The following is a 56,628-nucleotide window of genomic DNA, read 5'->3' as shown; positions in this document are numbered from 1 at the left end:
CAATCCCTTCAATTCGATTTCATCACTGGCGAGGCGATAGCCCGCGTCTTCGATTTGCGCGACGAGCGCCTGGCGCAGTTTAGGCTGATGCAGTTCGGTGACGTTGCCGCATTGCTGACAGACCACCAGAATGCCGTGCTGACATTGCGTCAGGTCGTGGCAGACCGTGAACGCGTTGATCGATTCGATGCGGTGCACGAGCCCGGCCGTGAGCAGAAAGTCGAGCGCCCGGTAAACCGTGGGCGGCGCCGAGCCGGGATGGATCTGGCGCATGTCGTCGAGCAACGAATACGCTTTGGTGGCGCGCCCGGAATTTAGCAGCAATTCGAGCACTTTGCGGCGGATTGGCGTGAGTTTTTCGCCGCGTTCGCGGCAATATTCTTCCGCGAGAGTCAGTGCGGCTTCCTGCGATTCACCGCGCGCACCGTGCATGTGCCCCGGCTCATGGTGATGAGCGGAGGTGGCAGGGGTGGCGTTGTCGGCGGTCGCGGCGGGCTTGGCGGTCTTCATGCGTCGATTATAAAGGCCATCGTGCTTCGCTGTGCCGGTGTCCGATGTCCGGTACGCCTGCCGGTCGACGCTGGGCGCCGCCGCGAAGCATGAGGCCGCCGGACTTAATCGAGGTTCACCGCAAAGCCGCGCTGCACGCCCGGCCGCGCGAACAGCGCCGCGTACCAGCGTTGCACGTTCGGATAGGTGGCGAGATCCACTTTGTGCCGTTCGTGACGCCATGCCCAGCCGAGAATCGCGAAATCCGCTACCGACAATTCCCCCGCCACGAACTCCGTTTGCGCGAGGCGCCGGTCGAGCACGCCGTACAAACGGTGGGTTTCGTCCGAATAGCGTTTGAGGCCGTAGGCGCGGTCGGCGGCCGACTCGAGCGCGGCGAAGTGGTGCACTTGACCCGGTATCGGCCCGAAACCGCCCATTTGCCACATCAGCCACTCGAGCACCGGGACGCGTTCGCGCAGCGTCTTCGGCAGGAATTTGCCGGTCTTTTCGGCAAGATACAGCAGCACCGCACCCGACTCGAACACGCTGATCGGCTGGCCATCCGGCCCGTCCGTATCGACGATCGCAGGAATCTTGTTGTTTGGGCTGATGTGCAGAAAGTCCGGCTGGAATTGCTCCCCACGGCCGATGTTGACCGGTTGCACCGTGTACGGCAGTTCCATTTCTTCGAGCGCGACGCTGACCTTGCGGCCGTTCGGCGTGCCCCATGCGTAGAGCGTGATCGTCATGTCGGATGGTCGCCGGTTGGTCGAGGGTTGGTTTAGGTCAGCGGGAAATCGATGTATTTCTTGAAACCCGCGCGCGTCGCGATCCGGGAATACCAGCGCTCCAGATTCGGCAGTGGCGGACGTTCAACACCTTCCAGCCCGAACCAGCGCTTCGCGTAGGCGCCGATCACGATATCGGCGAGCGTGAACCTCTCGCCTTCGAGGAAGAAGCGGCCTTGCAGATGGTTGTCCAGCAGGCGCCACTGCAACGTGACCGCGCCGAAGTCGGTGGCGAGTTTGGTGGCGTCGCGCTCGGCGGCGGGCGTGCGCACGAGGGCCCAGAACACCGGCTTTTCCGCGGGTTGCAGCGTGGTGAGCGACCAGTCGAGCCAGCGATCGATGCTGGAGCGCAGTTTCGGCTCGGACGGATATAGAAGGCTCGATTCGCCGTATTGCAGCACCAGATAGCGCAGGATCGAGTTCGATTCCCACAGCACGAAGTCGTCGTCGACCAGTGTCGGAATCTTGCCAGTCGGGTTGATCGCGAGATAGTCGGGCTCGTTGTTGCGGCCGAATTGCAGGCCCGCGTCGATGCGTTCGTACGGCAACACCAGCTCGTCGCAGCACCACAAGACTTTCTGTACGTTGACCGAGTTGGTGCGTCCCCAAATCGTAATCATCCGGCAAATCCTTTTTTTACATTTACGGTTGGCAAGCCGCGCGAGGTGCGCGGCGTTCAGCCAGTAACGATACACGATGCGCATGGGTTTGCGCGCCGCCAGCCCGCAATCGGCCGCATGAAGTGTCGTCCAAAGCGTCTTCCTCATCGAGGCTCGAAAGCCGCCCGGCGTGCCATGCCGGCAACACGCGGGCGTTGCGTACAATGGGCGCACCCGAATACGACGAGGCACCGCATGGCCCGCATTGTCCCCGACGACTGGAAGAGCCTCGCCGCCACCGGCGCGGCGGCACGCGAACGCGAAACCCTTGCGTTGCTGGAAGAAGCGCTTCCCGATGGCTACACCGTCTATCACGGCGTGCACTGGACCCGCCTGAACCAGAACTTTTCGGTGTTCGGCGAGGCCGACTTCGTGATCGTCAGCCCGGCCGGGCGTGTGATGATCGTCGAACAGAAAACCGGCTTTCTGCGCGAAACGCCGAAGGGGCTCGTCAAGGTCTATCTTCAGACGGAACGCAATGTGGCGATCGCGCTCGCACACACCGTCGAAACGCTGCACCGGCGCTTCACCGCGGCGTTCGGCGCGGGCACGTATTTCATCGAAGAGCTGTTGTATTGCCCGGACCACATCGTCAAGGACGCGGCGATTGCCGGCGTGAATCCCGCGCGGATCGTCGACGCGACGCGTAAGGACCGGCTTGCCGCGATCATTCGCGAAGCCTTGCCGTCCGACGAACCGCGTCTCGCCTGCGCACCGAAAATCCACCACTTTTTCGCCGACGAACTCGCGCTCACGCCGGACGCCAGCGCGCTGGTCGGTCAGGCCGGCACGCTCGTCACGCGTCTGGCGGGCGGCCTCGCGACGTGGGCGCGGCGGCTCGAGTTTTCACCGTTCCGGCTGCGCGTGATCGGCACGGCCGGTTCCGGCAAAACCCAACTGGCGGTGCAGGTGATGAAAGACGCGGTGGCGCGCGGGCAACGGCCTTTGTACGTGTGTTTCAACCGGCCGCTCGCGGATCACATCGCGCGGGTCGCGCCACCTGAGGCGAAGGTCGCGAACTATCACCAGTTATGCGACTGGATCGCACGCGACGCGGGCCGCGAGCCGGATTTCCAGTCCGGCGACGTGTTCCATCAGATTGAAACGATTTTCGCCGAAACGCCGATCGACGCGCGCTGGCAATTCGACGTGCTGATCGTCGACGAAGGGCAGGATTTCCAGCAGCCGTGGGTGGCCGCCCTCGCGCGCCTGTTGCGGCCGGACGCCGCGTGGTGGTGGCTCGAAGATCCGCTGCAGAATCTGTATATGCGCGAGCCGGTCGAGCTGCCCGGCTGGACCACGCTGAAAGAGACCACCAACTACCGCAGTCCGCGCGACATTCTCGATTACGTGCGCGACGTGGTCGGCGCTTCGGTGCCGGTCGCGGCGGGTCTGGCGTCGGGCAGTCCGTTCGACGGCTCCGATATTTCGCTCTCCGTCTACGACGAAGCGAATGCCGCCGAAGGCAGCATCGAGGCAACGAAGCGGGCGATCACGCAGGCGTTGTCGCTCGGCTTTCGCAAACAGGACATTGCGGTGATCTCGTTTCGCGGCCGCGAAGGTTCGGCGATGACCGCGCAGGATCATCTCGGCCCGCATCGGTTGCGCAGTTTTACGGGTAAGTACGATCTGTTCGGCAACCCGGCGTACCGCGAAGGGGATGTGCTGTTCGAATCGATCTATCGCTTCAAGGGGCAGGCGGCGCCGTGCGTGATTCTCACTGAAGTCGACTTCGAGTCGTTCGATGAACGTATTGCGCGCAAGCTGTTCGTCGGCGCCACGCGTGCGACGATGAAGCTGATCATCGTCGCCTCGCAGCGGGCCGCGCGGCATCTGCATCTGCGCGATGGTAAAGAGCTCAGGGAAACCAAAGAGCTCAGAGAGGCGAGAGAAGCCTAGCAGCCGCTCAGGTTGACGCTTGCGCTACTGGGTCACGCGTTCAGGCTTGACGCACTCAGGCATAACGTCCCAGACGTATGCTGGCCGGCACAAGTCGGCACGCGCTCGCTCAAGTCCACGCCCGCGCACCCACCAGCATCCCGGTTTGTGTGAGTGCGTCCCACCAGATCACGCGCAGCAGCGGCGCCTCTTGCGCGATCAGCAGCGCCTGCACCGGATCGCTCTCGACAAAATGCGTGACGCCGCCGCGCAATGCGGCAGCCGCCTTGTGAGCGGCGGCGCCGGCGGGACTTTCGTCGTGCGTGCCGGGCGTGCGCATCACCAGTTGCATATGACCGAAGCCGTGCCGCGCGAGCCACGCTTCAGTGCGCGCGCGATCCAGTTCCGGCCGGCCGGTGATGATCGTGCGAACGCGTTGCAGATCGATGCCCGGCAGCACCTCGAACGGCAGCAGCGCATCGCGTTCGGCGAGCGCCGCGGCCAGATCCTCGTCGTAGCGCGCGAGCGGCACGTCGGGTAGCAGAATGCCGTCGAGGTCGATGGCGTAGGTGGCGTATTCGTGATCGTCGGCCATCGCGGGCGCGGTGCCCGCTTCAACGCGCTCCCAGTCCTCACGATAACGCTCGGTGTAGGCCTGGCGCTCCCACGGAAACAGCGCGAAGTAGCCGCGGGCATCGATCGCATAGTCGGGTTGCGTGCGGCTCAGGTCGTCGACGGCGGCGGTCAGCGTCCTGACGTCGAGACCCTGCTGCTGAAGGAAGGCGATGCAATCGGTCAGCGTAAAGCCGCGCCCCGCAATGTCCTCGCACAGCAGCACTTTCGAACCCGCGGGCGGGATCGGCAGCGTCGAATCCCAGGCGACCGTGCGCGACTGGCGGTCGTAACGCAGGAAGGCGACCGGCGTGCCGGCCGCATGCGACACCATCAGCGCAAGCGGCGCGCCGCCACGCAGAATGCCGATCGCCATCGTGAAACGCTCCGCCAGCAAGGCGGGCTGCAGCGATTCGATCCAGTGATCGAGTTGTTCGTACGTCAGGGGCAAAACCGGCTTGTTCATGACTCGTAGGGCGTCGCGTTGCGCGTGTAGGGCAGGTGTCCCATAGACGGAGCGTAGCGCGCGGCGCAGCGCAGCGGCGGGTCCCCGTTTTTGAGACAAAGAAATTTGGCGATATTATGCATGCGGTTCAACGATCGCGCGTCGGGGTGACGCGCGTTGCCGGACGGGACGTGTCGCCAAGACCACCGCCGCGGCGGGAAACGGGCGCTGCAGGTTCGCTGGCAGGTTGAGCCGGCGCAGCGTGGAGCCGCCCGTAAAAATAACAAACGACGGGAAAAACCAAACAAATGACCAAGGTGAGCGCAGCGATGGATGGCAGGACGGGTGTGGTCAGGGGCGTATGGTGGGGGCTGGTGCTGCTCCTCGCCCTCGCCGCGTGGAGCATGCAGGCACAGGCGCAGACAGAGTCGCTGCCGTTATCGCTCGACGTGAAGGGCAAAATCAGCAAGACCAACGATGCGGCGCATCAGCTGTATCACTTCACCGAGGCACAACTGCTCGCGCTGCCGGTCCATTCGATTACGACGGCCACCACCTGGACACCGCGCTCCACCTTCACAGGACCGCTGCTCGCGGATATCCTGAAGACAGTCGGCGCATCCGGCAGCGCAATCGAGATCCATACGCTCGACGACTATACCTACACCATTCCGGTGTCGGACTGCGATCGCTACGGCGTGGTCGTTGCCTACAGCATGAACGGCCGGCGCCTGAAGATCAGCGACTTCGGGCCGCTGTTTCTTATCTATCCGCGCGACGCATTCCCCGATGAACTGATGGGCGCGGCGGGCGACTCGAAATTCGTATGGCAGATCAAGGCACTCATCGTCAAATAATGCGCCGCCCCTGGCGTCGTGTCCTCTACGTGCTGATCTGGCTGACCGCGCTCGCGGCGCCGGCCGGCGCAATCGGCTATCTGTTGTACGCGAACCTGCTCAATCCGCGCACCACCGAACAGCTGACCGGCCAGTACGACGGCTTCTACTGGGACGCCGCGCAACTGCAGATTGCCTACGCGCGTTTCGAGAACCAGTTGCTGCTGTATCAATCCGGCGTCGACGACGACTACCCGCGGCTCATGCTGCGCTACCAGTTGCTGCAATCAAAGCTGCATGTGATGGCTGGATCGACGCGCCGGCTGACCACGCAGCTCGCGTTGATGCAACGGCAAATGGACGAGATCCAGTCGATCGATCATGTGCTGGGCGAGATTCAGCCTGAGGTGGATGCCTTGCCGAAGGACCGCAGTCGCGCCAATCAGATCGTCGAGGAGTTGCGCCAGCATTGGAATGAGGTCAACGATCTCGCGTTGAGCCGCCGTTTCGCCGACGTGGCCGACCGTGAGGCGATGAACCGCGATTTCATCGACAAGCGCCGCATGCTGTTCGCGGGCGGCCTGCTGCTGCTGTTATTGTCGGCGGCCGCGACCACGTTGCTGGTGTTCAACGGCCGGCGCCGCACCCGTCTGATGCATCAGCAGCACGCGGCGCTCGAAGCGGAGCACCAGGCGAGCCAGGCGGCGCGCGAGGCGAGTCTCGCGAAGGACGCGTTTCTCGGCATGATCAGCCACGAACTGCGCACGCCCTTGCATGCGATCGTGTCATCAATCGAATTGCTGGGTTTCAACTATCACTCCGAGGCCGATCGCAAGGTCATTCAACGGCTCGAAACCGCAGGCCGCCATCTGGAAGCACAGATGAAAGACCTGACCGACTACGCACGCCTCGGCGCCGGCAAGCTCGAACTGCGTCACGAGCATTTCGAGCCGCGCGAACTGCTGGCGTCGATCGTCGACGAACACGCGATGTCGGCCGCCTCGCGCGGCCTCAAGCTGGAAAGCGAGGCGAGCGGCATGAACGGCCTCGTCGATTCCGATCCACACCGGATTCGCCAGATCGTCAACAACCTGGTCACCAACGCGATCCGTTACACCGAAACCGGCGCGGTGCGCGTGCAACTGAGGCAGCGGCCAGCGGTGCTGATCTTCGTCGTCAGCGATACGGGACCGGGTGTGCCGCACGCGCAGATTCCCCTGATCTTCCAGGAGTTCACGCAACTGGACGCGTCGCGCACGCGCCGCTTCGAGGGGGCGGGGATGGGACTCACGATCGTGCAGGGGCTGGTCAGGCTGTTCGGCGGCACCGTCGAGGTGGCGAGCACGGTGGGCGAGGGCACCACCTTTACCGTGACGATCCCGGTCACGCAGGTCGCGGCAACCGCGCCGTCCGGCGTGGCGGCGCATGCCGAACCTGGCGGCGCGCGTCCGTGCGTGCTGATCGTCGACGACAACCGCCTGATTCGCGAGTCGCTCAGCGAAATGATCGCGCACATGGATTTCGACACGCACGCGGTCTCCAATGCCGACGATGCGCTCGCGTGGCTCGACGCGCGTCGCTGTGACGTGGTGTTGCTCGATCTGCATATGCCGGATCGCGACGGTTATACGTTCCTCGCGGATTTCGCGGCACGGGGGGGGCCGTCGTCGGGTGTCCCGGTGATCGTGGTGAGCGCGTATGCGCCGCAGGCGGATAGTGTGGGCAGTGCGGGAGGGGACGGGGGAGAAGCCGGCTCGGCGCCGTTTTTCGACGCGTTATTAAAGCCAGTACATTACGAGGAACTGCGCAGTGCGTTGCAGCGTGCTTTGGCTTCGCGGCATACGGTGTGACGTGACACCTGAGCAAACGCAGATGGAGGAGGACTCAACCTGAGCACACACCTTCAACTGCTTGCCGGCGCATGCCGGCATCAAGGCCGGTTGAGGCGCTTGGACAGATCGGCGACCAGGATCGCCATACGCGCGGGCTTTTCATAGCACGCGACGTCGTAATTGCGGATGACCTCGCTGATCTCCGATTCGCTGGCCTTGCCGGTGAGCAATTCGCCGGTCAGCACGAAAATCGGCGCGTCCGGATTCTCCGAGGCCCGCACCGCGCGGATCGCCGCCGCCGAGGTCTGCGCGCCGAACAGCCAGTCGATCACGATGCCGTCGAAGATCTGCGTTTGCAGTTGTTCGGCAAACGCCGCGAGGCCGTAGATCGCCACCGCCGTGAAACCGCTGCGCTCGAGATAGTCGCGCAGATTGTCGGCGGAGGCCTGGTCGTCGTCGACCACGGCGATGGTCGGCTTGTCGGTTTCAGCGCGGCGCGGATAGATCTCGATCTTGTGGACTTCGTACGCGCTTTGGTAAAGCGTGCCGTCGTGACGCGCAACGCGCCATTGACCGAGCTTCGAGTACGCGACAAATTCCGGACGGCTGCCTGGTTCGAGCGCGGCGCCGACCCATGCGGTGCAAGCCAGCTCGATCGCGCCAATGCAGAACACCGCCTCCTGGGCGATGGCGCCGACCATGCCCGGATCGAGCGACTGTGCGCCGAATAGCTGAGCGGCAGGTTCGCCGAACACCTCGGCGACCTTCTTGATCTGCGAGAGGGTCCACGGGCTGTTGCCGCGCAGCTTGCGGTGTCCCTGCGAAAAACTCAGATCGAGGATGCGGCACAGCTCAGTGGTTTGCTGGCGTTTGCCGATTCCATGCCGGCTCATCAACTCGCGCACGCGCTCGGCGACGGCGATGGCGTCAGGTGAGTGTGTTTCGTTGGTCATACTGCGTGAAGATCTTCCTTCTTGAAGGGTGGCTGTGGAGCGTACGTTACGGCACGCGCAGCGCGGCCATGCACATTGGATGCGCATCGACGCGGCGACGCAGGGGACAGCAAATGTACAGTACAAAATATCGCGGTCCGTGTTTTTGTATGACCGCGGTTGGGTCCGCCAGTGCGAGGTGCGAACCGACACATTCGATGATCTATTGATGCATTTAGCATTGAATCTATTTTACCGATGAAACCGCGCGCGTCTGTAGAGAAATAGGTTTGGCCGGTAATTTCTTCCCGCGGCGTTATGCCGGCGGCATGGTGTCGAGCTTGGCCGCCGAGCTTTTCAGGCCTTTGAAAATCCGCTCGGCGACCTTGGCGGGAAATCGCTCGGGCAATTCGGCCGAGACCCGCGCGATGACCGCCGGCGTCTGTTCGATCAGCCTCTGGATCAACGGCTCGGCGTTCGCGCCGTGCGAGCACCTCAGCGCCATGGTGTTGAAGTGGCGCCGCTGCACGTCGCGGAAGGCGTCGTGTTTGCTGCGCGACCACATCGCCATGGCGAGCCTGGCCTTGAACCATGACCATTGGTTCGGGCCGTTGCCTTCCACCGGCCAGATCGACATCACGTCGTAAAGCGGCGTCAGGCGGTACTGGCCGCCCGCCAGCAGGCGAATGCTGAAGTTTTTGGCGTGGCCGTCCGGCGCCGCCAGCATCCAGAACAGGATCTGACTGGCCAGCAGCGTCTCGATGTCCTGTTGCGCCGACACCGATTGCTGGAGAATCCGCGCGAGGTCCAGCACGCCCGGGCCGCCTTCGTTTTCATACTTGCGATGCGACGGTACGCCATACACCTGGCAGAAGTCTTCTTGCGGCAGGCGCAGTAGCCATTGCCCGCCTGAATGCAGTTGCCGGTCGAAGCGCTCGACGCTCAGCACCCGCTGCTTGCCGAAGGTCATGATCTCGGCGTTGGCCACCGGCAGGCCATAGGCGCGCAGGATCCGCAGACACAGCCATTCGTTTTCGACCGAGGTGCTGAGGTCGGCAAGCTTGTTGCCGACTAGTCCGAGCGGCAGCTTGAAAATGTGTGTGGTGGGCGTGGCGCCATGCGGGCGTTGCCACTTGCCGTCGTGCCACAGCAGGGCGGTCTTCTCCTGCGCGCCGGCGAGCGAGATGCGGAAATCGTCTGCTTCGCCGGGTGAGCCGGGGGCGGGATTGCTGACGGTGCGCGCCAGCATGGTCTCGATCTCGCTGTCGGAGAGCGGCGTGCCTTCGATGCGTTCGACGCCGGCCGGCGCGTCGTCAACGGCGAGCAACTGGACGGCGCCCACGCAATCGCGGCCGATGGCTTGCAGCAGGTCGAACGCATCGAGCGTGTCGGTCTGGTAGCGCTGGGCGATGCGCTTTCTGATCGCCTCGCTGTCGGGTAGCAGATTGTCGAAGTAGTTGAGCACCCGCGAGCCTTTGTGCGCCTCATTGCTCGGTGTGAACGGCATCGAGAGCGAAAGCGGGCGGCCCGCGGGCGAGGCGACCCACGCGGGATCGTAAGCGAACTCCATGGGGCCGCGGGTGGGAAGGCGCCAGACGCCGATGCGCTCGCCGTTGGCCCACACCGAAAGCGCCCGCGAATGAGTTTGGCGGCCCATGCTTACCACTCGATCAAAGGCGCCGGCTCAGGCACCGGCTGGTTCTTGTCGCGTACCTGCAGTTGCAGGCCGTAGGTGCCGCACAGCGCGAGCAATTGTGCGAGGGTGAGGGCGGTGGCGTCAGTTTCCAGCGCCGAGATGCGGCTCTGGCTGACGCCGATGCGCGCGGCGGCTTCGGCTTGGGTGAGGCCGGCCTGGCGCCGACCGGCGGCAAGCAACTGGCCCATCTGGTCTGGCGTGGCGACGAGGTGGATCATGGCAAATTATCCGTGAGACGAATAAATGCACTTTATGCGTCACACGAATATTTGTCAAATATTCGTGTGACGCATATTTGCAAAATATCTGTCTGGCGAATAAATGCACATTATTTGCATGACGCATAAAGTGCATCTGCCTGCGCCCTGTCTGGATCGCCGTGTAGCATGCTGCAAAAACATCTTCTACCGACTTCGCGCGACTCATGAACCCACCCACGCTACGCCACACCGACGTCCCGTACTACACGCAATGGGGCAGCCCTGCATGGGTGCGCCACATCGTCGAACAGCAGGGTGACCCGTGCGACGACCCGTACTGGCAGCGCAGCGGTTTTGCCGACCCGCAGCGTTACCGGTTCTGGGCCAAACGCCTGTGCGGTCTGACCTGCCTCGAATCCGCGCTCGATTACTGGCACATCGACCATGCGCCGCGCGCCACGCTGCTGGATGACGCGCTGCGGCACGGCGTGTACCGGCTGCGCGATGACGGCGGCGTCGATGGTTTGATCTACCAGCCGTTCGCCGGCTGGGTCGGCGAGGCATTCGGCATTCAGGTCGAGGTGCTGCCGCAGGCGCCGCTCGAAGAGGTCGCCGTGCGCATCGACGGCGACACACTGGCGATCGTCTCCGTGAGCCCCGAGATTCGCCACCCCGAACGGCCGAATCAGCGCCAGGGCGGCCATCTGATCCTGCTGCACGGGCGCGATCGCGATGGCGTATGGTTTCATAATCCGTCGGGCATCGCGCCTCACCAGGCGGATGTGTATCTGCCGTTCGCAACGATGGCGCGTTTCTACGCAGGGCGTGGCATGACGCTCACCCGCATCGCACGCTAGACACGGCAGCAGGCCAGCCGTACGGCAAGCGCACTGATCGGGTTCGTTTTCGGCTGAAGAGCTTCATACCGACCTTTCCAATACTGGAACGAGTCATGAATCGAATCTCTGCCTTGCTCGTCGCCAGCCTTGCCGCGCTCAGCGCCGTCACCGCAGCGAATGCGGCCACCCGGGACGAACAGGCCAAGGCCTGCCGCCGGGACGCGCTGCATTTCTGCATTGTCGACATTCCGAACCGGGAAAAAATCATCGCCTGCATGAGGCGGCATCTCGACGAACTCACTCCGGCGTGCCGCGCGATGTTCGATGGCGGCAAGAAGGGCGACACCAACGACGCCAACGCCAACGCTAACGATGCCAACGCCGCCTCGCAGTGAACGTGGCGGCAGCGCGCCGCTGCTTTTCGGTGGGTCACGCTAACCCCTGCGCTGCAGCCGCGCTCCCGATCCGGCCCCACGGCGCGCCGGGCGTCGTAGAATCGCTTGTTCCCGACTCCCGGAGTAGCCGCGTGTCTGATCAGCCACACCCGCAGCCACGCCCGCCACGCTTTCGCCTGCCGCGCCGTGCCCGCACGCCCTGGCAGGCGCCGCGCCCCCGCACACTCTTCACGCGCCCCGCGGCGTCGCCGCAGCGCGTGCTGCTGCAGCGTTTCTATCTCGTGCTCGGCCTGTGCGTGCTCGCCTTCGCGGTGCTCTATCTAGATCGCGACGGCCTGCAAGACGCCCACCGCAAGGTGCTCGGCATCGTCGATCTGATGTACTTCACGATGGTCACCGTCGCCACCGTCGGTTATGGCGACATCGTGCCGGTCACCGCCCGCGCGCGGCTCATCGACGCGTTCTTCATTGTGCCGATCCGTATCGTCATCTGGTTCGTGTTTCTGGGCACCGCTTATCAGTTCGTCATTCAACGCGTCATCGAGGAATTCCGCATGAAACGCCTGCAAAAACAACTGCGCGATCACGTCGTGGTGTGCGGCTATGGCTTGAGCGGTTCGGTCGCGGTGCGCGAGCTGCTGGAAAGCGGCTTCGCCGCGGAATCGATCGTCGTCATCGATTCGCAACAGGAGGTGCTCGAAGCGGCCACGGCGTTGGGTGTGGCGGGCCTGCTCGGCGATCCGTCGCGTGAGGACCTGTTGCAGCAGGCGCAGGTCCGCATCGCCAAAGCGGTGATCATCGCCGTCAACGACGACGCCATCGCGATCCTGCTGACGTTGACCGTGCGCAGTGTCGCGCCGGATACGAAGATCGTCGTGCGGATTCAGGAGCAAACCTATCAGCGCCAGTTGCGCCAGGCCGGCGCGGACGTGATCGTTTCGTCGACCAAGATCGGCGGGCTGCTGCTCGCCGACGCGGTGGGCAGCAACTACATCGTGCCGTTCGTCAACGATCTGCTGTCGTCGCGCGGCCGTGTCAATCTGGTGGAACGTCCGGCGACGGCACTCGAAGTCGGCCGCTGGAGCAATGCGCTGCCGGGCGCGGTGGTGGTCGGGCTGATACGCGCGGGGCGTATGCTGTCGTTCTATGAAGACGAGCCGTGTCCGATCGAAGCGGGTGACCTGCTGATGGTGATCCAGTCGTCGCGCCATGCGGGCGAAATGTGAACGACCCATCCGGCGCTTAGTGCACACGGCCAGGTCCGCACCGGGTCCGCTCGCCGGCGTTTTCCACTTTTCACACGCAGGAAGATTGCACGCATGAAACTGAACCGCATGATCAGCACGGTCGAAGTACATACCGCCGGCGAACCGTTTCGTATCGTCACGAGCGGCTTACCGAAGTTTCCCGGCAAGACCATCATCGAGCGGCGCACGTGGCTCAAGGAACATGCCGATCACTTGCGCCGTGCGCTGATGTTCGAGCCGCGCGGCCACGCCGATATGTACGGCGGTTATCTGACGGAGCCGGTGAGCGAAGGCGCGGACTTCGGCGTGATCTTCGTGCACAACGAGGGTTATAGCGACCATTGCGGCCACGGCGTGATCGCTCTCGCGACCGCCGCTGTCGCGCTCGGCTGGGTCGAGCGCAGCGAACCGGAAACGCGTGTCGGCATCGACGCGCCCTGTGGTTTCATCGAAGCGTTCGTGCAATGGGACGGTGAGCAGGCTGGGCACGTGCGCTTCGTCAATGTGCCGTCGTTCATCTGGCAGCGCGACGTGACGGTGCACACGCCGGGTTTCGGCGAAGTGCGTGGCGATATCGCGTTCGGCGGCGCGTTCTATTTCTACACGTCGGGCAAGCCTTTCGATCTGAACGTGCGTGAGGCCGAGATCGACCGGCTGATCCAGTTCGGCGACGAAGTCAAACGCGCGGCGAACGCGGCCTTCAAAGTCGAGCATCCGCTGATTCCGGAAATCAACCACATCTACGGCACGATTATCGACAACGCGCCGCGTCACGCCGGCTCGACTCAGGCCAATTGCTGTGTGTTCGCCGACCGGGAGGTCGATCGCTCGCCGACTGGGTCCGGCACCGCGGGCCGTGTTGCGCAACTTTATCTGCGCGGCGAGTTGGGCCGCGACGAGACGCTGGTCAACGAATCGGTGATCGGCACGATTTTTCGCGGCCGCGTGTTGTCGGAGACGAAGCTCGACCGCTTCGACGCGGTGATCCCGGAGATCGAAGGCGACGCGCATGTAGTTGGTTTTGCAAACTGGATCGTCGACGAACGCGATCCGTTGACTTACGGTTTTCTGGTGCGCTGAATCGAACGCATCAACTCGCCTGGAGAGGAAAAGCCCGCTTATGACCCGCCTGACCACGCAGATTTTCGACGCCGCCGCCACCGCGCGGCTGATCCCGTACACGACGCTCGTCGACGCATTGAAGCGCGCGAGCATCGACTACGCGCAGCAACGTATCGTGAGTCCTGAACGCCTCGTGGTGCCGCTCAACGAGGGCGGCATCATGCTGTCGATGCCGGCCACCGCGCCCGATCTCGCGATCCACAAGCTGGTCAACGTGTGTGCGAGCAATGGACCGCGCGGCATCCCGACGATCCACGGCCAGGTGATGGCCTTCGACGCCGATACCGGCGAGACGCTCTTCATCCTCGACGGGCCGACGGTGACCGGGCGTCGCACGGCAGCGATGTCGATGCTCGGCGTACACACTTTCGCGCCGGCCAGTCCGCGCGAATTCCTGCTGATCGGTACCGGCACGCAGGCAGTGAACCATCTGGAGGCGATCGGCGAACTGTTCCCCGAGGCGCGCGTGTGGGTGAAGGGCAGTGCGCCCGCGCGGGCCGAAGCGTTTTGCGCCGCCCATGGCGGCAAGGCGCGTGTGCTGCAACCGCTGGCCGACCCTGACGCCGCCATTCCCGATTCAATCGGCGTGGTGATCGCGCTGACCACCAGCAAAAGGGCCGTCTACGACGAAGCGGCGCGTACGGACCGGCTCGTCATCGGCGTCGGCGCGTTCACGCCGGCGATGGTCGAGATCGGCGCGCGCACGATCGAAGGTAGCGCGTTGTTCGTCGACGACGAAGCCGGCGCAAGGCATGAAGCCGGTGATTTCATCCAGGCCGGCGTCGATTGGGCGCAGGTCGGCGGAATTGCCGCTGTGGTGGAAAATGCCGTTGTGCTGCCGCCGGGAAAACCGGTTGTTTTTAAAAGCGTCGGTTGCGCGGCGTGGGATCTGGCGGCCTGCCGTGTGGCGCGCGAAGCCTTGTCAGGCGGTTGATCGCGGACTGTTCGCGGACCGTTCGCAGCGCCCGGCGGCGTGCGGTTTGCAGGTCCCGGTTGGCATCTTGCGCCAACCTGCGGCACATGTTGCCGTGCAAACAATCTCAAAACGTTGCACCATAGGCGTTTGCCAGAAAAAAGTGCCGGTCCGCCGGCGTTTTTTTGCCCTTTGTCCGTTGACTTGACGCCTACCACGACGCTGCGACCGCGCTATGACGACCCACCACGCTTCTGCTACCCCCGACCTGCCGCTCGATATGATCATCTTCGGCGGCACCGGCGACCTGTCGTTTCGCAAGCTGCTGCCCGCGCTCTACATGGCGCATCTGCACTGCAATCTGCCGCCGGATACCCGCATTCTCACGATTGGCCGCAAGCCGTGGTCGCGTGAGGAGTACATCAACGAATTCATGGAAGCGAAGGCGAAGCCCTTCATCGAAAAGAAGGCGTTCGATGCCGCCGCCTGGGACAAATTCCTGGCGCTGTTCGAGTACGTACGCATGGACGTCGATTCGATCGAGGACTACCAGCGTCTGAAGGAAGTGTCGCGCGAAGGTGTGCGGCGCGTGTTCTATCTGGCGACCTCGCCGGATCTGTTCATGAATATTTGCGACAACCTTTCGGCAGCGGGGCTGGTCGACGAGAATTCACGCGTCGTGCTCGAGAAACCGCTGGGTCACGATCTGGCGTCCGCGCAGGAGATCAACACGGCGGTCGGCAGGCATTTCGGCGAAGCGCAGATTTACCGGATCGACCATTACCTCGGCAAGGAAACCGTGCAGAACCTGATGGTGCTGCGCTTTGGCAACGCGATTTTCGGCCCGCTGTGGCAGGCGCCTTATATCAAACGCGTGCAGATCACGGTGGCCGAAGAGGTCGGCGTAGGCAGCCGCGCGGGCTTCTACGACAAAACCGGCGCGCTGCGCGACATGGTGCAGAACCACTTGCTGCAACTGCTGTGTATCGTTGCAATGGAGCCGCCGGTGTCGCTCGATCCGGATGCGGTGCGCGACGAAAAGCTCAAGGTGCTGCGTTCGCTACGCCCTATGACGCCCGAGGATATCGCGCGCGATACCGTGCGCGGCCAGTACACGGCCGGTGCGGTGAACGGCGAGCCGGTGAAGGGCTACCTCGAGGAAGACAACGTGCCGCCGGGCAGCCGTGCCGAGACTTTCGTCGCGTTGCGCGCGCATATCAACAACTGGCGTTGGGCTAATGTGCCGTTCTACCTGCGCACCGGCAAGCGGATGCAGAAGAAAGTGTCGGAAATCGTTATCGAGTTTTCCGAATTGCCGTTCTCGATCATTCCGAGCGGCGGGCGCAACTACGGTAACCGTCTCGTGATCCAGTTACAGCCGGAAGAGTCGATCCAGTTGCAGATGCTCGCGAAGGAACCGGGCAGCGGCATGCACATGCTGCCGGTGAATTTGAATCTGGACTTGCAACAGGCTTTCACCGAGCGTCGCGCGGAAGCGTACGAGCGTTTGCTGATCGACGTGATTCGCGGACGCCTCACGCACTTCATGCGCCGCGACGAACTCGAAGCCGCATGGGCGTGGGCTGAGCCGATTCTGGAAGGCTGGGCCAAGTCGGGCGACAAGCCGCGTGGTTATACGGCAGGCACCTTTGGACCGGCTGCGTCGACCGCGCTGATGGCCCGGGAAAATGCCGTGTGGGCAGAGGAGTCGCAGTAAACAGGGTGTTGCGCTTCAGTGGTTCTCTGACGCCTTGAAGCGTTAGCCTCATAGAAAAAGGCGGCCCGTTTTGCGGGCCGCCTTTTTTCGTTACGTGCTGCCGTCCTGAGTTACGGCAACGAAATCGTCAACGTGGCGGATTGCGGTCCGAGCTTGACCACCTGCGAATACGGCGCGAGCGTGCGCAACGTCTGATCGCGCAGATAGGTGTTCAGGCCGAGATAAGCGAGCATTCCGACCAGCGCGAACACCGCACCGATCGACCACAATGGCACCTCGCGCTTGAGGCGGTGAGCGACCTGATCCGGCAGCGGCCAATGCGGGGCGAACGGTGCACGCTTGCCCTTCATATGCGCGATTTCATCACCGATTCGCGCGGTCAGATAGGCGAGCTTCTCCGGTCCTTCGAGCAGATACTTGCCCTGGAAGCCGAGCAGCAGGCACATGTGGAACACTTCGAGCGACTGCAAACGCGCGGCGCCTTGCGCGCGGCATTCCTCGAGATACTGGAAGAATTTCTCGCCTGCCAGTTGCTCACCGAATAGTACGAGTTGCAACGGCCGCCGTTCCCATTCCGTGCGGATCCTGAACGTCGACGACAGCACCGATTCGTCGATGGCCGCGCAGAACGCAAACTTGGACGCGTAGACATCTTCCGCCGACGCATTGAGTTTTTTCGCGCCTCGCTCGAAGTCGCCGAGAAACTGCTGGATACGCTGGCTGAATTCTTGCGCATCATCGGGCTCGCGGCCGTTCTTCAACAAGAACAGCATGAAGAAGCCGTCGTACAGCAGATCGAGCAGCGAGCGGACCTGATAACTCGGCTCGGTCATGGGGGCGGGCGGCGCGGCAGGCGTGCTGCCGCCAAACAGGGAAGGCGCGTAGCTCATGATGTGACGGCGATCAGTTCGAGTTGAAGATCGTTGATGCCCGACGGCGCGTAGATCATTGCCGATTGGGCCTGCAACATGCGGTCATACAATGCGCCGCGCGATTCGCAAGAGAAGTAGCATGCGCCCGGCCGTACCGGAATGGCGGGCGGCACTTGCGGCGTGTAGACGAGGCGCACGCCCGGCATGGCCGAGAGCACCAGCTTGTCGACGTCGTCCGGCGCGCCGACCTTGAAGCGGGCGGGCACGGCTTCGACCAGCTCGGCGGTCGGCATGTCCGCGGACACCGCGATGTAGAACAGGGTCTTGTCGTCGATCTTGCCCGAGTCGAGGCGGCCCGCATGGAACGACGGACGCACTTCTTCGAGCGCGATTGCGAAGTAACGCGTGGAGATCACGGTTTCGAGCAGATCGCGCAGGATCGTGTCGAGGCGCGCGAAGCCCGGGCCCGGATCGTCATGCCGGTAAGCCGGCAGGTCGGACAGCGCATAGCCCTTCGAGAACGTCATCAACTGGCCGGCCAGACGCAGCAATTCCTGAAACAGACGTTCCGGATGCAGCGCCGAGTGCTGATACAGATGCGCAAGTGAGGCAAACGCGGCGCTCGCCGTGTGCAGCAGCCAGAACGATGCGATATCCCCTGAGCGGAACTCGATGATGTTCTTGGTCGGCTCGCGGTGAAACCCATACAGTGCGTTGACCTTGGCCTGCAGCGCGTCGATCAGTTGACGCAGCCGTTGATGCAGGATTGGTGACGCGTCGATCGCGAGGCAGGGCGGCACGAACGTGTCGTCGATTTCGAATCCCGACGTGGCGGTGCGGCGCACGCGCGCGAGCGGCACCGACAGCAACTGGTCGCGCGGCTCGCTATGCGCAATGAGTTTGACGCTGGTTTTCAGGAAGGTGATGTCGGCTTCGGCGGCGTCGGTGAAATGATCGGCCACTGGCGTTTGCTCGCTGACGTAACGCGAAACGAAACCCGCGTTACTGTCTTGCGAATAGTTCGCGCCGGTTTCACGCAACGGATGTAGCGCGAGATAAAAAGTGAATTCGTTGATGCCGTCTGGCAGCGTGTCGAGCGCGATCGGCGGTGGCAGGTCGTCGGCTTGCGGCGCGGAGTAGAGCGCGCCATCCGGAAACACCAGAGAGAGTTCGCTCACGCGCAGCACGTTGCTGCCGAGCGCGTCGCGGTCGAAGCGCGCCGAACGCACGCCCCAGTTGTACGGCTGGATCGCCTGGATCGATTCGAACAGGCGTGCCTCGTGATAGGCGTCCTGACGCTGAAAATGCTGCGGCCTCAGAAACAGGCCTTCCCCCCAGAGCACTTTTGCTGAATAACTCATCTCAAACCTGTTATATGCGTTCAGCGTGTGACGCGTCCGGAGATAACCGATTCGAACGCCGCATTGTTAATTCTCTAAAAACTGTTAAATCGTATTTGCACAGCATCTTTAGCCGCAGCTTACCGAAGAAAGCATATTCAACGGCTGGGCGGGCAATCCCTGTTCTGGCGGGATCACAGTGCCGTTGGTCACCGTCATTGCACAGTTATGCAGGCCGATCATTATGCCGGATTTCTCCGACTTCGCCGGGTCGAAGGCGAATTTCCAACGTTGCATGGCCGGATCGCGGAATAGAGCGACGATACCGAATGCCTGCGCTTCACGCGAGACTTTTTCGGTGACGACGTAACGTTGACCGGGGATCAGTGTCACTTCACGCACGCCCAGCAGATCGCCACCCAGTATGGTCTTTTCCTTGGCCGGATCGGTAAAAGCGTCGAATGGCGCCTGCTGGAATGAAGTGGGGTCTTTTAGCACGTAAAGCCGCACGACCAGCGCCAATGGGCGGTTGTCATTGGCGGAATTCAGATTCGGCGCGGCGTATAAGGTGAGGCCGACATTACGTGGTGGCTTTTGCGCATCCGGTACGTCGGGCTTGCCGAGGCCGCTCGCCTGCAAAACCGCGTTGGCAGCGGCTCCCAGCGCCGGCACGGCGGCCGCGCAGCCGCCCAGCAGCGCGCACGCCACGGCGCTGGCAATCAATAGCGATGCATAGCGAACAAGACGCGAATTCATATACATCGACCGGCTCGGTGCCGTCCCCCGTCAAAACATCAATAACGAAATCAATCTGGCAAATTTTCAACAACGCTATGCCGCGTAATGCCGCTCTATGCAAAGCGCATTGCCTTCCAGTACTTGCGTGTTTGCCGCTCGTATGCGGAAATTTTTTCCGCTCCCCGCATTTCTGCTATTGCACCAGGAAACAATTTCTGCACATTGCGTTTAAATCATCCACATGCATTTTTTTGTGCAATGCTTCTTCACACGAAAGTTGAATTATCGAAAATTGGCCTGTACTATACCCGCGCAGTTGAAGCAAAGCAAAACTCCGGTTTCTCCTTGAATTAAAAAAATCGCACGTCGGTGAAAAACGATGAATGAGCGTCTGTTAGTAAAACTATCTGGGGTAGTGTTGGCATGCGGCGTGATTGCCGGTTGCGCGACACAGGGCAACAACGCAGTGACCACACCGGAGGCTTTTAATAAGCAACTCGCGGACGCGGACACCGTCGCCAAGGGTGGCGATCAGGATCGCGCCATCGCGCTTTACCAGCAATTATCCAAAACCGATCCGACGCGTGAAGAACCGTGGTCGCGCATTGCGCAGATCCAGTTCACGCAGGGTCATTACGGTCAGGCCATCGTCGCCGCGCAAGAAGCACTGCAACGTGACCAGACGGATCGTCAGGCAAAGAGCGTGCTCGCTGTAGCCGGCCTGCGCGTGGCTACGCAATCGCTCGGCGAACTGCGTCAGGATGCGTCGCTCGCGGGTGATGCGAAGTCGGACGCGCAAGCGCTCGCCAAACAGTTGCGCGACACGCTGGGCGAAGCCACGTTGTTCCCGCCCGACCCGAACGACAAGCCCGTCGTGAAGAAGAAACGCATCATTCGTCACGTCGCCAAGGGCAAGCCCGCGGAGACACCGGAAACGACTGCCAGCACCGCGGCTCCGGCTGCTACGGCGGCAGCTCCCGCTGCGCCTGCCGCACCGGCGCCTGCGGCACCCGCCAAAGCCGCCCAAAGCGGCGGCGCGTCCGATCCGTTCAGCGCGCTGCGCTGATCCCACGCCTGATCTATCTGCATCCGGGAGCCGACGATGGCGAAGAAAGAAAGCATTCAAAAACGCTTGCAAAAAGTGCGGCCTCCGCGCGTTCAACTGACGTATGAAGTGGAGCGCGGCGATGCGATCGAGATAAAGGAACTGCCGTTCGTCGTCGGTGTGGTTGCCGATCTGGCAGGGCAATCCGAAGTCGAGCAGCCGAAGCTGCGCGATCGCAAGTTCGTCAATATCGATCGCGACAATTTCGACGACGTGATGAAAGCGATTGAGCCGCGCGCCGCGTTTCAGGTGGAAAACCGCTTGAGCGAGGCAGGCGGCAAATTCGCCGTCGACCTGCGTTTCAAGTCGATGGCCGATTTCAATCCGGATGAAGTGGTTGCGCAGATCGACCCGCTGCGCCGTCTGCTCGAAGCGCGTTCGAAGCTGGCCGACCTGCGCAACAAGCTGGCCGGCAACGACAAACTCGAAGACCTGCTGAGCGAAGTGCTCAACAACACGCAGCAGTTGCAGACGCTGGCAAGAGACCAGGGCAACGCAGCAGACCAGCACGCCGGCGCGCCGGATCACGACAAGCAGGGCGAATAAGTACGCACGGGGTGTGAGATGAACCAGCAAACGGCAGCAGCCCAACTCGCCACCGCGCAGAGCGGCACGGAATCCACGCTGCTCGACGAAATCGTCGAGAAAAGCCGCGTGGCGAAGTCCGATTCCGAGCACGCGCGCGCGAAAGACCTGATCGGCGAACTCGTGCATCAGGTGCTCGACGGCACGGTGGTGGTATCCGACAACCTGTCGGCTACGATCGACGCGCGTGTCGCGGAACTCGACCGCCTGATTTCCGCGCAACTGAGCGCGGTGATGCATGCGCCGCAATTCCAGCGCATGGAAAGCACGTGGCGCGGCCTCGACTATCTGTGCAAGGAAAGCAATACCGGCTCGACGGTCAAGATCAAGGCGCTGCACGCGCCGAAGCGCGACCTCGTGCGCGACTTCAAGAACGCCATCGAATTCGATCAGAGTGCACTCTTCAAGAAGGTTTATGAAGAAGAGTTCGGCACTTTCGGTGGCGCACCGTTCGGCACGATCATTGGCGACTTCGAAGTGACGCGTCAGCCGGAAGACGTGTACTTCATCGAACAGATGGCGCACGTCGCAGCCGCGGCGCACGCACCGTTCATCGCGTCGGCGTCGCCTGAACTGATGGGCCTCGAAACCTTCGCTGATCTCGGCAAGCCGCGCGATCTCGGCAAGGTGTTCGATACCGTCGAATACGCGAAGTGGAAGTCGTTCCGCGACTCTGAAGATTCGCGCTACGTCGGCCTGACGTTGCCGCGTTTTCTCGGCCGCCTGCCGTTCAATCCGAAAGACGGTGCCACTGCGGAAGGTTTCAACTTCGTTGAAGACGTGGATGGCACCGATCACAGCAAATACCTGTGGTGTAACGCAGCGTGGGCATTTGCCGCACGCCTGACGGCCGCATTCGACGACTTCGGCTGGTGCGCGGCAATTCGTGGCGTGGAAGGCGGCGGTCTGGTGGAGGACTTGCCCACCCACACGTTCAAGACCGATGATGGCGAAGTCGCGCTGAAATGCCCGACCGAAATCGCCATTACCGATCGCCGCGAAAAGGAACTGAGCGACCTCGGTTTCATTCCGCTCGTGCACTGCAAGAATTCGGATTACGCCGCATTCTTCGCCGCGCAATCGGTGCAGAAGCCCAAGAAGTACAGCACCGATAGCGCAAATGCGAACGCCGTGCTGTCCGCGCAATTGCAGTACATCTTCTCGGTGTCGCGCGTGGCGCACTACCTGAAGGCGATGATGCGCGACAAGATCGGCAGCTTCGCATCGGCACAGAACGTCGAAGTATTCCTGAACCGTTGGATCTCGCAGTACGTCCTGCTGGACGACAACGCGACCCAGGAGCAGAAAGCGCAGTTCCCGCTGCGTGAGGCATCGATACAGGTCTCGGAGATTCCGGGCAAGCCTGGTGCGTATCGTTCGGTCGCTTTCCTGCGTCCGCACTTTCAACTGGACGAGCTGTCGATCTCTTTGCGGCTTGTCGCTGACCTGCCGAAACCGGCAAATTCATAAACGAAGTCAGAAAGCCCGTGCCGGCCGCACGGGTTAGCTGTTAAAACCACCTCTTTGGGGAGTCGATGAGTTATGAAGGACATCTATTTAAAATTCGGCAATCCGGCGATCAAAGGCGAGTCCGCCGATAAAGATCATGCTGGCTGGATCGAGATCGATTCGTGGAGCCACTCGATTACGCAACCGCGTTCGGCGACAGCTTCGACGGCGGGCGGTCATACGTCCGAGCGTTGCGAGCACGCTGACATGCAGTTCACGAAAGACATCGACGTGGTCAGCCCGCTGATCTATCAACACGCATCGGGCGGCACGACGTTCGACGAAGTGACGATCGACTTCATGCGTTCGGATGGCGAAGGCAACCGCATCAAGTACCTGGAAGTGAAACTCAAGTACGTGATCATCTCGAGCGCCACGCCGAGCGTGGTGGGCGAAGGCCTGCCGAGCGAACAGTTCTCGCTGAAGTACGCTGCCGTGCAGTGGAAGTACACGCAGCAGAAGATCGGCGGCAACCAGGGCGGCAACGCGCAAGGCGCGTGGAGCCTGACGAAGAACGACAAGACGTACGCGGTCTGATGCCTGGGCGCACGCGGCGTGCGCTTCGCGCCGCACCGGTTTTTCGGACGCTGATGAAACGCTTCGAACCCAGCTTTCTCGACAAGCTGTTCGACGACGAACCGCATCTGCCGGCTTCCCCGGCGATGCGGCAATTGTCGTTGGACGAATTGAAGGCCACCGTCGCGCGCGACGTCGAGGCGATCCTGAACACCCGGATTGCCCTGACCGAGCACGAGTTAGCGGCGCTGCCGGAATGTCAGCGCTCGGTGCTCACGTACGGTCTGAACGATTTCGCGGGCTTGAGCCTCGCGAGTCACTACGACCGGACTTTTATCTGCAAATCGATTCAACAGGCCATCGCACGGCATGAGCCGCGCTTGCAGCAAGTGGCGGTCACGCTCGAATTGAACGAACAATCAACCAACGCGTTGAATTTTGCGATTCAGGCGCTGCTGGTTGTGCACCCGGCGGAAGAACCGGTGAGTTTCGATGCGATGTTGCAGCCTTCTACGCTGCAATATTCGGTGACGCGCGCACGCGCGAAGCTTTAGTCCCCGATTTTAGCGGCTGAGTTTTAGTACCTGTGTTTTAGTATCTTGAGTACCGCTTGGCCGCCGCTTACGCGCAACGGTGGCGATAGATTGGGCGGAGAGAGTTCAGGTTCGGGGATAGATCGATGGAAGAATTGCTGCCGTATTACGAGCGCGAATTATCATTTCTGAGGCGCTATTCGCGCGATTTCGCCGAGCGCTATCCGAAGATCGCAGCGCGCCTCGCGATGTCCGGCGAGCACTGCGAAGATCCGCACGTCGAGCGGATGATCGAATCGTTCGCGCTGTTGGGCGCGCGTATCAACAAGAAGCTCGACGACGATTACCCCGAATTCACCGAGGCGCTGCTGGAAGTGCTGTATCCGCACTACCTGCGGCCGTTTCCGTCGTGCTCGATCGCGCAGTTGGGCACCTCGGCCGCGCTCAGTCATCTGACCGAACCGGTGCTGGTCGAGCGTGGCACCGAACTCAAGTCGCGCCCGATTCGCGGCGTGCAATGCCGTTTCCGGACCGCCTACGATGTGACGCTGGCGCCGATCCGTATCTCCGCGGCGAAGTACACGTCGGTGGCGATGGCGCCGAGTGCAACTGTGTTGCCGGGCAACGCCACGGCGATCGTGTCGATCACGTTCGAATCGACGGCTGCGCAGCTCGATCTCTCCGCATTGAAAATCGGCACGTTGCGCACGCACCTGCACGGCGAACAATCGTTTATCGCGGCGCTGGCGGACTGCCTTTTCGTCAATGCGATGGCCACGTATGTCGAAGCCGACCGCCGCGGCGTATGGAAGCAACTGCGCGAATCGCCGGTCGTACAAGCGGGTTTCGATGAAGACGATGCGCTGATCGACTATCCGGCCAAATCGCATCCGGCGTACCGGTTGCTGACCGAATACTTCGCGTTCCCCGAAAAATTCAATTTCGCCGATTTCGATCTGGCGGCGATGACGCGCGCGAGCGGCCGCTGCCAGCGTCTGACGCTGCACGTCGTGCTCAAGGAAGTGCGTAGCGATTCGCATGTCGCGCGTCTGCTGGATTCGTTGTCCGCGCATCAATTCCGGCTGTTCTGCACGCCGGTGGTGAATCTGTTCGAACAGCACGGCGAACCGATCCGCGTCAGCCATCAGGCGATTTCGTACCCGGTGATCGCCGAAGCGCGCCGCGCGTTCGCCTACGAGGTCTACTCGATCGATTCGGTCAAACTCGTCAGACAGCAGGCGCACGAAGAATCGGTGATCGAATTCCGCCCGTTCTATTCGTTGCATCACGGCGAAGCGACGCGTGCGGGGCACTACTGGTTCGCGCGGCGCAACGATTGGGTCGCGCAGAAAAGTCCGGGTTACGAGACTGAAATCTCGATCGTCGATATCGACTTCGAACCAGCCGCGCCACAAACCGATACGCTCAGTCTCGATCTGACGTGTACCAATCGCGACCTGCCGGCCGGCCTCGCCGTGGGTCTCGAAGGCGGCGATCTGTTTCTGGAAGGCGGCTCGCTGACCGGCAGCATCGCGATGCTGCTCAGGCCGACGCCTAGCGTGCGTTTCGAGCGCGGGCGCGCCTCGCACTGGCGGCTGATTTCGCATCTGGCGCTGAATCATGTGTCGCTTGCCAATAGCGGCCTGTCGGCGCTCAAGGAAATGCTGGTGCTTTACGATTTGCGGCGCACGGCGGTGTCGGCGCGGCATATCGACGGGTTAGTCGGCATCGAGCAGCGCGCCGCGGTGCAATGGCTGCCGGGCAAGCCGTTTGCGACCTTCGTGCGCGGTATCGAGATTCGTTTGACGATCGACGAAGAGCATTTCGTCGGCACGAGTCTCGCGTCGTTCGTGCGGGTGATCGATACGTTTTTCGGGCTTTACGTACATCTGAACAGCTTTGTGCAACTGGTCGTCGTGTCGAAGCGCACCGACGAGGAGATTCTGCGATGCAAACCGCGCAGCGGCGAATCGATCCTGGCGTAGTCGAGCAACTTCTCGACGAGCCGCATCGCTTCGAATTTTTTCAGGCGGTGCGGATTCTCGAGAAGTGGTTCGCGCAGCTTGCGCCGTCAAGTCATGGACGCCCCGGCGAAATCGTCGCGCAGCGGATTGCCTTTCGCAATTCGCTGTCGATGTCGTTTCCGCCCAGCGAAATTCACAGCGCACAGTCGTACGACGATGGAGGCACGGCGCTGAAAGAGAAGCCGCAACGCACTGCGGCGCTTGAAGCGGGTTCGCTCCACAAGGTCGATATCACACCGGCGTTTTTCGGTTTGCTCGGCGGGCAGGGCGCCTTGCCGCTGCATTACACCGAGCAGATCATCGCGCGTGAGCAGATCCAGCGCGACCGGGCCGCGCGCGAATTCTTCGACGTGTTTTCGAATCGTGCGACGGCACTGTTCTACGCGGCGTGGAAGAAGTACAGGCTGCCGTTTCATTACGAACTGGATCGCGACGAACGTTATCTGCCGCTGTTGCTCGCGCTGGCGGGCGTCGCCGACGACGACACGCGCAACAGTCTGCAAAGCGGCGACGGCGCGCTATTCGATGAAGCGATTGCCGGCTATGCATTGGCCGCGCGGCACCGGCCGGTTTCAGCGGCCTATTTGCAACGCACACTGTCTGAGTACTTCAAGGTGCGGGTGCGAGTCGAGCAGTTCGTCGGCAAATGGTACGACGTGCCGCGCGATCAATTGACCGTGCTCGGCGGTGTCAACGCGACGCTCGGCGCTACGGCGCTCGCGGGCGAGCGGGTCTGGCAGCGCGACATGCGTGCGCGGCTCGTGATCGGACCGCTCGACAAGGCCGACTACGAAGCGTTTTTACCTGGCGCCGACCGCGCCGTGGCGCTGGAGCGCATGCTGACGCTGCTCGCCGGCGTGACGCTCGAGTACGAGGTCTCGCTGGTACTACGCCGCGCCGAAGTGGGGCCAAGCATGCTGAGCGGCGGCGCGCGCCTCGGCTGGGACGCATTTCTGTGCACGAGAGAAGCCGACCGCGACCGCGCGGACGCCCGCTATGAATTGCACGTGATTCACTGACAATAACGATAGAACTAGAACCTCCGGATCGCACGACATGAGCACGTCCCTCAATACCCTGATCGCCAAACTGAATCCGACCTGCCGGCAGGCGGCTTTGCTCGCGGCGAACAACTGTCTCGCGCGCGGTCACTATGAGGTCGACCTCGAACATCTGTTGCTGGCGCTGCTGGATGAACCGGCGAGCGATGTCACGCTGGCGCTGCGCGCGAGCAGGATCGATGCGCATGCTTTGCGCGCGGATATCGAGCGCGAATTGCAGCGCTTGAAGACCGGCAATACGCGCACGCCGGTGTTCTCGAAACATCTGATCGACTTGCTCGAACAGGCGTGGTTGATCGCGTCGCTCGATTCGCAGATCGGACGGATTCGTTCGGGGCATTTGCTGCTCGCATTGTTGACGGCGCCCGACCTCGCGCAGTTCGCCGAACGCATGTCGTCGCTGCTGCGCGACGTGCGGGTGACGGATCTGAAGCACAAATTTGACGAACTGACCGCGGGATCGCGTGAAGCCGAACGTAGCAATGCCGCAGAGAATACTGCGGAAGGCGTGAGCGATGCAGTTGCGGCTGGCTCAGCGCCCGGTGCGCCCTCTAAAACCCCCGCGCTCGATACCTACACCAGCAATCTCACGCAGCGCGCGCGTGAAGGCAAGATTGATCCGGTGATCGGCCGCGAAGGCGAGATTCGCCAGACCATCGATATCCTGATGCGTCGCCGGCAGAACAATCCGATCATGACGGGCGAGGCGGGCGTCGGCAAAACGGCGGTGGTCGAAGGCCTTGCGCTGCGCATTGCGGCTGACGACGTGCCCGCGCCGCTGAAAGGCGTCGCGCTGCACGTGCTCGATATGGGTCTGCTACAAGCAGGTGCAAGCGTCAAAGGCGAGTTCGAGAACCGCCTGAAAAACGTGATCGACGAGGTGAAAAAGAGCCCGCATCCGATCATTCTGTTTATCGACGAAGCGCATACGATCATCGGCGCCGGTGGCCAGGCCGGGCAGAACGATGCGGCGAATCTGCTGAAGCCGGCTCTCGCGCGCGGCGAATTGCGCACCATCGCGGCGACCACGTGGAGCGAATACAAGAAGTACTTTGAGAAAGATGCGGCGCTGGCGCGGCGTTTCCAGGTCGTGAAGATCGAGGAGCCGAGCGAGACGCTCGCGGCGGCCATGTTGCGCGGCATGGCCGCGTTGATGGAAAAGCACTTCAACGTCCGCGTGCTGGACGATGCGATCACCGAAGCGGTACGTCTGTCGCATCGCTATATCAGCGGACGTCAACTGCCGGACAAGGCGATCAGCGTGCTCGACACCGCCTGCGCGAAAGTCGCGCTCGCGCATAGCTCGACCCCTGCCGCGATCGACGACACGAAGAAACGACTCGAGCGCATCGACGCCGAAATCGCCGCGCTGGAACGCGAAGTGGCGAGCGGCGCGCTGCACGACGAGCGGCTCGCGGAACTGCGCAGCCTGCGGGAAGACGACGTGAAAGACCTGGCCGTTGACGAAGGGCGCTACGACAAGGAGCGCGCCTTGGTGACGGAGATCGTCGGCTTGCGTGCTGAGATCGACGCCGCGCGGGTGAGTAGCGCAGACGCCGGGCAGGCCGACAAGGCACAGACGGCGCGCGAAACGCTGGCCACGCGTGTTGCGGAGTTGCACGCCCTGCAGGGTGGTCAGCCCATGGTTCCCTTGCAGGTCGATGGCCACGTGGTCGCCGAAATCGTCGCTTCATGGACCGGCATTCCGCTCGGCCGCATGATCAAGGACGAAATCCAGACTGTGCTGAATCTGCAGCCGCTGCTGGCCGCCCGCGTGATCGGGCAGGACCACGCACTCGATGCGATCGCGCAACGCGTGCGCACTGCCAGCGCGAGTCTCGAAGACCCGAACAAACCGCGCGGCGTGTTCATGTTCGTCGGGCCGTCGGGTGTCGGCAAGACCGAAACCGCGCTGGCGCTAGCCGATGTGCTGTACGGCGGCGAACGCAAGATGGTCACGATCAACATGAGCGAGTATCAGGAGGCGCACAGCGTGTCGGGCCTGAAGGGCTCGCCGCCGGGCTACGTCGGTTATGGCGAGGGCGGTGTGCTGACCGAAGCGGTGCGTCGCAATCCGTATTCGGTCGTGTTGCTCGACGAAGTCGAAAAGGCGCACCCGGATGTGTTGGAAATGTTCTTCCAGGTGTTCGACAAGGGCACGATGGACGACGCCGAAGGACGCGAGATCGATTTCCGCAACACACTGATCATTCTGACCTCGAACGTCGGCTCGCAGGCGGTGATGCAGGCATGCCTGAACAAAAGCGCCGAAGAACTGCCGGATCCGGACGAACTCGCGGAGACGTTGCGCCCGCAACTGTACAAGACGTTCAAGCCGGCGTTCCTCGGCCGCATGAAAGTGGTGCCGTACTACCCGATCTCCGACGACGTGCTTGCCGAAATCATCGACTTGAAGCTGGAGCGGATTCGCCGCCGCATCGAGTCGAACCACAAGGCGCTGTTCGAGTGGGATGAGTCGCTCGTCGACGCTGTGCTGGCGCGCTGCACCGAAGTGGACTCCGGCGCGCGCAATGTCGACCACATTCTGAATGGCACGCTATTGCCTGAAGTCGCGCAGCAGGTGCTGGAGCGCATGGCCAACGGCGCCGCGATCGAACGCATCGCAGTCCGCGCGAGCGAAGCGGGCGAGTTCGAATACACGGTTGTGTGAGCAGGCATGCCCCGCCTGCTTGCCAATCTGTTTTAATGCCGTACCGGAACCTTATTGCTTTCTGTCATGCCGACTAATCTGAACACGCTGCTGGCGCCGATCAGCGAAGCCTCACCTTGTGGCGAAGACCTGCTGTTTTCAGCGGATTTCGACGCGATTCAGCACGCGCGCCGATTCGAAGACCCGTCGCTGGACCAGGGTGAATGGGTCACGGATATCAAGGAGGCCGACTGGCCTTTCGTGGTCGAACGCTCCAGCAACCTGCTGCAGACGCAGACCAAGGACCTGCGCCTCGCTGTCTGGCTCACCGAGGCGTTGGCCATCGAAGAGGGCGTGACCGGTCTCACGCAAGGGTATGCGCTGCTGACTGGGCTGTGCGAGAAGTACTGGGATCACGTGCATCCGCTGCCGGAAGGCGACGACACTGAGTATCGCCTCGGCAACGTGGCGTGGCTGATGGGCCGCACCGGTGATCTGCTGCGGGCGATGCCGCTCACGTCGTCGCAAGGCAGCTCGTACAGCACGATCGATTGGGACGTGGCCACGCATGTCGCGCAAGCGGTCAAGCGCGATCCGGATCACGCCGACGACATCGCGCGCGGCAAGCCCTCCATCGAGCAGATCGAAGCGTCGAAACGCGCCACGCCCCCGGCGTTCTATTCGACCCTGCTGGTCGATCTGAAAGTGTTCGAAGCTGCGATGCTCGCACTCGAACAGGAACTGGACCGGCGTGCCGCCGATTTTGCGCCGAGCTTCCGTCAGGCGAAGGATGCGTATGAGAGCGTCTACGGGTTGGTGGAACGATTCGCACGCGAACTGGGCGTAAGCGCTGAGGCGGCGGCGCCGAAAGCGCCGAAGGCGGAAGAACATGAACGCGCCGAGCCTACCTTCAAGACTTCACCGCAACGCGAGGAACCCGTGTTGACGACCATGCCGACTACGATCAGCCCGATTGCAGGAATCCAGAGCCGCGCGCAAGCCGTCGCGCAGTTGCGTGCCGTGGCCAAATTCTTTCGCAGCACTGAGCCGCATAATCCGGCTGCTTACCTCGCTGACAAGGCGGCGGAATGCGCGGACATGCCTTTGCATCAGTGGCTTTCCTCGGTCGTGAAAGACGATGGGTCGCTCGCGCATATTCGCGAACTGCTGGGCGTGAAGCCCGAAGAAAACAGCTAGAATTTCCATCGTGCAGACAAAAAAGCCTGGCATCGAACTCGGTGCCAGGCTTTTTTTCAACCATACGGTGGTCAAGCAAGCAACATCTCAAGACCCCGCGCGAAACTCAATACGCCGGTTACGCGCCCGCCCGTCGGTCGTATCGTTCGATGCGATCGGCTGATCCGGGCCGACCCCGGTGGTCGTCATCTGCTCGGGCGGGATGCCCTTGGCGACCAGATAACCCTTCACCGCATCCGCCCGCGCCTGGCTGAGCGCAATATTCGAGGTGCGATTGCCCGAGTTGTCGGTATGGCCGATGATCGCGACCGTCTTTGTCTGCATCTTCGACAGCACGGCCGCCATTTGATCGAGAATCGCGCGGCCTTGCGGCGTGAGCGTCGCGCTGCCCGTCTCGAACTCGATCGTGCGGTTTGCCAATGTCTGGTCGAGCAGGCCTTGTTCAGATGCACTGACGCGCAGGCCGTTCTTGATCGTGTAGGTCGGATTCAGTGCGTTCGCCATATCGCTCGCGAGTTGCTGGCGCTGCGATTCGTTGTGCACTTCACCTTTCACGTCGATCTGGGTGCCGTCGATCTTCAGCTGGCCTTTGCTGATCTGCTTCAACTGCGGTCCGATCAGCTTTTGCACGTTGGCGGACCAGTTCGGCGGCGTCGCGACGTCGGCGACTTCGATCTGATCGACCACGTTGGCCGCGCCGTAGGTGTCGCGCAGACGCGCGAGTACCGCGGCCTTGGTCGTTTCGTCCGGCACTTTGCCGCCCACCACGACCTGACCCGGCATGGCACTGGCGGGCGGCGGCGACGCGCTGATCGCGCCGGTGCCGGTACCCGTGGTGCCGCTGGCGAGACCGGCCGTACTGACCGCTGGCCCGGCATTGCCCGCCTGTGCCGACGAAGGTGCGGGCAGAATGGTCGTGTGAATCGAAACGCCGCTGTTGTCGACCGGGGTGACGCGTGCCGGGCCGTCATTGTCAGCATGGGCAAACGTGCTGATCAGAAGGCCCGCTAACAATGAGGCAATGCGCGTGTGTTTGCTCAACATCGTGTCACGCTCCCGTGAATGCTTCGCGGAACGTGTCGATGCTGACACGCAACGACAGTTGCGGTTGGTCGAGGTAGCTGACGAGCTTGCTGATGCCATGATCGTTTTGTGCGTGTTCGTCGATCCACTCGGGATCGTCGATATCGATGTTGTGTGCTGCGTACGCCTGCGGATCGACCACGCTATGCAGCGTTTTGGCGGAGGCGCCGTTAAAGCCGATGATGAGCCGTTCGCGCTCGGCAATCGTGCCGATAAAAATCGCCAGTTCAAAATCGGCTTGCGAGACGAACGGTGCGATCAGTTCGAGCCAGAACGCGGCGACGAGCGAGCGGTAGAAGGGATCGTTCGGCAGCGGTAGCGTCAGCCCGCGTTCGAGATGCGACGAACCGCTTTGCATCACCGGACGCAGCAGCGAACCGAGCGCCAGCATCGCGCCGCGCAGGCGCACCGGATGGCCGCTCGCCAGCAGCATCTGTTCGAGGCCGGAGAGGGTCTGATGCTCGACGAAGTCGTTGAAGGTGCCGTCGTGCGGATTGCCCGGGCCGGCGCCGATTTCGATCGGCACCTGCGTTTCGCCGAGCGCCTGTAGCGCGCCGGCCTGCTCGCTCACGCCGAGCAGGGGTCTCATCTGCGTGGCAATGCGCGACCACAGGCGCGCAAAGGCCAGTGGGCTGTGTGCCAGAAACGTCAGCGGCTTTTCAACTTCCAGCGCGGTGGCGGCAAGAAACGGAAAGCGCCGCGACGATTGATCCTGGCTCGCCACCATATGTCCGGCAATCGCCAGCTTGCTGCGCGAACCGAGGAACGCGAAATGCATCGGCTTGGCGTTTTCGTAGACGATCTTCCAGCGCGGATCTTCGGTGAGCAATTCCATGGCTTCGGCGATCCAGCGGTCGAGCGTGGCCAGCAACTGCGGGTTATGCGCGCTTTTGACGAAGTCGCCGCGCGACGGAATCTTGCCGAAGTAGGCGATTTGCGCCTGCACGGTTTGCGTCATTGCGCACCCCCTGTGTTCGAAACCGCGGCGGCGGCCGTCGTCGGCCGTGCCGCTGGCGAAGCCGGCGCGACAGCTGGCGCTCCCGTTGTTCCTGTTGGTACTGGCCCACCCGCGGCCGTCGCATTGACCGAATTCGCCGCGGCGCTCACGTCCGCCACCGACGAAGGCAGCCGCAAGCCGCGCAAGCTTTGCTGTTGCGGTGCGTCGCTGCTGGCGCTGCCCGATGCCTGCGACGTGCTGATGATGCGCATGCTGACCGCCACCGTGACATTACCTTGAGTCCACGACAGATCGAAGGTGCCGTCCGGACGGCGCTTGCGCTGCGCCGAATTGATCAGCTTCTCCAGACCGTAGCGGCCCGGTTCGTTGACCAGTTGCAGCGTGCGGCCGTCGAAGGTCGTGGCATTCAGCGTCGCGCCCGGCGAGCCCGACGGATTCGGCCACACGAAGTTGGTCCACTGCGGCGGCGTATTGCGGTAACGCATTTGCTGGCCGTCGATCGCGAGCGTGTATTCCGTGGTGCCGCTGCTCGGCTGCGGCAGGATCTGGAACACGGTCTGCGGTTCAGCCGAGCTTTGGCCCGACGAGGTCGCGGCTCCGCCGGCAAGCGGCGCCACCCAGCGCGCGAAACCACTGGTGAAGTCGGGGGTCAGCGCGAGACCCATATCGCCCCATGTGCGTGAGGTCAGCGTGTCGCCGCGGCGCACCGCGAGCGGTCCGAGCGTGGTGCCGACGAACTTGGCGATCGCGCCGTCCGGCCCGAACACCTGAGCGATTTCACCGGCGCCGGCTTCGACCTTCGCGTCGCCTGCAAACGGATACTTGTTCGCGAGCGAGCTCTGGAAGGTCTGATAGACCTGCGCGTTCCACACCTTGTTGACTTCGACGCTGGCCGGCTGGATCACCACCGCATACGCCGCCATCAGCGGACGCACCAGCAGCGGGCGCAGTGCCTTGCGTTGCGAATCGGTGAGGCCCGTCAGCATCTGTTCGTCGACGTACTTCAGCGAATCGGCCAACTCGGAGCCGCTGCCGTCGAGCGTCTGCTGCATCAGTTGACGCGCACCCGGTCCCGGATCGCCCTGGTTCTTGATCACGTTAAAGCGGGTACGGACCTTCGAGAGCGTGTCCATGTAGCCCTTCAACATCGAGCCGTTGTCGCCCGAGACGACGATGCGGCCCAACGCCGAGAACTCCTGGCCGATCGGCCCCATTGGCACTTCGACCGGATTGCCGTTGATGTCGATGTTGGCGTTCAACTGGCCGGTCGGCGCACGCGAGAACCAGTTCTTGAACCAGCTTGTCACGCCGGTCTGCGCGCGCTTCAGGTTCGCGTTGAACAGCGACGGGTTGTCCCACGAGGTCTGGTCATACGCGGTTTCGAGGACCTTGCGGATCGGTGAATCCTGCGGGTCGCCGAGACGGTTCATCGCATCTACCGCCTGACTGAAGCTGCCGAAGTTCTGTACGGCGATGCCTTGCATGAACTTCTGCCAGTGCATCGCGTATTCCGTTTTGTACATCGCCACGAGCGCTTTCTGGATCTGCTCGGGGCTGCCTTCCAGTGTCAGATCGTCATGCGCGGAGGTGTTGAGCACCCAGTCCTTGGCCTGCAATTCCTTCGTGGCAGCGTCGCGAATCGCCGGCTGCACGTACTGGAACCACGCTTCACGCGTGAAGGTACCGGGAATCGCGTAGCTGCCGGCCACCAGCGCCGTATTGTTGTCGCCGACAATGCGCGCGATCGTCATCGGCGCAAAACGCGTCGATGCACGGGCCTTGATTTCTTCGTAGACCCGCTGGCGGGCCGGCATGCCGCGCACCACGCGGCGCAGGTTCTCACGCGTCTGATCGACGAGGCCGAGGTTCTCGTCGATCATCGGCCAGTCGTTGTCGGACACACGCGACAGATAGAAGGTGATCATGCGCTCGGCGCTGCGGATCATCTCGTCGCGGGGCATGTTGCCGCGATTCGTTTCGAGCCAGCCGCGCCAGAAGCGGGCGAGCTGATCGGTCAGGTGAGCGGTTTCCACGTGACGCTTGTCGCTGAGCATCAGGTAGGTCTTGAGCGCGTTGTACGCGTCTTCGACGTTGGTCGGCGACGCGTCGCTATACAGGCCACCCTGGCTGTTCGCTGCCATCGCCGTGTGCGCGGATACGGGGATCGCGGCGGCATCCGGCGTGCGATTCATCGGCGCGAGCTGATCGGGATGCGCGTTGACGTCCTTCAGGAACGACGCGAGATTCTGCGAAACCGGGTCGAGCAGAATCTGGCGCACGCCGTTGTAATACTCGGTGAGCAAATGCTGTTCGAGGCGGTCGCCCTGATACAGCCCGAGCGACACGGCCAGTGGCTTGTCGCGGCGGAACTGTTCGAGCTGGTCGATGCGATCTTCCAGAATGTCCATCGCCTGCAGACGCGATTGCAGGTCGTTGCGGTTCTGCTGCAGACGCACCACATTGTCGAGGTCGGCCTTTACATTGTCGGCGAGCTGCTGATTGCCGATCGTCGACCACGTCCAGCCGCCGAGCGCCAACGCGAGCACCGCGACGAAGCCGAAGAACGTGGCATAACGCATGCGCGTCTTGGCGGGGCTGGCGAACTGCTTGACGGTTTGCCGGTCGGCGAAGATCACCTTGGAGAACAGATCGCGCAGGAAGAAGCCGTTCTTCGAGAACGCGCTATGCGGCTTGGGCAGGCTGTCCGCGGAGAGGCCGAAGCGGTTGGCGATGCGCGTGGCGGCGGCGCTATTGGTTTCGCCTTCCTGCAACGCGCTGGTGAAGTAGAAGCCGCGGAAAATCGGCTTGTGCTGGAACGGGTTGGTTTCGAACAGCGTGGCGAGGAACCCGCGCAACGCGGGTTTGATCGCCGAGAATTCAAGCGGGAAGCTCAACTGACCCGGTGAGAGCTTGTTGCCGCGGTTGATCGACATCTGCGCGACGCTGATTTCCTTCAGGCCGTCATACAACTCTTCAAAGTGCTCGTCGAACAGGCCCACTACGTCGCGCTTCTCGTCCGGCTCGTAGGGCAGGGTGGCGCCCCACACGCGGTCGTATTCGTGACGGTCGCTGCCACTGAAGAATTCGGTGAAGCCCGTGATCAGGTCTGCCTTGGTGAACATCACATACACCGGCGCGAACACTTCGAGCTTCTCGGTCAACTCCTGCACGCGCTGGCGCAGATTCTTCGCGAGATTGATCGCGAACTCGGGCTTGCTGTTGGTCAACTCGGCAATGCTCGCAGTGACGATGATGCCGTTGATCGGCGCTTTCGGCCGGAAGCGCTTGAGTAGCCCGAGGAAGCCGAGCCATTCAGTGCGGTCTTCCTCGTGCACGGAATAGCGGCCGGCGGTATCGAGCAGAATGCCCTCGGTCGTGAAGAACCAGTCGCAATTCCGCGTGCCGCCGATGCCGTGAATCACCGCATTGTTCTTGTCGGCGAAAGGAAATTGCAGGCCCGAATTCAGCACGGCGCTACTTTTGCCGGCGGCCGGGTTGCCGATCACGATGTACCAGGGCATCTCATACAGCGCCGAGCCGCCGGACATCTGGCCGATCTTCGAGGTCTTGATCGTTTTCACCGCATCCACGAGGCGCGTGCGCAGCACGTCGAGTTCGGCCTGGCGCGCGGGCGTCGGCGCGGGGCCGCTTTCGGTCTGTTTTTCGGCCTGTTGCTCGAGCATTTCGCCGAGCTTGTCGTTCGCGCGCCGCGCGCGCAGGCGGCGCACCACCCAGACCAGCAGCCATAGTGCAATCACCGCGCCGAGCACGATGGCAGGCCACATCGGGTCGATCTGCAAGGTATCGGCGCCGATGAATAAAACAGCAGCGAGCGCTAGCAAGCCGATGATCGAGAGCGTGCGTGGGTGGGTCAACACGTTAAGAATGCGTCGCATAAGCCGTTCAGGTCTTGGTGATGTGTGTTGTGGCGCGTGTGTGGCAAACAGCATGACGCGAGCGCGGGCAAAGTCTGCCTGCGCCGCGTTTAAAACAAATCAAAAGCATATTCAGACGAAGATGAAAGTGGCCGGATTGTTAAATCCGCCAAGGGATGTCCCACCGATGGCGATTGGACTCATGCCGTTATGCATGCGGCATTGCCGACTTGTGCCAGAAAAATTGATTGAACGCCCCATTGCAACCTCTTTATTGCCCGCTTTGCCTTAATGACCACGCCCCATGACGAAGCCCGGTTTGTGATATTCAACGTGCCCGAGATCCATCATTTTCCAGCGGCCACCCCACGTCAGGCCGACCTGTTCGGCCGTCTGTCCGTATAACTGATAGCCTCGCATGGCCCAGGGATCTTTTTCTGAAATGACGAGCTTGCCGTCGCGCAAAAACGCATTGTCCGCGGCAAGACCGTATTGGTGATAGCTCTGAAACGCTGCAGCATTGGTAACGTTGCCCCCCATTTGCGCCAGGCGGTTTTGCCGCTCCGGACTGCGATAACCTTCCAGCAATGCCATTTCATACCCGTATTGCTCGTGCATGATTTTGTAAACGAGCAATAAACGCGTTCTGAAATCGGCGTCGAGCAAATTCCAGTCGCGGCTCGCGTCTTTCAGGGCGGGCCGAATCTGCTCCACTTCCTGCGTTGCAAATACCTCGGGCGGCAGCGGCGGCGGGGGCACGAGCTGTTCGCCATTCAATAACGCGGCAATTTTCTCGTCCGGTACCCGTGCGGTGTCATCGAATTGGAATAATTGCCGGCCGCGTAAAGCCAATGCGACCAATGGCGGCGTCGCAAGAATACCTGTGGTGGTAAAAATCAGCAAGCGCCGCTTTACCAGTAACTTTTGCATATCGATTGCGGTCGATTGCGAAATTTTTGCCGAACGTGATAATTGACCGCGAGCACGTGAAGCGCCTTGCGATGCGCCGCGCATCACGCGGCCATGAATGGCGAGTGCGGCGCCTAATAAAGAGGCGCGTACCGCCGGCAATAGCAGCATTGCTGCGATTACAACGGCGACGGCGAAATAGGCGAGAAGTACTACGGCAATCAAAGTCGACCCCGGAAATTGGAAACAATTGTATTTTGTAATGCTTGCTCTTAGAATCAGGCCTGCTCGGAGAGGAGCCGGAACCGTATTATCACGGCGAAATAATCCAGGATTCAATGAGACAGTGAATGAGTGCGCCGGAAAGTTCGAATTCCAAAGCCCCACCTAGCCTGTTATCCGATAAGGCTAAGGGCGCCGATGGCAATAGTTCGCGAATTCTCGCGAATCTGGAAGGCCGCGTCGAGCCGCCTACCGATCAACCACGCCGGTCGAAAACGCCGCTTGTGCTGGTCGCCTTGCTGGTGATCGCGGCCGGTGGTTGGGGCGCGTGGCATATGCAGCAGCGTATGCAGACAGCGCCGTTGGCGTCAGCCACGCCCGCCAGTGCCGAGAAAGCCGCCGTGCCGGCGTCCGCCTCTGGCAGTGTGCCGCAGGTCACCGCGAAAGCGGAGGCCCCGGCTGCGGCGTCGTCGCAAGCGGCCACGATCATCGCTGACGACAGCGACAGCAAGGCGCCTGCGGCATCCGCGAGCGAACCTGCAAGCGGTGATGACAGCCGCTTGTCGCGCGCGCTCGCCAATGGTGCTGAACCGAGCAACGCGTCGACACCGGTTGCATCTGCAACGACCGCGTCGGCGGTAACGGTGCCGGCGGCAAAGCACGGTAAGGGCTCGACGGCTGTCGCGAGCAATGCGAAACACGAGACTGCGGCCCACGGCAAAAAGGAAAGTGTGACCGCAAGTAGTCATCACGCGAGCGCCCCGACCGCGGTCGCTCAAACAAAGAAATCGCGCGCGGCAGGTAATGCTTCGAAAGATGATTCGGATGCCGATCTATTAGCCGCGCTCGTGGCACGGACCAAACCGGCTGACGCGAAAGCAGAAGACGGCAACACGGCCACCAAGGTCAGTGCATTGGCGACCCCCGGGAGCGCCAAGCTGGCCGAACGCGTGAAAGAGTGCGGACAACGCGGCTTCTTCGAAGACCAGTTGTGCCGCTGGCGCGTATGCGACGGACATTGGGGTAAAGATCCCGCCTGTCCGGGGGCGGCGCCGCAGGCGCGCCAGCCGTAAAGCTGTAAGTTCAGGCGCGCCGCGCGTCCTCGTGATTCGCGGCAACCGGGCACGTGATCCGCGCAGCCCACGTCCGCCGCTGCGGCGTACGTGAACCTGCGGCTCGGCCGGTGGCGATTCGTGTCACTCCACGCGCATTCGCGCTACCAGAAAGTCGAGCAGCGCACGCACACGAGCGGGCAGGTGGCCGCCTTGTCCAAGAGAGCGCGCGTTGATCGGCTCGGTCTCGCCGGAATCGAACGCTTCGACAAGCCGAGGTTTTTCAATTTTTACGTTGATCTGCTGACGCGTCCGGTGCCGGTGACGCTTCCGAACTAACGCGTCCTTTGCGTTGCGAGCCTGCATGAAACCCGCCTCAGGCGGGATGCAGGCCACGCAACAGTTGACGGACTCGCGACAGGTCCTGATCGACGTGTTCGGTCTGCTCGAACAATTCCGCGAGCCAGTCGACGAAGGCGCGCACGCGCGGCGACACCCGGCGGTTTTTCACATACGCGACCGAGACCGGCATCGGCACGGGTTTCCATTGCGGCAGCACTTCGCGCAACAGTCCTGAATCGAGGTAGGGTTGTGCGGCGATCCGCGCGGGTTGGATCAGGCCCAGGCCTTGCAATCCGCAGGTGAGATAGGCCTGCTCGTCGCTGACTTTGACGAAGCCCTTTACCTTGACGGTTTGCGCTTCGCCGTCCACTTCGAAGTCGAAGTCGACTTCGCGGCCGTTGTGCGGCGACATGCAATTGACGGCGACGTGTCCGCGTAGATCGTCGATGTCGGCCGGCGTGCCGTGGTGGGCCAGGTAGGTTGGACTTGCGCAGGTCACGTGTTCGAGGGTGCCCAGTTGCCGCGCGATCAGATTCGAGTCTGGCAATTCGCCTAGCTGGATGCTGCAGTCGATGGCTTCCGAGATCAGGTCAACCGTGCGGTTGCTGATGCCGATGGCCAGATCGAGGTTTGGGTAGCGGGTGTGGAAGTCGTCCAGTGCCGGCAGGACGATGGTGCTCGCTACCGCGCCGGGCATTTCAATGCGCAGGCGGCCGGTCAGGTTATCCGTTGAGTGACGCAGGCTCGCTTCCATTTCGTCGATATCCGCCAGGATTTGCGCGCAGCGCTCGTAGTAGGCAGCGCCTTCTGGCGTGATGCTTAGGCGTCGCGTTGTGCGGGTTAAGAGGGCGGTGCCTAGCAGGGCTTCCAGGTTCTGGACAATCGTTGTCGCCGTCGCGCGGGGGATGTCGAGGGATTCCGCTGCGCGGGTGAAGCTGTTTGTGTCCACGATTCGGATGAATGTCCGCATTGCAGTTATTCTGTCAATCACGATTCAAACTCCAGTTGGTGTCAAGGGGTTTTTTGTTGCCTGCGCGGCGCTTGTTCGTCTGTTTGCCTTGCGGCGTTGGCCTTTCCTTGATTTGTTATTGGTTTATTAGCGTTGCCCCTGTGCGGGGCGGCACCTACTTCTCTTTGCCGGCGGCAAAGAGAAGTAGGCAAGAGAAAGCGGCTCAAACCGCAAATTCTTAAGCGGGTCCCTCGCGCAGTTGCGGTAGTGGCGCATCTGGAATCGGTGTTCTCGCACATTCGGCGCGAGTGACAAGGCCGTCATACTTCCGGCGACGCTGCGCGCGCCGACGCGGTACTTCATTAAACCGATCGCCGTTTTTTATGCTCAGCGGCGCTTCATTAGGCCGCCCGCTGTATTTGATGTCGTGGTACTTCAAAAGGCAGCTTGCCGTTTTCGGTACCCGGCCGCACTTCGTATGCTGCTAGCTATGTTTAGCGTCGGCGGCGATTCCGAAACACTGAGTCCGTTGGCATATCGCCGAGGCGAAGCCGATGGCTCCCACAACGCCTAAACGAAGCAGGGGGCGTGATGGTCCCTTCCGGCGAGCACGTAGTGCGAGGCGGGGGGTATGACTGCCTTGTCGCTAACGCGGAGTGTGCGAGAGCACGGATTCCAGATGCACCACTACCTCCTCCAAGCCAGGAGACCCGCTTATGAGCTAGCGGTTTGAGCCGCTTTCTTTTGCCTACTTTTCTTTGCGGCAGGCAAAGAAAAGTAGGTGCCGCCCCGCACAGGGGCGACGCTAATAGACCAATAACAAATCAAGGAAAGGCCAAAGAATCCAGATCAAGGAAAGGCCAACGCCGCAATGCAACCAGACGAACAAGCGCCTCGCAGGCAAAAAACCATCACTTCCTTAAGGAATCCAGATCAATAACAAACCGATACTTAACATCACTCTTAAGCATCCGTTCATAAGCCTCATTAATCCCCTGCATAGGAATCACCTCAACATCCGAAGTAATCCCATGCTCGCCGCAAAAATCCAGCATCTCCTGCGTCTCGGCAATCCCACCAATCAACGACCCAGCCAACCGGCGACGCTTGAAGATCAGATTGAACACCTGCGGCGACGGATGATCATGCTCCGGCGCACCCACCAGCGTCATCGTCCCATCAAGCTTCAGGAGACTCAAAAACGGATTCAAATCATGCTGCGCAGCCACAGTATTCAGAATGAAATCGAAGCTGTTGGCATGCGCGCCCATCTCTTCAGCATGCTTCGAGATGACCACCTCATGCGCACCAAGCCGCTTGGCATCCTCAATCTTCGACGGCGACGTCGTAAACAACACGACATGCGCGCCCATCGCACGGGCCAACTTCACGCCCATGTGACCCAAGCCGCCAAGGCCGACAATCCCGACCTTCTTGCCTGGACCCGCACCCCACGTGCGCAGCGGCGAATACGTCGTGATACCCGCGCACAGCAACGGCGCCACACCCGCCGGATCGAGATTCTCCGGCACGCGCAGCGTGAATGCCTCATCCACCACCAGTTGCGTCGAATAACCACCGTAGGTGATCTGACCGTCAACCCGTTCAACACCGTTGTACGTGCCGACAAAACCGTTTTCACAATACTGCTCGAGACCTTCCTCGCAACTCGCACACGTACGGCACGAATCGACCAGGCACCCCACGCCCACCAGATCGCCTGCCTTGTACTTCGTCACGTCCGGGCCGACCGCTGTCACGCGGCCGACAATTTCATGGCCCGGCACCACCGGAAAAACCGTGTTCTTCCATTCATTGCGTGCCTGATGCAAATCGGAATGGCACACGCCGCAAAACAGGACTTCCATTTGCACGTCATGGCCGCGCAGTTCGCGGCGCTGGATTTCGAACGGGGCGAGCGGCGCGGTAGCGTCGGTCGCTGCATAGGCATAAGTCGTGCTCATGGGTAGCTCCAGCAAAGAGGGTGATGTCGCAAGGTGCCAACGATGGGCGACGTGCGTCGCCGATGCGGCCAAATCTTGTCGTGAACCGGGATCACGGCGCAGGCGGTAGTCGGTGTATTCACCGAAACAGTGAACGGGCGACCAGGCCCGGCGCAGCGCGGAAATGGATGATCCGGCAGGGTTCCCATAGTAGGAGCCAGGAGCGAACCGGGGAATACCTGAATATCTTGAAGGTTTGCCTAAAACTCCTGGCGATGAGCGCAGTAGGTCGTTTGGTGCTAAATTTCAAGCATTATTCTCTTGCACGTCACTATACCGTCATGTCAACCCGTTCCGTTGAACCCGCATCGATCGAGCGCGCCCCGGCCGCCGGTGGCCCCGTCGATCGCGCCCCGGTCGCCCGCGGCCCCGTCGATTCTGCCCAGCAGCGTCTGGTCGAATTATTCGATTTGCTCGCACCGACCCCGGGCATGACGCGTTCGAGCTTCGAAGGTGTCAACCTGATGCGCGCCAATAGTCCGATGCCGCGTATGCCAGTGATGTACGAGCCGAGCATCGTGATCGTCTGCCAGGGGCGCAAGCGTGGTTATCTCGGCGATCAGGTGTTCCAGTACGACGCGCAGCAGTATCTGGTGCTGTCGGTGCCGCTGCCGTTCGAATGTGAAACCGAGGCGAGCCCGGAGGAACCGTTCCTCGGCATCTCGGTGCGTGTCGATCTGAGCATGGTGGCCGAGTTGCTGATGGCGCTGAATGAAACACAGGGCACCGCGCAGAACGAGCCGCTCGGCATCTATTCGACGCCGCTCGATCCGGCTTTGAGCAATGCCGTGCAGCGTTTGATGGAAGCGTTGGCCTCGCCGCTCGACGCGCGTATTCTCGCGCCAGGCGTGGTGCGCGAAATCTGTTACCGCGTGTTGACGGGCGAGCAGGGCGATGCGATTCGCGCCGCGCTCACGCATCAGAATCATTTCGGCCGGATCGCCAAGGCGCTCAGGCGCATCCACGCCGACTATCATGGGCAACTCGATGTCGATACGCTCGCCTCTGAAGCGGGCATGAGCCTCGCCGTTTTTCATGCGCAGTTCAAGGCCGTGACAGCGACCTCGCCGATGCAATACGTGAAGACCACGCGTTTGCATCACGCGCGTTTGCTGATGGTGCAGGATGGTTTGAATGCGGGCGCGGCCGCGGCGCGGGTCGGTTACGAAAGCGCGTCGCAATTCAGCCGCGAGTTCAAGCGTCTATTCGGCTTGAGCCCTGTCGATGAAATCAAGCGCATGCGGAGCGTGTACGATGCGCCACCGCCGCGTGTGGTCAAGCCGGTCGCGCGTTATGTGACGGCGGTATAAGCGCGTTTGCAGGAAGCGTTACAGACCGCTAAACCAGTTGTATCCCTGGTCTTCCCAATAGCCGCCGGGGTTCGTATTGGTCACGAAGATTGCCGCGATGTGCTTCGGATTCTTGAAACCCAGTTTGGTTGGCACACGCAGCTTCAGCGGATAGCCGTATTTGGCCGGCAGCGGCGCGTCGCGGAAATCGAGTGTCAGTTGGGTTTGCGGATGCAACGCCGTCGCCATGTCGAGGCTCGAGTAGTAACGGTCCGCGCATTTGAAGCCGACATAGCGTGCGCTCAGATCGGCGCCGATGCGTTCGAGGAACGTGCGAAACGGCACGCCTCGCCATTGCCCGATCGCGCTCCATCCTTCAATGCAGATGTGCCGCGTAATCTGTGAAGCCTGCGGCAAGGCGCGCAGTTGATCGAGATTCCACGTGCGCTTGTCCGACACCAAACCCGACACTTCCAGTTGATACGTCGAACCGTCGATGTCCGGTGCGTCGAACTCCGGATAGAACGCGTTGAACGGGAATGGGTCGGTGATTTCGCTCGCCGCATAGGTCGGCGCGAGCTTGTTGGGATTGAACAGCCATCCCTGCACGCGATCGTTCCAGCGCGACATGGCCCATAAAACCTTGTCGACCGAATCACCGTCCTGCATGTTGCAGCCCGAGAGCATCGCGAGCGCGCCGATCGAAAGCGATGAGCGCAGGAACAGGCGCCGTTGCAATCGTTCGATTTGTGGTTTGTGGTCGGCGAGGACAATACGCGTGCTGCGCGAGTCCTTGCGTTTTGACTCGCTCATGCCTCGCTCCTTTTGTGTGTGACGATTCGAGCGCGGCCGGTCAACATCGGTAGCAGGGTGCGCGGTACCAGCAGCACCAGCGCCAGATGCACGACGACAAAACCCACCACGCCCGCCATCGCGACAAAATGCACGCGACGCGCGAAATCGAAGCCGCCGAAGAGGGTGGTAAGCCACGAGAATTGCACGGGCTTCCAGATCGAGAGCCCCGAGGCGACCAGCAGCACGCCAAGGAACAGTACAAGGAGATAGAGCGCGCGCTGCACCGCATTATATTTTCCGGTATCGTGCGGCAGCTTGAACTGCATCGCTAATGCGGCATCGTGTACGACGTCGCGCGGATAGACCGGCAGGAGCTTGCGACGGAAATGCCCGCGTCCGATGCCATACGCCAGATACAGCAGGCCGTTCGCGCACAGCAGCCACATCGCCGCGAAATGCCATGCAATCGAGCCGCCCAGCCAGCCGCCGACGGTCGCCCACAGTGGAAATTTGAACGGAAAGAAGGGCGACGCGTTATAGATCGCCCATCCGCTCATCACCATGCAGACCATCGCAAACGCGTTGATCCAGTGCGTGATTCGTACGGCGAGTGGGTGGACGATCAAGCGTGCTTGCGGTTCGGGCATGGTGAGCGGCGATGAAACAAGGAAAAATCTGAAAGCCGCGCCATTGAGGCACGCGGCTTGTTCGAACGGCTGGAGCAACGCCGGATTACATCGGCGGCGTTACACCATGCTCGCCGGCCGAGATGAAGTTCGCCGCCAGCGAGCCGTCGGCTTCCTTGTGGGCGAACAACACGACCTTCGCGCCCGGCACCAGCAGCGAACGGTCACCCGGTTCGAGAGCGACGATAGGCACGTCCTGCGGAATCACGATCTTCTTCTCACCGTCCTTGTACTTGACCGTGATCGTGCGGCCGTTGCTCACCACGAGAGAGCCCACCGTGCCATTGGTCATCGTGCTGTTCGAGCCGAGATCCCACGGCCGATGACCTTCGCCGGAGCCGCGCATGCTGGCTGGGAACACGTGCACTTCGAGCGCCTTCAGCGTGCCGTCGGGTTGCGGGATCGCGGCGGTGCCGACATAGCTGTCCGGCTTGATGTCGTTCACGTTGGCGAGCGCGACGCCGCGAATCGGCGTGTCCTTGCTGAGCTTCACGTCGACGTCTTTGCCGTCGCGCGTATGGACCTTGAGTACGTCGCCCGAGAGCGCGGTCACCGTGCCGCGTACGCCGGTGGGCGCGGCGGTCTGGGCTTGCGCGGCGGATCCTGCGGCGAACAGTGAGGCAGCGACGAGCGCGGGGGCGACAATGGCGCGTATCGCATTACCGGAAACGATCTTCATGAGTCTGCTCTGGGTGGGTGGAGAATAGAGTCAGGTTAGGCGCACGATCGGCTCCGGCGAGTGACAGACGGATGACAAAAACGTCATGAACGGCGCGCCGCGGCCACGTAGAATGGCTGCCATATCCACGTCCCTATCCATGACCCACGCCCGCAGCGGCGCATTGGGGTTGGAACACCAGGCACCATGAGCATCCTCGTCATCGAAGACGATCCGAAAACCGGCGACTACCTGAAAAAGGGGCTGCGCGAGAGCGGCTACGCGGTCGACCTCGCGCGCACCGGAACGGACGGCCTGCACATGGCGCTGGAACACGCATACGACCTCGTGGTGCTGGACGTGATGCTGCCGGGCGTCGACGGCTGGGAAATCATGCGTGCGCTGCGGGCGCGGCGCGACCTTCCGGTGATTTTCCTGACCGCGCGCGATCATGTCAGCGACCGCATCCGCGGCCTCGAACTCGGCGCCGACGATTACCTCGTCAAACCGTTCTCGTTCACCGAGCTGGTGTTACGCATCCGCACGCTGCTGCGTCGTGGCGTGATCCGCGAGAGCGACGTGTTCGAGATCGCCGATCTCAAGCTGGACGTTCTGCGCCGCAAGGTCACGCGCGAAGGCGTCGAGATTCCGCTGACCAACAAGGAATTCATGCTGCTGCATCTGCTGGTGCGCCGGCAGGGCGAAGCGCTATCGCGCACGCAGATCGCTTCGGAAGTGTGGGATATGAATTTCGACAGCGACACCAATGTGGTCGACGTGGCCATCAAACGGCTGCGCGCCAAGGTCGATCATCCGTTTGAAAAGAAACTGATTCATACGGTGCGCAGCATCGGCTACACCTTCGGCGACGGCTCATGAAGCTGTGGACCGAACGTTCGTTGACGGCTCGCACCACGGTGCTGTTCGCCTCGATTGCGTGCCTGGTGATCGGCACGCTGGGCGCCTATTTCTATCATTCCGCCGAGTTGTCGTTGCAGCGCCGCGCGGACGTGGTGCTCACCGGCCGTGTCGAGCATTTCAGCCGCATCGTGCGCGATCTCTATTCGGTTAACGAATTGAAGAACCGGCCATTGCTGTTCGAGACCATGCTCGGCGCCGAGGAAGACGTGCTGCTGTTTCGCCGGCCGGGCGAAGTGCCGTTCATCGACGTGAACCCTGGCAACATTGCGATGCCTGCCTTGCAGGCCGGTAAAGAGGATCGGCTGCCGGCGCTTTCAGACGTCCGCCAGACCCTGCTGCCGAACGGCGTGCCGGTTCATTGGGCGATCGCCACCGTCAAAGCGCGCGAGGACGGCAGCGAGGTCGAAGTGATCGCCGCGCATCCCATGACTCAGGAAGTGCGAATGCTGGCCGCGTACCGCAATCGCATTGTGCTGGCCACGCTGATCGGCATGCTCGCCGCGACGCTGCTCGCTTCCTATGTGCTGCGCCGCGCGTTCCAGCCGGTGCGCGAGATCGCCACGCGGGCGGCGCAGATCAGTCCGGCGAGTTTGTCGGTGCGGCTCGACAGCGAGGCCGCACCGGTCGAATTACGCCAGCTCACGCACGCCTTCAACGCCATGCTTGACCGTCTTGCCGATGGTTATCAGCGCCTCTCGCAGTTCTCCGCCGACCTGGCGCATGAGATTCGCACGCCAGTGGGCGCCTTGATCGGCCAGACCCAGGTGACGCTCGCCAAACCGCGCGAAACCGACGAGTATCAGCAACTGCTCGAATCGAATCTCGAGGAGCTGAACCGCCTAAGCAACATCGCGGAAAATATTCTGTTTCTCGCGCACGCGGACCATGCGGCGCTGTCCATCGACCGCGAGCCGATCGATCTGCGAGCCGAACTCGTCAGGATCGCAGACTATTTCGAGGGCCCCGCGGACGAACGCGGCATGCGCTTTACGGTCGAGGCTCAGGGTGTGGCGTCGGTCAATCCGATGCTGTGCCGGCGGGCGATCAACAATCTCGTCGTCAATGCGGTGCGATACGGTGCGGGCGACACGGTGGTGCGTTTGAGCGGTACGCAGGACGAACAGGGCGCGACCGTGGTGGTGGAAAACGACGGTGCGCCGATTCCTGGCGAGCAACTCGACCGCCTGTTCGATCGCTTCTACCGCGCGGATGCGGCACGCAGCGCGTTCACCGAATCGAGCGGGCTGGGTCTCGCGATCGTCAAGGCGATCATGCACCTGCACGGCGGCACGGCGCGCGTGGTGTGTCCGGTGCCGGGTGTGGTGCGCTTCGAATTGCGCTTTCCGGGCGCTTAATTGTTCGCGCGTCCGCGCGGGTTCAACGCGCGGATTCAATCCTGACCGGTTCAAACCTTCTTCAGATACTCAGCTTTCAGCATGAAGTTGCCTGCGTCCATCTTGCAGTCCACTTCGTGATCACCGCCGACAAGGCGAATGCTTTTCACCTTGGTGCCCATTTTCAGCGTGATCGACGAGCCTTTCACTTTCAGGTCCTTGATCAGCACCACCGCGTCGCCGTCGGCCAGCGGGTTGCCGTTGGCGTCCTTGACGACGCGCTCGTCGGCCTCGTCAGCGCTCGCGGCGGCGGTTATCGGCCACTCGTGCGCGCAATCCGGGCAGACGTAATTTTCGCCGTCCGGGTAAGTGTTTTCCATTGCGCATTGCGGGCAGGCGGGAATCGTCGACATGATTTTCTTTCCAGTCCGCGGCTCGGCGCGGATAACTTCAGGGCTGGCGAGTATAGCGGACATTGACTGAGCCGGATTCACCCCGCGCGCCGGAAGCTGTTTTAGCGCAAACCGGTAATGGCGATACCGGGATGATTGCGCAACTGGTTGCGGCGGCGCTTCGCCGATACGATGAAAACACCTCATCCTAACCGTCAGGACAACCGCTATGAAACGCTTCCATATCGCTTTGGCTGTCGCCAGCCTCGACGCGTCCATCGAAGATTACACCCGCCGTCTCGATCAGCCGCCCACCGCGGTGGTACCCGGCCGTTACGCGATGTGGCGCACCGATCTGCTCAATTTCTCGATCAACGAGATGCCGGATAAGAGCGGCCAGCTTCGGCACGTCGGTTTCGAAGATGATTCGGTAGAAGGGTACGCAAGCAGCAAGGACGTGAACGGGCTCGAATGGGAACAGTTTTCCGTAAAAGAGCAGGATCGGCGAATTGTCGAGACATACGGCGAAGCGGTGCGTAGCGACAAGGGTTGAAGGATGCCGTAGCGGGCGCCTGTTATCTCCGTACCGGTGACATCACCTGGCGGCAACGCGCGAGTGCTGCCTATACTTTTCTACGAGTCAGCACGTTTCACAGCGCTTCGCCAAGCCACGCGCCGCCACGCTGCGCGAACGCGCCTTATTCGTGTCACAACAGGAGTCGCGCCATGGTCAAACTCGCACTGTATGTTCGCCTTGAAGCCCAGCCCGGTAAGGAGAAGGACGTGGAGGCGTTTCTGCTCGGCGGCTTGCCGCTCGTGCAGGAGGAGCTCGCCACTACGGCGTGGTTCGGGCTGAAGTTGGGGCCGTCCACCTACGCCATTTTCGACGCTTTCCCCGACGAGGCTGGCCGTGAAGCGCATCTGTCCGGCAAAGTGGCGGCTGCGTTGATGGCGAAGGCCGGCGAACTGTTCGCCACACCGCCGGCCATCCATAAGCTCGACGTGCTGGCGGCGAAACTGCCGGGCTGATCCAGCGTTCAGTCCGCTCGCGCGTCCGAGCCCAGCTGATTTGCATAGTGCGCGCGCTTTTCCTCATACATCAGCAGGTCGGCGCGCTGGACGCCGGCTTCGAGCCGGTCGCCCCGCTGGCAGGTCGCCGCGCCCATCGAAAAGCTCAGCACCGAGCCCGGATAAAACTGGTTGTTCATCTCGACCAGTTGGCGAATGGCATCGATCATCGCGGCGCCGCCGCGCTCATCGGTGTCCGACATCAAAATCGCAAATTCGTCTCCGCCGATGCGCGCCGCGTGGAACGGTGCGTCCGTCGCCTTGCCGATTACCTCACCGGCGCGCCGCAGCAGCGCATCGCCCGCAGCGTGGCCGAGTTGATCGTTGACGCGTTTGAGGCCGTTCAGATCGGCCATGATGATCGTGACTGGCCAGGGCCCCTTGCGTTCGAGCCGGTTCAATTCATCCACGTAGAAGGAGCGGTTGCGCAGCTTGGTCAGCACGTCGTGCTTGCCGAGGAACTCAAGATAGGCTTCGGCCTTCTTGCGCGCCGTGATGTCGGTGAGGGCCACCAGCACCAGGTCCCAATGGTTCTCATGACCGGGGAGCACCGAGAACTGCAGATGCACGTGCACCTCGCTGCCATCGAGCGAATAGTTGAGCACTTCGCGTTGCTGGAACAGCTTGCCGTCCCATAGATCGATCAGCTGCTCGCGGAAATGCGGCCGCATGTCGTCGCGGAAAACGTCGGGCAAGCGCGCCAGCAGCGTTTTCTTGTCTTTCGCCGCGAACATGTCGAGCGTGTGCTGGTTGACGTCGAGCACGTGAATTTCCTGCATACAGCGCTCGACAAACTCCGGATGTACGTCGGTGAACACGCGAAAATCGCTGATGCCGGCCGCGCGCGCGTCGTCGAGCAGCCGCTTGACGGCGCTGAAATCTTCCACCCACAGCGACACCGGCGAGTGTTCGAACAGGCCGCGCACATACTGTTCGGCCAGCGTCACGCGATGCCGCGCGCCTTCCAGTTCGGTGATGTCTTCGACGGAGACGAGCACGCGGTCCCAGCGTTCTTCATGGCCGGGTAGTACGGCGCCTTTGAGCAGCACGTCGAGCCGGCGGCCGCCGAGCGTGTAGTTGACCGTCTGGCTCGTGAACGTCGCCTGACCCGCCCATAATTGGCATAGCTCTTCGAGGTGGGTCTTGAGCATGTCGTCGCGGAACACCGAGGCGAGATTGGCGGTGAGCGCGTCGAAATCGGCGGCCTCGAATTGTGCCAGCGTCTTCTGATTGACCTTGATGACGCGGATGCTGTGCGCGCATTCGACCACCCGGGTCGGATCGTCGGCGAAATGGGCGCGCAGATCCGTCACACCTTGTGCCCGCCATGCGTCGAAGAGCGCGCGCACGCCGCTGAAGTCTTCGAGCCAGAGCGAGACGGGCGCGAGTTCGAACATTTCGGAATCGTCCCGTATGGGGACTTCCTGCGGGGCGTCGTTGGCGGGCACTGAGCCGCGCGGGAGGTTGTCCAGCATGAGATTCCCGTGGTCGGAGTTCCGGCTATTCTAAAGCGGCTTGGGCTTCGGTTCGGCCAAAAAAGAAAGACGCATGACGCATTCTGTTTGCGCCGGTCCATCCACGAAGATAACGGCGTGGTTCGGATGGACTTTAGGCTGCACGGCAGCAGGCTCACCGCAGGGCCTTTCGCTTGTGGCAGCGTGTGGCCGCTTGCCAGCGGGGCGGCGAGAGGCTTGTTACACTCACTCGTCGTCTTTCCCGAAAGAAAAAAGCGCCCGTTATGAAGCCATCCCTGCTGGTTCTGATCCCCTTGAAGGACGCAAGCCGCGCCAGTGTCGAGGCCGCTTTCGACGTCGTCTATGCACCCGATGCCACCCAGCGGGCCGCCGCGATCGCCGCGCACGGCGAGGCGATCCGCGCCGTGCTGACCAACGGTACGACCGGGCTGACAGCCGCTGACATCGACCGGATGCCGCAGCTCGAGTTTGTCAGCGTGCTCGGCGCCGGCTATGAAAACCTCGCCGTCGACCATGCCCGCTCGCGCGGCATCGTGCTCGTCAGCGGCGCGGGCACCAACGATCACTGCGTGGCCGATCACGCGTTCGCCTTACTGCTCGCGGTGGTGCGCGATGTGCCGCAACTCGATCAGGCGACCCGCGAGGGCGTCTGGCGCGACACCTTGCCAATGCGCCCGAACGTGTCCGGCAAGCGGCTCGGGATCGTCGGGCTCGGCAATATCGGCGCGAAGGTCGCACGGCGTGGCGCCGGGTTCGATATGGAACTCGGGTATCACAACCGCAAACCGCGTGAAGACACGTCGTTGCGCTATTTCGACAGCGTGCAGGGGCTCGCGCAGTGGTGCGATTTTCTGGTGGTGGCAACGCCGGGCGGCGCGAGTACGCATCATCTGATCGACGCCGAGGTGTTGGAGGCGCTGGGGCCCAACGGTTTCGTGGTCAACGTCTCGCGCGGCAGTGTCGTGGATACCGCCGCGTTGGCGCAGGCGCTTACCGCGGGAACGATTGCCGGTGCGGGCCTCGACGTCTACGAGGGCGAGCCGCATCCGCCCGAGGCCTTGCTCAAGCTGCGTAATGTGGTGCTGACTCCGCATGTGGGCGGCCGCTCGCCGGAAGCGATCGCGGCCTCGGTCGACAACTTTCTGGCCAACGCGAAGCGGCATTCCGCTGGCGAAGCGGTGTTGACCCCGATCTAGGCAGCGCACGCGGGCAAGCCGCACGTCCGCCGTTTGCGGCTGACCGCCGAGCTTCTACCCACCCGGCCTACCGTTCTGCTTCGCGCCCCGCGTGGGTGCCGATGTACTCGTACTCCTCGGTATTGAGCCGCGAAACGCGCAGTTCGACCGCGCTGCGGTGATACGAGTAGGCGATCCGCCGGATTTCGAGCAACGGTGCGCCGACGCTCACGTCCAACTGGGTGCTTTCCAGCTCGTTGGCCGATGCCACGCTCACGCGTTCATCGGTCTCGACCACGTTGATGCCGAACACGTCCTGGTAAAAGTTGTAGAGCGTGTTGGGCCGGTTACGGAGCTTTGTTTCAGTGAGGCCCGGAAAATGGGCTTCCGGCACCGTGATGTGCTCGATCAGAACGGTTTTGCCATGCAGCGCCAGGCCGTTGACGAACTGGACCACGCGCGCGCCGGTTTCGATGTTGAGCATGGCCGCGACCTCGCGGGATGCACGCGCCTTTTTGAAATCGATCAACGTGACAACGGGATAGGCCTTGTCACCATCGCGCCGGACAATGCGAAAAAACCGGAAAAAATGCCGGTCGCGCTGATGCATGGACACGAAGGTGCCGAGACCCTGATGACGGATCAGAATGTTCTCGGCGCAGAGTTCGTCGATCGCTTTACGCAGCGTGCCGATGGACACGCCGAACCGTTCGGCCAGCCGCTTCTCCGAAGGAATGCATTCGCCGCCTTTCCATTCGCCCGCCGAGAGCGCGGCCAGAATCGCGCTCTTGACCTCCTTGTACCGCGTGCCGCCCAGCGCGGGCGGATTGATGGCGAGCGTGCTCATGACAACCCCTGAAATGCGCGAGCCGCGCGACGCCGCTCGCGAAGGTTAACCCCGCCCTGATTTTAGCCGACTATCTCATCTAACCCATCTAGATGACATAGTTTTTGTAGGCTAGTCGCGACACGGGTTTTTACCTGGCGTGTGGAAACGCCGCACGCATCCGCATGGACTGAACTCGCCAGCCGCAAAGCGCGGGCAGTCCCGGAAAACACTCATCTAAGACATATATATGACCTAGTTGACATCCATAAACCTGCCGCCTAATATCGATTCACAGCAGCGCGGTTGGCTCGCTGCCCCGGCGGGACCCACACCGCATTCAACACACGAACGGAGATGCTAATGAGCAATCCCACGGCAGACATCAACGGCACCGCGTCAGCGGGCGCGACGCCTGAACGCAAGACGATTCATATCGTGCTGCACGAGGCGAAAGACACGGTTGGTGTGGCGGTCGTCGAGGGCATCAAGGCGGGCACGCAACTCAATGCGTGGATCATGGAGGACGACGAGATCGTCACGTTCCCCGCCAGGCAGGACATTCCGATCGGTCACAAGGTGGCGCTCAAGGACATGGCGGTCGGCGACACGGTGTTCAAGTACGGCGTGGATATCGGCAAGGTGGTCGCGCCGATCAGCGCCGGCGAGCACGCTCACGTGCACAACATCAAGACGAAGCGCTGGTAAGCGGGGGCTTGTTTCCAGCCGCCGCTTGTCCTTTTGCGAAACGCATCAAATCGAACCGAACCGAACCCGAACGAGAGACACACCATGAGCGTGATTGACCTGGATACGACTTTCCGCGGCTATCGTCGCGACAATGGCCGCGTTGGCGTGCGCAACCATGTGATCATTCTGCCGGTCGACGATCTGTCGAACGCCGCCGCGCAGGCCGTCGAAAACAATATCAAGGGCACGATGGCGCTGCCGCACCCGTACGGGCGGCTGCAGTTCGGCGCCGACCTCGATCTGCATTTCCGCACGCTGATCGGCGCGGGCAGCAACCCGAACGTCGCGGCCGTGGTCGTGATCGGCATCGAGGAAGGCTGGACCAAGCGCGTTGTCGACGGCATTGCGAAAACCGGCAAGCCGGTGATGGGCTTCGGCATCGAACTGCACGGCGACCATGACACGATCATGCGTGCTTCGAAGGCAGCGAAAGAAATGGTGCAGTACGCCACATCGCTCGATCGCGTGGCGTGCCCGATCTCGGAGCTGTGGGTCTCCACCAAATGCGGCGAGTCGGATACCACCTCGGGCTGCGGCGCGAACCCGACGGTCGGCAATGCTTTCGACAAGCTGTATGGCCTCGGCACCACGCTCGTCTTCGGCGAGACTTCGGAGCTCACCGGCGGCGAACAGATCGTCGCCGCGCGCTGCGCCAACGACGGCGTGCGCGAGCGTTTTCAGTTCATGTTCGATCGCTATCAGGACATGATCAATCGCTGGAAAACGGACGACCTGTCGGAGTCGCAGCCGACCAAGGGCAATATCGCGGGCGGCCTGACGACCATCGAAGAGAAGGCGCTCGGCAATATCCAGAAGATTGGCAAGAAGTGCATGGTGGACGGTGTGCTCGACAAGGCCGAGGAACCGACGCACTCGGGCCTGTGGTTCATGGACTCGTCGTCGGCGGCGGCGGAAATGGTGACGTTGTGCGCGGCGTCCGGCTTCGTGGTCCACTTTTTCCCGACGGGCCAGGGCAACGTGATCGGCAATCCGATCGTGCCGGTCATCAAGATCTGCGCGAACCCGCGTACGGTTCGCACCATGGGCGAGCATATCGACGTCGACGTGACCGGTATCCTGCAGCGCGAGCAGAATCTCGACCAGAGTGGCGACAAACTGCTCGAATGCATGATGGCCACGATCAACGGCCGTTTCACGTCGGCGGAAGCGCTCGGCCATCGCGAGTTCGTGCTGACCCGTCTGTTCGAAAGCGCCTGAATCTGGCGGCATGGCCGCTCCGGGCGCCTGATAAGGTCGGAGCGGACCTCAACATTCCGGCGCGTGCCGGCACGGAGAACGGCCGCGACGGCACCCGTGCCCGGCAAGCCATGCCGCAACGGCGCCGGCTTGACATCTGGCGGCAGCGAGTGGAGGAGACACCATCTTGCGCGTGCTCAAACATCTCTACGTGCAGGTCCTGATCGGACTTGCAGCCGGGGTTCTCGTCGGTTACTTCGCGCCTTCGTTCGGCGTCGAAATGAAACCGCTCGGTGACACCTTCATCCGTCTCATCAAGATGCTGATCACACTGGTGATCTTCTGTACGGTCTCGGTGGGCATTGCGCGGATGGAGAGCCTGAAGCAGGTGGGCCGCGTCGGCTTCAAGACGCTGCTCTACTTCGAGGTGGTGACCACCATCGCGCTCGTGATCGGGCTCGTCGTGGCAAACGTGCTGCGTCCGGGCGCGGGGCTAAACATCGATCCCGCCACGCTCGATGCGCACGCCGTGTCGCACTACGTGGCGGACGCACACGCGGCGTCGTCGAGTTTCTTCGATCTGATCGTACCGAATTCGGTGGTGGGCGCGTTTGCGCGCGGCGATCTGCTGCAGGTGCTGTTGTTCTCCGTACTGTTCGGCATTGCGCTATCGATCATGTCGCAGCGCAGCCGGCTGCTCATGCGCGGCATCGAGCAGTTCGGCGACACGCTGATGCGCATCGTCGAGATGATCATGCGGCTCGCACCGCTCGGCGCATTTGGCGCGATCGCCTTCACGGTCGGTAAATACGGCATCGGCACCTTGCAGCAGCTCGGTCTGCTGATTCTGTGCTTCTACGTCACCAGCATCCTGTTCGTGGCGATCGTACTCGGTGCGGCGGCGCGCTGGGCGGGCGTGGGGCTCTGGCCGCTGCTCAGGTACTTCCGCGAAGAACTGCTGATCGTGCTCGGCACCTCCACCACGGAGTCCGTGTTGCCGCGCCTCATGGAGAAGCTCGAACGCATGGGTTGTCCAAAGGCGATCGTCGGGCTCGTGCTGCCCACCGGCTATTCGTTCAATCTCGACGGCGCGGCGATCTACCTCACGATGACCTCGCTCTTCATCGCGCAGGCGACCAACACACATCTGTCGCTGATGCAGCAGCTCGGGCTGCTGGCGATCCTGATGCTGACCTCGAAGGGCGGTGCGGGCGTGGCCGGTGCGGCGCTGGTTGCGCTGACAGCGACGCTGTCCACGCACAACATCATTCCGGTGGCGGGTATCACGCTGATTCTCGGCGTCGACCGGGTGCTCAACGAGGTTCGCGCACTCACCAATATGATCGGCAATGTGGTGGCGACGCTGGTGGTCGCGCGTTGGGAAGGCGCATTCGATGCACGCGCCGCGCGCGAATTCCTCGCCGCGCCGCGCGAGGCGCAAGCTCAAGGGCAGCAGCCGACGGCGGTCCGCCTCGGTCTCGAAGAAACACGTCAATCCGCTGCTCATCCGCTGCGGGAAAAGGCGGCTAAATGAAGGAGACTGACGGTTCAATCCAACGAGCGCGTGAGTTCGCTCGTCGCGCAACGAGTCGCAGCGGCGCTTTCGGACTGAACCCACACGCCAATCCACACGCAAGGACGGTTCGATGGCCCGACTGTTACCTGACGCGCTGACCGCGCTTGCAATCGACTCGCTGCGCCGGGCGGGCGCGCTGCAGACTACCGCCGAATCGACCGCGCGTGCGCTCGTCTACGCAGACCTGCGCGGATTGTCGTCGCACGGGGTATCGCGGCTGCCGATGTATTGCGCGCAGTTGCGCAATGGCCGCGTCGATCCGGTGGCGCAGCCGGGAATCGTGGCGGATCGTGGCGCGGCCGTGCTGGTCGACGGTGCGGACGGGCTGGCTTATCCCGCCTGCGATCTCGCGGTGGCGAC

General features: G+C 62.1%; 52 protein-coding genes (1 of these 52 only partly in view). 30 read left to right on the top strand and 22 right to left on the bottom strand.

Annotated features, from left to right (window positions below):
- The 3 genes from GNZ12_RS19345 to GNZ12_RS19335 all read right to left on the bottom strand — a co-directional run.
- Nucleotides 1-510: the 5' portion of a Fur family transcriptional regulator gene (locus tag GNZ12_RS19345; protein WP_172312607.1), read on the bottom strand. The gene continues 69 nt to the left of window position 1, outside the view; 510 of the gene's 579 nt are visible here — the first part of the coding sequence; its start codon is at nucleotides 508-510; its stop codon lies off the left edge, out of view.
- Between the two features lie 104 nt (nucleotides 511-614).
- On the bottom strand, nucleotides 615-1,241 hold the full coding sequence (locus GNZ12_RS19340; protein ID WP_172312605.1) for a glutathione S-transferase N-terminal domain-containing protein: 627 nt from the start codon (nucleotides 1,239-1,241) through the stop codon (nucleotides 615-617).
- Nucleotides 1,242-1,273: 32 nt separating this feature from the next.
- A complete protein-coding gene (locus tag GNZ12_RS19335; protein ID WP_172312603.1) occupies nucleotides 1,274-1,900 on the bottom strand; it encodes a glutathione S-transferase family protein in 627 nt (208 codons plus the stop codon).
- 234 nt (nucleotides 1,901-2,134) lie between these two features.
- Between GNZ12_RS19335 and GNZ12_RS19330 the strand changes: the two genes are divergently transcribed.
- Complete coding sequence (locus GNZ12_RS19330) at nucleotides 2,135-3,838, top strand: ATP-binding domain-containing protein (RefSeq protein ID WP_172312601.1); 1,704 nt, start codon at nucleotides 2,135-2,137, stop codon at nucleotides 3,836-3,838.
- Nucleotides 3,839-3,947: 109 nt separating this feature from the next.
- Here the strand turns inward: GNZ12_RS19330 and GNZ12_RS19325 are convergent, their stop codons facing one another.
- Nucleotides 3,948-4,895 carry a phosphoribosyltransferase gene (locus GNZ12_RS19325; protein ID WP_172312599.1) on the bottom strand — a complete coding sequence of 316 codons (948 nt, stop codon included), beginning with the start codon at nucleotides 4,893-4,895 and terminating at the stop codon, nucleotides 3,948-3,950.
- Nucleotides 4,896-5,182: 287 nt separating this feature from the next.
- Between GNZ12_RS19325 and GNZ12_RS19320 the strand changes: the two genes are divergently transcribed.
- Both GNZ12_RS19320 and GNZ12_RS19315 read left to right on the top strand, forming a co-directional pair.
- Nucleotides 5,183-5,731, top strand: coding sequence for a molybdopterin-dependent oxidoreductase (locus GNZ12_RS19320; protein ID WP_172312597.1), 549 nt, complete (start codon nucleotides 5,183-5,185; stop codon nucleotides 5,729-5,731).
- Nucleotides 5,701-7,560: an ATP-binding response regulator gene (locus GNZ12_RS19315; RefSeq protein ID WP_172312595.1), complete on the top strand. Its 1,860-nt coding sequence runs from the start codon at nucleotides 5,701-5,703 to the stop codon at nucleotides 7,558-7,560. Before GNZ12_RS19320 ends, GNZ12_RS19315 begins: the two co-directional genes overlap by 31 nt.
- Before the next feature lie 80 nt (nucleotides 7,561-7,640).
- On the opposite strand, the gene GNZ12_RS19310 is transcribed toward GNZ12_RS19315, so the two are convergent.
- The 3 genes from GNZ12_RS19310 to GNZ12_RS19300 form a co-directional block, all read right to left on the bottom strand.
- A complete protein-coding gene (locus GNZ12_RS19310; RefSeq protein WP_172312593.1) occupies nucleotides 7,641-8,495 on the bottom strand; it encodes a helix-turn-helix domain-containing protein in 855 nt (284 codons plus the stop codon).
- Between the two features lie 295 nt (nucleotides 8,496-8,790).
- Complete coding sequence (locus tag GNZ12_RS19305) at nucleotides 8,791-10,131, bottom strand: type II toxin-antitoxin system HipA family toxin (RefSeq protein ID WP_172312591.1); 1,341 nt, start codon at nucleotides 10,129-10,131, stop codon at nucleotides 8,791-8,793.
- Between the two features lie 2 nt (nucleotides 10,132-10,133).
- On the bottom strand, nucleotides 10,134-10,388 hold the full coding sequence (locus GNZ12_RS19300) for a helix-turn-helix transcriptional regulator (protein ID WP_172312589.1): 255 nt from the start codon (nucleotides 10,386-10,388) through the stop codon (nucleotides 10,134-10,136).
- Between the two features lie 206 nt (nucleotides 10,389-10,594).
- Here GNZ12_RS19300 and GNZ12_RS19295 point away from each other — a divergent pair, with 206 nt between their 5' ends.
- The 6 genes from GNZ12_RS19295 to zwf all read left to right on the top strand — a co-directional run bounded on the left by GNZ12_RS19295 (nucleotide 10,595) and on the right by zwf (nucleotide 16,603).
- Entirely contained in the window at nucleotides 10,595-11,227 is a 633-nt protein-coding gene (locus GNZ12_RS19295; protein WP_172312587.1) for a C39 family peptidase, read from the top strand.
- Nucleotides 11,228-11,322: 95 nt separating this feature from the next.
- The gene (locus GNZ12_RS19290; protein WP_172312585.1) at nucleotides 11,323-11,604 is read left to right on the top strand and encodes a hypothetical protein; all 282 of its coding nucleotides are present in this window, start codon (nucleotides 11,323-11,325) and stop codon (nucleotides 11,602-11,604) included.
- 131 nt (nucleotides 11,605-11,735) lie between these two features.
- Nucleotides 11,736-12,830 (top strand): potassium channel family protein, encoded by a 1,095-nt coding sequence (locus GNZ12_RS19285; protein WP_172312583.1) that lies wholly within the window; start codon nucleotides 11,736-11,738, stop codon nucleotides 12,828-12,830.
- A 93-nt stretch (nucleotides 12,831-12,923) separates the two neighbouring features.
- Nucleotides 12,924-13,931: a trans-3-hydroxy-L-proline dehydratase gene (gene lhpH, locus GNZ12_RS19280; RefSeq protein ID WP_172312581.1), complete on the top strand. Its 1,008-nt coding sequence runs from the start codon at nucleotides 12,924-12,926 to the stop codon at nucleotides 13,929-13,931.
- Nucleotides 13,932-13,971: 40 nt separating this feature from the next.
- Nucleotides 13,972-14,907, top strand: a complete 936-nt coding sequence (lhpI, locus tag GNZ12_RS19275) for a bifunctional Delta(1)-pyrroline-2-carboxylate/Delta(1)-piperideine-2-carboxylate reductase (protein ID WP_172312579.1) — start codon at nucleotides 13,972-13,974, stop codon at nucleotides 14,905-14,907.
- Nucleotides 14,908-15,121: 214 nt separating this feature from the next.
- A complete protein-coding gene (zwf, locus tag GNZ12_RS19270; protein WP_172312577.1) occupies nucleotides 15,122-16,603 on the top strand; it encodes a glucose-6-phosphate dehydrogenase in 1,482 nt (493 codons plus the stop codon).
- Between the two features lie 110 nt (nucleotides 16,604-16,713).
- On the opposite strand, the gene icmH is transcribed toward zwf, so the two are convergent.
- The 3 genes from icmH to tssJ all read right to left on the bottom strand — a co-directional run bounded on the left by icmH (nucleotide 16,714) and on the right by tssJ (nucleotide 19,571).
- On the bottom strand, nucleotides 16,714-17,493 hold the full coding sequence (gene icmH, locus GNZ12_RS19265) for a type IVB secretion system protein IcmH/DotU (RefSeq protein WP_172312575.1): 780 nt from the start codon (nucleotides 17,491-17,493) through the stop codon (nucleotides 16,714-16,716).
- Nucleotides 17,490-18,836: a type VI secretion system baseplate subunit TssK gene (gene tssK / locus GNZ12_RS19260; RefSeq protein WP_172312573.1), complete on the bottom strand. Its 1,347-nt coding sequence runs from the start codon at nucleotides 18,834-18,836 to the stop codon at nucleotides 17,490-17,492. Before tssK ends, icmH begins: the two co-directional genes overlap by 4 nt.
- A 108-nt stretch (nucleotides 18,837-18,944) precedes the next feature.
- On the bottom strand, nucleotides 18,945-19,571 hold the full coding sequence (tssJ, locus tag GNZ12_RS19255; protein WP_172312641.1) for a type VI secretion system lipoprotein TssJ: 627 nt from the start codon (nucleotides 19,569-19,571) through the stop codon (nucleotides 18,945-18,947).
- 361 nt (nucleotides 19,572-19,932) lie between these two features.
- On the opposite strand from tssJ, the gene GNZ12_RS19250 reads away from it, so the two are divergent.
- From GNZ12_RS19250 to tssA, 9 genes are all read left to right on the top strand, one after another.
- Nucleotides 19,933-20,619 (top strand): tetratricopeptide repeat protein, encoded by a 687-nt coding sequence (locus GNZ12_RS19250; RefSeq protein ID WP_172312571.1) that lies wholly within the window; start codon nucleotides 19,933-19,935, stop codon nucleotides 20,617-20,619.
- Nucleotides 20,620-20,655: 36 nt separating this feature from the next.
- Nucleotides 20,656-21,204 (top strand): type VI secretion system contractile sheath small subunit, encoded by a 549-nt coding sequence (gene tssB, locus GNZ12_RS19245; RefSeq protein WP_172312569.1) that lies wholly within the window; start codon nucleotides 20,656-20,658, stop codon nucleotides 21,202-21,204.
- Nucleotides 21,205-21,222: 18 nt separating this feature from the next.
- The gene (gene tssC, locus GNZ12_RS19240) at nucleotides 21,223-22,713 is read left to right on the top strand and encodes a type VI secretion system contractile sheath large subunit (protein WP_074287740.1); all 1,491 of its coding nucleotides are present in this window, start codon (nucleotides 21,223-21,225) and stop codon (nucleotides 22,711-22,713) included.
- Between the two features lie 72 nt (nucleotides 22,714-22,785).
- A complete protein-coding gene (locus GNZ12_RS19235) occupies nucleotides 22,786-23,289 on the top strand; it encodes an Hcp family type VI secretion system effector (protein ID WP_074287739.1) in 504 nt (167 codons plus the stop codon).
- Nucleotides 23,290-23,342: 53 nt separating this feature from the next.
- Complete coding sequence (gene tssE / locus GNZ12_RS19230) at nucleotides 23,343-23,822, top strand: type VI secretion system baseplate subunit TssE (RefSeq protein ID WP_054036473.1); 480 nt, start codon at nucleotides 23,343-23,345, stop codon at nucleotides 23,820-23,822.
- A gap of 125 nt (nucleotides 23,823-23,947) precedes the next feature.
- Nucleotides 23,948-25,786 (top strand): type VI secretion system baseplate subunit TssF, encoded by a 1,839-nt coding sequence (tssF, locus tag GNZ12_RS19225; RefSeq protein ID WP_172312567.1) that lies wholly within the window; start codon nucleotides 23,948-23,950, stop codon nucleotides 25,784-25,786.
- Nucleotides 25,750-26,844, top strand: a complete 1,095-nt coding sequence (gene tssG, locus GNZ12_RS19220; RefSeq protein WP_172312565.1) for a type VI secretion system baseplate subunit TssG — start codon at nucleotides 25,750-25,752, stop codon at nucleotides 26,842-26,844. The genes tssF and tssG overlap by 37 nt, the downstream gene beginning before the upstream one ends.
- A 37-nt stretch (nucleotides 26,845-26,881) precedes the next feature.
- Nucleotides 26,882-29,557: a type VI secretion system ATPase TssH gene (tssH, locus tag GNZ12_RS19215; RefSeq protein ID WP_172312563.1), complete on the top strand. Its 2,676-nt coding sequence runs from the start codon at nucleotides 26,882-26,884 to the stop codon at nucleotides 29,555-29,557.
- A gap of 66 nt (nucleotides 29,558-29,623) precedes the next feature.
- Nucleotides 29,624-30,733, top strand: coding sequence for a type VI secretion system protein TssA (gene tssA / locus GNZ12_RS19210; protein ID WP_172312561.1), 1,110 nt, complete (start codon nucleotides 29,624-29,626; stop codon nucleotides 30,731-30,733).
- A gap of 87 nt (nucleotides 30,734-30,820) precedes the next feature.
- Here the strand turns inward: tssA and GNZ12_RS19205 are convergent, their stop codons facing one another.
- From GNZ12_RS19205 to GNZ12_RS19190, 4 genes are all read right to left on the bottom strand, one after another.
- A complete protein-coding gene (locus tag GNZ12_RS19205) occupies nucleotides 30,821-31,777 on the bottom strand; it encodes an OmpA family protein (protein ID WP_172312559.1) in 957 nt (318 codons plus the stop codon).
- A 4-nt stretch (nucleotides 31,778-31,781) separates the two neighbouring features.
- A complete protein-coding gene (gene tagF, locus GNZ12_RS19200) occupies nucleotides 31,782-32,774 on the bottom strand; it encodes a type VI secretion system-associated protein TagF (protein WP_172312557.1) in 993 nt (330 codons plus the stop codon).
- Complete coding sequence (tssM, locus tag GNZ12_RS19195; RefSeq protein WP_172312555.1) at nucleotides 32,771-36,670, bottom strand: type VI secretion system membrane subunit TssM; 3,900 nt, start codon at nucleotides 36,668-36,670, stop codon at nucleotides 32,771-32,773. The genes tagF and tssM overlap by 4 nt, the downstream gene beginning before the upstream one ends.
- 267 nt (nucleotides 36,671-36,937) lie before the next feature.
- Nucleotides 36,938-37,783 carry a M15 family metallopeptidase gene (locus GNZ12_RS19190; protein WP_172312553.1) on the bottom strand — a complete coding sequence of 282 codons (846 nt, stop codon included), beginning with the start codon at nucleotides 37,781-37,783 and terminating at the stop codon, nucleotides 36,938-36,940.
- A 125-nt stretch (nucleotides 37,784-37,908) separates the two neighbouring features.
- Between GNZ12_RS19190 and GNZ12_RS19185 the strand changes: the two genes are divergently transcribed.
- Both GNZ12_RS19185 and GNZ12_RS19180 read left to right on the top strand, forming a co-directional pair.
- Nucleotides 37,909-38,853, top strand: a complete 945-nt coding sequence (locus GNZ12_RS19185) for a hypothetical protein (protein ID WP_172312551.1) — start codon at nucleotides 37,909-37,911, stop codon at nucleotides 38,851-38,853.
- 120 nt (nucleotides 38,854-38,973) lie between these two features.
- Nucleotides 38,974-39,171, top strand: coding sequence for a hypothetical protein (locus tag GNZ12_RS19180; protein ID WP_172312519.1), 198 nt, complete (start codon nucleotides 38,974-38,976; stop codon nucleotides 39,169-39,171).
- Between the two features lie 37 nt (nucleotides 39,172-39,208).
- Here the strand turns inward: GNZ12_RS19180 and GNZ12_RS19175 are convergent, their stop codons facing one another.
- Both GNZ12_RS19175 and GNZ12_RS19170 read right to left on the bottom strand, forming a co-directional pair.
- Complete coding sequence (locus GNZ12_RS19175) at nucleotides 39,209-40,165, bottom strand: LysR family transcriptional regulator (RefSeq protein WP_172312549.1); 957 nt, start codon at nucleotides 40,163-40,165, stop codon at nucleotides 39,209-39,211.
- Between the two features lie 869 nt (nucleotides 40,166-41,034).
- Nucleotides 41,035-42,087: an NAD(P)-dependent alcohol dehydrogenase gene (locus GNZ12_RS19170; RefSeq protein ID WP_172312547.1), complete on the bottom strand. Its 1,053-nt coding sequence runs from the start codon at nucleotides 42,085-42,087 to the stop codon at nucleotides 41,035-41,037.
- 320 nt (nucleotides 42,088-42,407) lie between these two features.
- Here GNZ12_RS19170 and GNZ12_RS19165 point away from each other — a divergent pair, with 320 nt between their 5' ends.
- On the top strand, nucleotides 42,408-43,436 hold the full coding sequence (locus GNZ12_RS19165) for an AraC family transcriptional regulator (protein ID WP_172312545.1): 1,029 nt from the start codon (nucleotides 42,408-42,410) through the stop codon (nucleotides 43,434-43,436).
- Nucleotides 43,437-43,454: 18 nt separating this feature from the next.
- Here the strand turns inward: GNZ12_RS19165 and GNZ12_RS19160 are convergent, their stop codons facing one another.
- The 3 genes from GNZ12_RS19160 to GNZ12_RS19150 all read right to left on the bottom strand — a co-directional run bounded on the left by GNZ12_RS19160 (nucleotide 43,455) and on the right by GNZ12_RS19150 (nucleotide 45,575).
- A complete protein-coding gene (locus GNZ12_RS19160; RefSeq protein WP_172312543.1) occupies nucleotides 43,455-44,228 on the bottom strand; it encodes a molybdopterin-dependent oxidoreductase in 774 nt (257 codons plus the stop codon).
- Complete coding sequence (locus GNZ12_RS19155) at nucleotides 44,225-44,857, bottom strand: cytochrome b/b6 domain-containing protein (RefSeq protein ID WP_172312541.1); 633 nt, start codon at nucleotides 44,855-44,857, stop codon at nucleotides 44,225-44,227. Before GNZ12_RS19155 ends, GNZ12_RS19160 begins: the two co-directional genes overlap by 4 nt.
- Nucleotides 44,858-44,942: 85 nt before the next feature.
- The gene (locus GNZ12_RS19150) at nucleotides 44,943-45,575 is read right to left on the bottom strand and encodes a hypothetical protein (RefSeq protein ID WP_172312539.1); all 633 of its coding nucleotides are present in this window, start codon (nucleotides 45,573-45,575) and stop codon (nucleotides 44,943-44,945) included.
- 186 nt (nucleotides 45,576-45,761) lie between these two features.
- On the opposite strand from GNZ12_RS19150, the gene GNZ12_RS19145 reads away from it, so the two are divergent.
- Complete coding sequence (locus tag GNZ12_RS19145) at nucleotides 45,762-46,433, top strand: heavy metal response regulator transcription factor (RefSeq protein WP_172312537.1); 672 nt, start codon at nucleotides 45,762-45,764, stop codon at nucleotides 46,431-46,433.
- Complete coding sequence (locus GNZ12_RS19140; protein ID WP_172312535.1) at nucleotides 46,430-47,830, top strand: heavy metal sensor histidine kinase; 1,401 nt, start codon at nucleotides 46,430-46,432, stop codon at nucleotides 47,828-47,830. The genes GNZ12_RS19145 and GNZ12_RS19140 overlap by 4 nt, the downstream gene beginning before the upstream one ends.
- Nucleotides 47,831-47,880: 50 nt before the next feature.
- Here GNZ12_RS19140 and GNZ12_RS19135 read toward each other — a convergent pair whose 3' ends face one another.
- Nucleotides 47,881-48,222 (bottom strand): zinc ribbon domain-containing protein YjdM, encoded by a 342-nt coding sequence (locus GNZ12_RS19135; protein WP_097396833.1) that lies wholly within the window; start codon nucleotides 48,220-48,222, stop codon nucleotides 47,881-47,883.
- Nucleotides 48,223-48,430: 208 nt separating this feature from the next.
- Between GNZ12_RS19135 and GNZ12_RS19130 the strand changes: the two genes are divergently transcribed.
- Nucleotides 48,431-48,754: a VOC family protein gene (locus GNZ12_RS19130; protein WP_172312533.1), complete on the top strand. Its 324-nt coding sequence runs from the start codon at nucleotides 48,431-48,433 to the stop codon at nucleotides 48,752-48,754.
- A 173-nt stretch (nucleotides 48,755-48,927) separates the two neighbouring features.
- Nucleotides 48,928-49,230 carry a putative quinol monooxygenase gene (locus tag GNZ12_RS19125; protein ID WP_172312531.1) on the top strand — a complete coding sequence of 101 codons (303 nt, stop codon included), beginning with the start codon at nucleotides 48,928-48,930 and terminating at the stop codon, nucleotides 49,228-49,230.
- Nucleotides 49,231-49,238: 8 nt separating this feature from the next.
- Here GNZ12_RS19125 and GNZ12_RS19120 read toward each other — a convergent pair whose 3' ends face one another.
- Nucleotides 49,239-50,744, bottom strand: coding sequence for a sensor domain-containing diguanylate cyclase (locus GNZ12_RS19120; RefSeq protein ID WP_172312529.1), 1,506 nt, complete (start codon nucleotides 50,742-50,744; stop codon nucleotides 49,239-49,241).
- A gap of 263 nt (nucleotides 50,745-51,007) precedes the next feature.
- Here GNZ12_RS19120 and GNZ12_RS19115 point away from each other — a divergent pair, with 263 nt between their 5' ends.
- On the top strand, nucleotides 51,008-51,940 hold the full coding sequence (locus tag GNZ12_RS19115) for a 2-hydroxyacid dehydrogenase (protein ID WP_172312527.1): 933 nt from the start codon (nucleotides 51,008-51,010) through the stop codon (nucleotides 51,938-51,940).
- A 67-nt stretch (nucleotides 51,941-52,007) separates the two neighbouring features.
- On the opposite strand, the gene GNZ12_RS19110 is transcribed toward GNZ12_RS19115, so the two are convergent.
- Nucleotides 52,008-52,766 (bottom strand): GntR family transcriptional regulator, encoded by a 759-nt coding sequence (locus tag GNZ12_RS19110; protein WP_172312525.1) that lies wholly within the window; start codon nucleotides 52,764-52,766, stop codon nucleotides 52,008-52,010.
- Between the two features lie 342 nt (nucleotides 52,767-53,108).
- Between GNZ12_RS19110 and GNZ12_RS19105 the strand changes: the two genes are divergently transcribed.
- The 4 genes from GNZ12_RS19105 to GNZ12_RS19090 all read left to right on the top strand — a co-directional run.
- Nucleotides 53,109-53,453: a UxaA family hydrolase gene (locus tag GNZ12_RS19105; protein ID WP_235993808.1), complete on the top strand. Its 345-nt coding sequence runs from the start codon at nucleotides 53,109-53,111 to the stop codon at nucleotides 53,451-53,453.
- Between the two features lie 84 nt (nucleotides 53,454-53,537).
- A complete protein-coding gene (locus GNZ12_RS19100; RefSeq protein WP_074287715.1) occupies nucleotides 53,538-54,713 on the top strand; it encodes a UxaA family hydrolase in 1,176 nt (391 codons plus the stop codon).
- A 166-nt stretch (nucleotides 54,714-54,879) separates the two neighbouring features.
- Nucleotides 54,880-56,226 (top strand): C4-dicarboxylate transporter DctA, encoded by a 1,347-nt coding sequence (gene dctA, locus GNZ12_RS19095; protein WP_172312523.1) that lies wholly within the window; start codon nucleotides 54,880-54,882, stop codon nucleotides 56,224-56,226.
- A 112-nt stretch (nucleotides 56,227-56,338) separates the two neighbouring features.
- Nucleotides 56,339-56,628 (top strand): Ldh family oxidoreductase (locus GNZ12_RS19090; protein WP_172312521.1); only part of this gene is annotated, 290 nt, incomplete at its 3' end.

This window comes from Paraburkholderia solitsugae (assembly GCF_013177695.1).
GTDB lineage: Bacteria > Pseudomonadota > Gammaproteobacteria > Burkholderiales > Burkholderiaceae > Paraburkholderia > Paraburkholderia solitsugae.
This window is presented reverse-complemented; position numbering and strand designations above follow the sequence as displayed.

Bases quoted from the DNA above. Each gene is read 5' to 3' on its own strand.
- GNZ12_RS19325 (WP_172312599.1), bottom strand. From the start codon at position 4,895: ATGAACAAGCCGGTTTTGCCCCTGACGTACGAACAACTCGATCACTGG.
- tssG (WP_172312565.1), top strand. From the start codon at position 25,750: ATGCAAACCGCGCAGCGGCGAATCGATCCTGGCGTAGTCGAGCAACTT.
- GNZ12_RS19305 (WP_172312591.1), bottom strand. From the start codon at position 10,131: ATGGGCCGCCAAACTCATTCGCGGGCGCTTTCGGTGTGGGCCAACGGC.
- tssJ (WP_172312641.1), bottom strand. From the start codon at position 19,571: ATGAATTCGCGTCTTGTTCGCTATGCATCGCTATTGATTGCCAGCGCC.
- GNZ12_RS19170 (WP_172312547.1), bottom strand. From the start codon at position 42,087: ATGAGCACGACTTATGCCTATGCAGCGACCGACGCTACCGCGCCGCTC.
- tssK (WP_172312573.1), bottom strand. From the start codon at position 18,836: ATGAGTTATTCAGCAAAAGTGCTCTGGGGGGAAGGCCTGTTTCTGAGG.
- GNZ12_RS19250 (WP_172312571.1), top strand. From the start codon at position 19,933: ATGAATGAGCGTCTGTTAGTAAAACTATCTGGGGTAGTGTTGGCATGC.
- GNZ12_RS19100 (WP_074287715.1), top strand. From the start codon at position 53,538: ATGAGCGTGATTGACCTGGATACGACTTTCCGCGGCTATCGTCGCGAC.
- GNZ12_RS19150 (WP_172312539.1), bottom strand. From the start codon at position 45,575: ATGAAGATCGTTTCCGGTAATGCGATACGCGCCATTGTCGCCCCCGCG.
- tssE (WP_054036473.1), top strand. From the start codon at position 23,343: ATGAAACGCTTCGAACCCAGCTTTCTCGACAAGCTGTTCGACGACGAA.
- GNZ12_RS19110 (WP_172312525.1), bottom strand. From the start codon at position 52,766: ATGAGCACGCTCGCCATCAATCCGCCCGCGCTGGGCGGCACGCGGTAC.
- tssM (WP_172312555.1), bottom strand. From the start codon at position 36,670: ATGCGACGCATTCTTAACGTGTTGACCCACCCACGCACGCTCTCGATC.
- lhpI (WP_172312579.1), top strand. From the start codon at position 13,972: ATGACCCGCCTGACCACGCAGATTTTCGACGCCGCCGCCACCGCGCGG.
- GNZ12_RS19235 (WP_074287739.1), top strand. From the start codon at position 22,786: ATGAAGGACATCTATTTAAAATTCGGCAATCCGGCGATCAAAGGCGAG.
- GNZ12_RS19330 (WP_172312601.1), top strand. From the start codon at position 2,135: ATGGCCCGCATTGTCCCCGACGACTGGAAGAGCCTCGCCGCCACCGGC.
- GNZ12_RS19185 (WP_172312551.1), top strand. From the start codon at position 37,909: ATGAGTGCGCCGGAAAGTTCGAATTCCAAAGCCCCACCTAGCCTGTTA.
- GNZ12_RS19140 (WP_172312535.1), top strand. From the start codon at position 46,430: ATGAAGCTGTGGACCGAACGTTCGTTGACGGCTCGCACCACGGTGCTG.
- GNZ12_RS19315 (WP_172312595.1), top strand. From the start codon at position 5,701: ATGGCAGATCAAGGCACTCATCGTCAAATAATGCGCCGCCCCTGGCGT.
- GNZ12_RS19335 (WP_172312603.1), bottom strand. From the start codon at position 1,900: ATGATTACGATTTGGGGACGCACCAACTCGGTCAACGTACAGAAAGTC.
- GNZ12_RS19120 (WP_172312529.1), bottom strand. From the start codon at position 50,744: ATGCTGGACAACCTCCCGCGCGGCTCAGTGCCCGCCAACGACGCCCCG.
- GNZ12_RS19205 (WP_172312559.1), bottom strand. From the start codon at position 31,777: ATGTTGAGCAAACACACGCGCATTGCCTCATTGTTAGCGGGCCTTCTG.
- tssC (WP_074287740.1), top strand. From the start codon at position 21,223: ATGAACCAGCAAACGGCAGCAGCCCAACTCGCCACCGCGCAGAGCGGC.
- GNZ12_RS19105 (WP_235993808.1), top strand. From the start codon at position 53,109: ATGAGCAATCCCACGGCAGACATCAACGGCACCGCGTCAGCGGGCGCG.
- GNZ12_RS19295 (WP_172312587.1), top strand. From the start codon at position 10,595: ATGAACCCACCCACGCTACGCCACACCGACGTCCCGTACTACACGCAA.
- GNZ12_RS19290 (WP_172312585.1), top strand. From the start codon at position 11,323: ATGAATCGAATCTCTGCCTTGCTCGTCGCCAGCCTTGCCGCGCTCAGC.
- GNZ12_RS19155 (WP_172312541.1), bottom strand. From the start codon at position 44,857: ATGCCCGAACCGCAAGCACGCTTGATCGTCCACCCACTCGCCGTACGA.
- GNZ12_RS19310 (WP_172312593.1), bottom strand. From the start codon at position 8,495: ATGACCAACGAAACACACTCACCTGACGCCATCGCCGTCGCCGAGCGC.
- GNZ12_RS19125 (WP_172312531.1), top strand. From the start codon at position 48,928: ATGGTCAAACTCGCACTGTATGTTCGCCTTGAAGCCCAGCCCGGTAAG.
- GNZ12_RS19115 (WP_172312527.1), top strand. From the start codon at position 51,008: ATGAAGCCATCCCTGCTGGTTCTGATCCCCTTGAAGGACGCAAGCCGC.
- GNZ12_RS19340 (WP_172312605.1), bottom strand. From the start codon at position 1,241: ATGACGATCACGCTCTACGCATGGGGCACGCCGAACGGCCGCAAGGTC.
- icmH (WP_172312575.1), bottom strand. From the start codon at position 17,493: ATGAGCTACGCGCCTTCCCTGTTTGGCGGCAGCACGCCTGCCGCGCCG.
- tssH (WP_172312563.1), top strand. From the start codon at position 26,882: ATGAGCACGTCCCTCAATACCCTGATCGCCAAACTGAATCCGACCTGC.
- GNZ12_RS19300 (WP_172312589.1), bottom strand. From the start codon at position 10,388: ATGATCCACCTCGTCGCCACGCCAGACCAGATGGGCCAGTTGCTTGCC.
- GNZ12_RS19135 (WP_097396833.1), bottom strand. From the start codon at position 48,222: ATGTCGACGATTCCCGCCTGCCCGCAATGCGCAATGGAAAACACTTAC.
- tssB (WP_172312569.1), top strand. From the start codon at position 20,656: ATGGCGAAGAAAGAAAGCATTCAAAAACGCTTGCAAAAAGTGCGGCCT.
- GNZ12_RS19165 (WP_172312545.1), top strand. From the start codon at position 42,408: ATGTCAACCCGTTCCGTTGAACCCGCATCGATCGAGCGCGCCCCGGCC.
- tssA (WP_172312561.1), top strand. From the start codon at position 29,624: ATGCCGACTAATCTGAACACGCTGCTGGCGCCGATCAGCGAAGCCTCA.
- zwf (WP_172312577.1), top strand. From the start codon at position 15,122: ATGACGACCCACCACGCTTCTGCTACCCCCGACCTGCCGCTCGATATG.
- GNZ12_RS19320 (WP_172312597.1), top strand. From the start codon at position 5,183: ATGACCAAGGTGAGCGCAGCGATGGATGGCAGGACGGGTGTGGTCAGG.
- GNZ12_RS19145 (WP_172312537.1), top strand. From the start codon at position 45,762: ATGAGCATCCTCGTCATCGAAGACGATCCGAAAACCGGCGACTACCTG.
- GNZ12_RS19160 (WP_172312543.1), bottom strand. From the start codon at position 44,228: ATGAGCGAGTCAAAACGCAAGGACTCGCGCAGCACGCGTATTGTCCTC.
- GNZ12_RS19130 (WP_172312533.1), top strand. From the start codon at position 48,431: ATGAAACGCTTCCATATCGCTTTGGCTGTCGCCAGCCTCGACGCGTCC.
- tagF (WP_172312557.1), bottom strand. From the start codon at position 32,774: ATGACGCAAACCGTGCAGGCGCAAATCGCCTACTTCGGCAAGATTCCG.
- tssF (WP_172312567.1), top strand. From the start codon at position 23,948: ATGGAAGAATTGCTGCCGTATTACGAGCGCGAATTATCATTTCTGAGG.
- lhpH (WP_172312581.1), top strand. From the start codon at position 12,924: ATGAAACTGAACCGCATGATCAGCACGGTCGAAGTACATACCGCCGGC.